This is a genomic window from Campylobacter sp. RM16188, from assembly GCF_012978795.1.
Classification (GTDB): domain Bacteria; phylum Campylobacterota; class Campylobacteria; order Campylobacterales; family Campylobacteraceae; genus Campylobacter_A; species Campylobacter_A canis.
This window is the reverse complement of sequence record NZ_LIWQ01000005.1, coordinates 1-57,671: the sequence shown is the minus strand read 5'-3', so window position 1 is coordinate 57,671 and position 57,671 is coordinate 1. Positions and strand designations below refer to the sequence as shown.

Genomic DNA, 57,671 nt, shown 5'->3' with positions numbered 1-57,671 from the left:
CAAAAGCGTTATAAAGTTGAACATTATTATAAAAGGTAGTGGTTTTGAGCACTAAAATTTTAGGTATTGATGTAGGCTCCGTTCAAATTTGCGCTGTTATAGCGCAACACGACGAGAGCGGACTAAAGATAATAGGTATAGGAACGGCAAAAACTCAAGGCATCAAAAAAGGCATTATAACAAACATCGAATTAGCCTCCAAATCCATAAAAAGCGCTCTTATTGACGCTCAAAGGATTGCAGGAACATACTACGAAAGAGTAGTGGTATCTATTTCCGGAGCATACACCAAAAGTGTAGATAGCAGCGGAGTTGTAAACATACCAAGCCATGAAATCGGCATAAGAGAAATAAATCGCTCGATGTTTGAATCAGACCGCAGAGCGCAAATTCATAATGACTACGAGAAACTTCATATCTTGCCTTACAACTTCAAAGTAGACGATCAAGAACACATAGAAGATCCTCTCGGAATGAACGGAAGCAGGCTTGAGGTTCAAACTCACATCATAACGGCTCAAAAATCATCCCTTAGTAATCTCAGAAAAGCTCTAAATTTAGCAGGTGTTGAACCTGATAATATCGTTCTTTCAAGCTATGCTTCGGCTATTGCTACATTAAATCAAGACGAAAAAGATTTAGGAGTAGTTCTTATAGATATGGGTGGGGCTACTTGCAATATGATAGTTCATTCCGGGAATTCTATAAGATATAATGAATTTTTAGGAGTTGGTTCAGCTAATATCACAAACGATCTTTCTGCAGCACTTCATACTCCGCTTTTAAAAGCCGAGGAGATAAAACTAAACTATGGCTCACTTATCAATAGAGCCAATGAGCTAGTTGAAATTCCGCCTATAAACGATGACGGTAAAGTTCAAGAAGTATCGCTTGACGTGATATCAAACGTGATCTACGCAAGAGCTGAAGAGACGCTTATGATACTTGCAAAAATGCTTGAAGATAGCGGATATAAAAGCTCGGTTGCAGCAGGCATAGTACTAACGGGAGGCATGACTAAGCTTGAAGGCATAAGAGACTTGGCTTCTGCGATATTTGACAATATGCCTGTTCGCATAGCAAAACCAAAAGAAACGGAAGGACTTTACGAGATCATGAGAGATCCTGCCAACTCTTGTGCCATAGGACTTTGTATGTATGGAGCGGGATATTTTACTCCATATGAGATAGATTCAGAAAAGAAAATGCGTTATAAAGATGAAAGTATAACGAGAAATAAAAATTTAAGAAACATAGTAGAAGACGGAAAATCAAAAGATACAAAAACACAAGAAGAGAACGGTGAGAAGATATTTCAAGGAAGCGTTTTAGATGATGAATTTGACTTTAACGATTTGAAATTTGACAATCCAAAAGAAGAGTTGGCCAATATCGCAGATATCAGCAACGAGAAAAAAGAAAGCTGGTTATCTCGTACTTGGCATAAAATGACACAACTATTTTAATTTAGAAGAGAGGATAAGATGGGTGGCTTTACGGTAGAAGAGAAGAGAAATACTTACGGCGCTAAAATAAAAGTCGTAGGTGTTGGCGGCGGCGGCGGTAATATGATAAATCATATGATAAGAGAAAACGGTGGCGATGTAGATATAGATCTAATTGTAGCAAATACCGATGTAAAGGCTCTTGAAAATTCTCTAGCCTATACCAAGTTACAACTTGGCGAGAAAAAAACAAAAGGTCTAGGCGCAGGCATGATGCCTGAGATAGGACGAGAGGCTGCTCAAGAGAGTTACGAAGAGATAAGAAGCGCACTTGAATACTCAGATATCGTATTTATAGCATCCGGTCTTGGTGGCGGCACTGGCACTGGCGCAGCTCCCGTGATAGCTCAAGTAGCAAAAGAGGTTGGAGCTTTAACAATAGCTGTCGTAACCACTCCTTTTTCATTTGAAGGCAAAAAGCGCAAAAAACTAGCCGATATGGGTCTTGAGGAACTAAGAAAAGAGAGCGACTCCATAGTCGTTATCCCAAACGATAAGCTTCTAACTCTTATTGATAAAAAAGCAGGTATGAAAGATAGTTTTAAAATAGTCGATAATGTATTAACTCGTGCTGTTAGCGGTATGAGCACTATCGTACTTGACTCGGGTAAAAGCGATATAAATCTTGACTTTGCAGACGTTAAAAAGATAATGGAACATAGAGGTATGGCGCTAATGGGAGTTGGCGAAGCGGACGGCGAAGAAGCTGCTCAAGAAGCTATCAAAAACGCTATACAATCACCTCTTCTTGATGATGTTACTATAAACGGGGCTATGGGAGCTCTGGTTCATTTTAGAACCCATCCTGATTGTCCATTTAGCGATATAAACGAGGCTATGGAACTTATCACGGAAGCGGTTGATGAAGATGCAGACGTGATCTTCGGAACTACGACAGATGAAAATATGGAAAACAACAAAGTTCAAGTAACAATAGTTGCAACAGGTTTTAGAAACAAAAACGAGAAAAAGCCTGCTCCTGCAACTACAATACAAAACGGCTCCAACAATCCATTCTTAAGCCAAAGACTAGAAAGACTCAAAGTAAGCGGTGGATATGATAGCGAAGAGGCTCAAGCAATACTTGAACTGCCAACATACATCAGACACCAAATGGACTAAAAATCCTCAACCCTAGATCCGCATATCACCCAATGCGGATCTTTATACTTCCAAATTAAAAACTAAAATATCTAAATAGCCCAAATTTAATATATGAGACAAATTTGGGCCATTAAATGCTGATATGTCATGCTCCAAGAGCGGCTTTTACCTCATCGCTTGCCATTGAGATATTCCAAGCCGGCTCCCAAACCAAATTTATCTCGCACTCCTTTACACCCTCAACTCCAAGCGTTGCATTTTCAACCCAACCCAAGATGAGCTCATGAAGCGGACAAGAACGCGTTGAAAGCGTCATGGTAACAACCGCCCTGCCATCATTTTCCTCAACATCATATATAAGCCCCAAAGACACTATGTCAAATCCAACTTCAGGATCAACTATACTTGAAAGCGCCTTATAAATTTTATCCTTCATTTTGAACTCCGAATTTAGTATATTTAAAAAAGTTTATTACATTAACCACAACTAGCACTACGCTTAACGCAAGGCAAATTTGACTTAGCAAATTTAAACCGCTAAAATAAGCCGCAACCGAAGCCGTTTGAAGCGCCAAAGATAAATTTGCCACCCACTTTATCATCATATCATCAAGCAAAGGCACCTTAGTCTTGCCTACAAATTTCGCCACATAGTGATACCATATCAAAAAAGGCATAATCTTATAAAGATGGCCGACGATAAAGGCATATAAAAATCCGAAAGTAAGCGTAAATACGGCAAATTCTATTTTTTCAAGAGCTACACAAACTATGCAGACAAACAGCCAAACAAGAGCGAAAAAGACATTTAAATTCCAGTAGTCATAAGCCTTTCTAACTCTTTTTTTAAGTATCAAAAGCGCTTCAATAAAAAAGCAAATCACACTCAAAGATATCAAAGTAAAAGCCAGCTCAAGGCTAAATTTAAGCGCCACGCCGCCAGCTAAAAATAGTGCTATAGATAGTTTGCTAAGATAAAATTTAAGATCATGCACAAGAGCAAACATAGGCAAAAGCACGCTTGCAACACCCACTATGATCAAAAATACAAAGCCAAGCACAAAGTAGATGTGGTAGTGCAAAACTAGCTCAAAATCAAGCGCAAATTTGCCTGACAGTATCAAGATAAGCATAAATCCAAGCACGACTCCCACAAGCAAAAATAGAGCCGAGATAAGCAGCGCGATGACAGCTAAGCCACTTTTTTTAGCGCCTAAAAAGCTAAGCGCGTAAGTCACTGCGAAAAATAGTAGCGCGATAAATAAAATCCCGCCTCCGGCATGGATAAGCGCCATTTTCTCAAGATACATCCCAAGGCTTAGCGCCAAAACGCCTGCAGCATATAAGAACAAATTTAAAAAAGCAAATTTTATAGTGGCAAACGCCTTTTCAAGTATAACTGACGTAAGCTGATAGAGCGCGCCGATGATGATGCTCATTACAAAGCCCACGAGATATACGTGGAAAAATCCGGCGGTTTTAAGGCTTGTAAGAGCATTTAAATCGACCCCGAAAAATACAAACACGCTTGCAAGCAAGAACAAAATCCCCACGATAAAGTATCCGCCTACCAGACTAAACGGTGGAGCAAATGTATTTAGCAACATTTAGCCACCACATTTTACGTTTGTGTCTAGTGTTTGCGCGCTTGCGCCCTCTTTTAGGCTGATTATCACCTTGACCTCTTCGCCTTCAAGCTTTTCGTGCGATATGTCGTAGTTTTGCTCGATCTTTGGGATGAGAGCGACCGGATAGTGGTGATTTATCATCATTACTTTGCTTTTGCTATCCGCTATCAAATTTAGAGCAACTAAAGCATTTACCATAGGCTCAGGCGGCACGCATTTGCGCGAGTCAAACCCGATATACTCCACTCCATCTTCGCTAAATTTATAAAAAGGCAGCGTTGCGCCCTCTACTTTGATCTCGGTTGCGTTTTTGAAAAATTCATTCATTTTTTATCCTTATTTAAATTTTAGGATAATTATACTCTGATATTTAGTGTGGATTTATTGATTTAGTTCAAGATATGTTTAATTTATGGAACAAATATTTAATTTAACAAAGCAAACTTAAGCCGCTTTCCCGTAAAAAGCTCGGCTTAAATTCGCTAACTTATTTAATTCTTAATGTAAAAAGTGCCTAACTCCGGTAAAGTATAGCGCCATGCCGTGCTCATTTGCAGCTTGCACAACCTCATCGTCTCGTATACTGCCGCCTGGCTCTATGATAGCTTTTACGCCCACTTCAGAGGCGATATCGATACTATCTCTAAACGGGAAAAACGCCTCGCTAGCAAGCGCACATCCGTTAAGATCTATACCCAGATCTCTAGCCTTATTTACCGCAGCCCTTGCAGCATCCACGCGGCTTGTCATACCCATACCGATAGCAACCATGGCTGAATTTTTCACATAAACCACGCAGTTGCTCTTAGTAAGTGCAGCCACTTTCCAAGCTATCTCAAGGTCTTTTAGCTCCTCTTTGCTTGCCTTGCGTGTGGTTTGCAGCTTCATGTTTTCAAGCTCACTAGGCTTAACCTCGTCGCTTTCTTGGAAGACAAATCCGCCGTCAACATGCTTAAAGTCGTATTTGTCGTTTGCTCTTGTTAGGAATTTATTTCCCTGAGAGAAAATTTTGATACGTTTTTTAGACTCAAACACTTTAAGCGCTTCTTCATCGACGTTTGCAGCGATTATCACTTCAACAAAAATTTCATTTATCTTTTCAGCCAAAGCCTTATCAAGAGTTCCGTTTATCGCCACAACTCCGCCGTAAGCCGAGATAGGATCGCATTTTAGCGCTTCGGTGTAGCTTTCAAGCAGGCTTGTTTTCACCGCAAAGCCGCAAGCGTTTGCGTGCTTGACGATAGCTACCGCAGGCGCCTCATCAAAGCTACTTGCAAGCATCAAAGCCGCGTTTATATCGGTCATATTATTAAAACTTGCTTCGCCCTTTAATGCTTTAAAGTTATTGCTAAAGAAATAATCAAACTCATACAAAGCACCTTTTTGGTGCGGGTTTTCTCCATATCTAGTGTCAAACACCTTGCTAGCGGAGATAAACTTCATCTCGCCAAAGCCGCCGTTAAAACGCTCGTTCATGTAGTTTGCTATCATAGAGTCGTAAGCTGCGGTGTGCTCATAGGCTTTTATCATTAGCGAGCGTCTAAATTCGAGCGCATTTTCTCCGTTTCTTAAATTTTCAAGCACAGCCTCATAGTCAAGCGGACTGGTTACGATATAGACATCTTTAAAATTTTTAGCCGCACTTCGCACCATAGCAGGTCCACCGATATCGATATTTTCTATGATCTCTTCAAAGTCATCGGTTCTAATGGTAGTCTCTTTAAAAGGATACAAATTTACACAAACCAGATCGATCCTGCCGATAGCGTTTTGCTCGGCTTGCGCTACGTGGTTTTTATCATCTCTTTTATGCAAAATTCCGCCGTGAATTTTAGGATGAAGGGTCTTTACCCTGCCCTCAAACATCTCTGGGCTCTTTGTGTATTCGCTCACTTCAAGCGAATTTATGCCACTTTGCACAAGCAACTTATGCGTCCCGCCCGTTGAAAGTATCTCAAAGCCAAGCGAAGCAAGCCCTTTGGCAAACTCTACAACTCCCTCTTTATCGCTCACACTGATTAACGCTCTCATTTCCTCTCCTCTTTTTGATATATCTTAAAATTTCAAGTTCGTTTAGCTCTTCATATCGCCTCGGTTCAAAGCCATGATCTAGCTTGAAGCCAAATTTTTCATACATCTTAACCGCTATCTCAAGCTCTTTGTTTGTATATAGATAAATTTCATCAAAATTTTCATCACAAAATTTAATCGCCTCTTTTAAAAGCTCTCTTCCAATGCCTTGGTTTTGAAATTTTTCATCAACTATAAGCCATCTAAGTAGAGCCGCGTTTGCAATCTCATCAACGGCTATACAACCGACTAAAACGCCATCTTTTACGCAAGTAAATAGCTCTCGCTTGCCTCTTCCAAGACTAGCTACAAATTCGGCTATATCTTTAGCTATTTTTGTTTCAAAAGCCTTGCCAAGATCAAATCTTTTTGCGTAATATTTCGCATTAAGCGAGATTATATTGCCCACACAGCCGCTTGTGTAGCCTTTAGTTATTTGCACTGCTAGCCTTTATCTCCTCGTAAGCTTCATTAATCTCTTGAAGCTTTCTGGTTGAGCGCTCGATGATCTCCTCGCTCTCGCCCCTGCCCATTAAGATATCGGGATGATACTTTTTCACAAGCTCGCGGTAGCGCTTTTTAACATCGCCAAACGGTGCATTTTGTGGCAAATTTAATACCGCATATGGATTTTTCTTCTCGCTTTGAGAATTTGTGCCGTAACTTCTTTGCTCGGATTTTCTCTGCCTGTAAAATCCGTCAAATTTGGCAAACAAAGCCTCCAACACAGATCTATGGACTCTAAATCCTATAGCAATTTGCTCTATTATCTCTCGCTCCGAAGGAGAAAGCTCGCCGTCTATACAAGCCAAATTTAGTAAAAACGAAATTTTGGCTATCGCAGCGTCACTGCTTAGGTTAAATTTAAGATAATACTCGCGAGCTATCTTATATGTGTTGTTTAAATTCTCTTTTTCGGCATTGTAAATTTGCTTAAGCTCTTGCCTTTTTCTTACGTCTCCGCCTAGTTTTAAAGCGATATCATCAAGTATCTCGCTTACTAACTGAGCTTCTAGCTCATTTACTCTGCCGTCGCTTTTGGCAACCTTGGCAAGCAGGCTAACAAGATATTTTGCCTCTTCGAAAACAAACTGCTTTTTAAAGCCCGATAAAATTTGCGGACTCTGCATAAAACCCGAAGATAGGTAGTATATCAAGAGTATTACGGCGATGATTATCAGCAAATTTCCCATCTAAATTCTTACCAAAGGTGATAAATAGTATTTTTTAACTTGCCGTTAACAAGCTCGTTCTTGCGCCATGAGCTCTCATCGTTCATGACGTTCCAGCGGCGCTCATCAGGACGATAAAACCAGTCTTTATCTATCTGATAATATATCTGCTTGCCGTTTGCTTCGATGATATTTGCGATGTTGTTATCATGATAGCTGTTTTCATCAAAGTCCGTAAACGCCCTTTGCCCCATCTCCGAATAAAGCAAAGTAAGCTCTTGAAGCATCTCATTTAGCTCATCATCCATCTTTTTTACATGAAGCCCAATCTCTTCGGCCTCGCGAAAGAGTATCGGATACTCATGCGCAGGATAATCGCTATTTAGTCGCTCCGAAATTTTTTGAATTTTTTCATCGTCATTGATGTGATAACGCAAAATTTCACGACAAATTTTAAGCGAAAGCGAGCTGGCGCGATCCACTGCACCAAATACAAGCGGATGAATGTACTCATACAGCGATTTATACGGGTTTTCGTCTTTATCTTTTTCGTTCGTTTTCCATAGTTTTATCACGCGGCTTAGCTCATCCATCGACACGCTTACAAGCTCGTTGTTTTTATTTGTAGGGCTTAGTTCGTGCTTAAGCGAAGTATCAACGGGAGTTAGATACGCAAGCGGACCCATAACAATCTCATTTGCACCAAGAGCCATCATAGTTGCGGCCGACGCGCAGTTTGCAGGCACAAGAGCGGTTATATTTTTGCAGTAATTTCTAAGCGTACTTATGATACGAAGCGAGGCGATACCGCTACCGCCGTCGCTTTTGATAAACAAAAAGGCGTTTTGTATCTTTTTGCCTTTTAAAATTTCATACATTGCGCTTGCGTCGTTTCCGCATACGCTACCTGCGTTTGAGTTGTAGTAGGTGATGAGCGAACCGCCAAGCTTCGCCTCGATCGCCTTGATAAGCTGCTGCGTTTCGTTAAATAAAATAGGCGGCTTGGCTACGTTTCTTTGATTCATTTTCTGCTCTTTTGTCTCCTCTTTTTCCTCAGTCTTCTTGTTTAATAACTCTAGCAAACTCATTAAAGTAAACCTCGCTTATATCTTTTAAATTTTCGCTCACGCCATCTATTTCAAATTTGCTTCCGCCTGTTATGCCTATTTTGCTTACTTTAAGCCCGAATTTGCTTGCTAATTCACTAAATTTCGCCTCATCTTTTACCCCCACAACCGCTCGCGAAAAGCTCTCGTCAAATATCCATCTGCTATCGCTAAATTTACACTCGCATCTTGCACCTATCTCGCTCATGCAAGCCATTTTAGCTAGCGTCATAGCTACTCCGCCCGTGCCAACCGAGTTTGCAAATTCCAAAATTCCTTCTTTATTTGCCTCTATCACAAGTTCCCAAAGCGCTCTTTCTTTTTTATAATCAATCTCTTTTAGTTCGCCGCTAACCGAGTTGTATAAATTTTTCATATAAAGGCTTGCGGCAAATTCGCCTGTCGTTTCGCCTATTAGATATATCGGTGTGCCCTCTTTTACAAAGACGCTCGGTAAATTTTTATGAGCGCTTTCGTTTACGCCTACGCTTACGATAGCAGGTGTCGGATAGACGCTTACGCCGTCCGTGTCGTTATAAAGGCTCACGTTTCCGCTTACAACGGGAGTCATTAGCTCTCGGCACGCCTCTTTTATACCCTCGCAACCCTGCGCAAACTGCCACATAACTTCGGGATTTTCAGGATTTCCGTAGTTTAAGCAGTCAGTTATAGCAAGCGGCATAGCGCCACTCATAGCTACCTTTCGTCCGCTTGATGCAACCGCCATAGCTGCGCCTATCTTTGGATCTACGTAGTTGTGGCGAGGAGAGCACTCCATGCCCATAGCTATAGCTTTGCCGCTTTCTCTTACTCGAATCACGCTTGCACCTAAATTTCCGGGCTGTTTGATCGTGTTTGTCTGGATATTTGCATCGTATTGATCATAAATCAAAGATTTATTTAAGATATGCGGATCGCGAAGAAGCTTACCAAAAGCGGTTTTGTTATCAACTTTTTCAAATTTATCCAAATTTATATCTTTTATCTCGTCAAGATAAGCAGGCTTTTTCGTAGGACGATCAAGCACCGGAGCAGCCTGTGCAACAGGATCTATCGGAATTTCGCCTGCAAGCTCGCCATGCCAATAAAGCTGCATCTTGCCCGTATCGGTTACCTCTCCTATGATCTCAGCGTCCAAGTCCCACTTCTTAAATATCTCTACAACCTTTTCCTCGTAGCCTTTTTTGGCACATATTAGCATTCTTTCTTGGCTTTCGCTAAGCATAAGCTCATAAGGCGTCATACCGCTTTCTCTCATCGGAACGCGGTCAAGATACATCTTCATACCGCTTCCGCTTCGCCCGGCCATCTCAAAACTACTTGAAGTAAGGCCTGCTGCGCCCATATCCTGAATGCCTATGATGTAATCTTTCTTAAACAGCTCCAGACACGCCTCAAGAAGAAGCTTTTCGGCAAACGGATCGCCCACTTGAACGGTCGGACGAAGTGATTTATTTTCATCGTTAAAGCTATCGCTTGCCATAACGGCTCCGCCAAGTCCGTCTCTGCCTGTTTTACTGCCTACGTATATTACGGGGTTTCCTATGCCTTCAGCCTTGCCGTAGAAAATTTCATCACTCTTGCAAAGCCCCAAAGCAAAGGCATTTACTAAAATATTTCCGTTAAAGCTCTCATCAAAGCTCACCTCTCCGCCCACGGTTGGAATTCCCATGCAGTTGCCATAGTGAGAAATTCCAGCTACCGTGCCTTTAACAAGATATCTTTGGTGGCGTGCTATGCTTGAGCTTCCGTTAATCTGACCAAATCTAAGCGAGTTCATGTTCGCCACGACTCTTGCACCCATGGTAAATACATCGCGCAAAATTCCGCCCACGCCAGTGGCTGCACCCTGATAAGGCTCGATAAAGCTTGGGTGGTTATGACTCTCCATCTTAAATACGGCTGCAACTCCTTCGCCAACATCGATAACGCCTGCGTTTTCGCCGGGACCTTGCAAGACCCAAGGAGCTTTGGTCGGAAAACCGCTTAGGTATTTTTTGCTTGATTTGTAGCTGCAATGCTCGCTCCACATAGCAGAAAATATCCCCAACTCAAGCAAATTCGGCTCACGCCCTAAAATTTTAAGAATATTTTCATACTCGCCGTCGCTAATTTTATGCGCTTTTATCGTAGCCTTATCCATTTTTTCTCCTATTTATTTTCTGATAACAAATCTAATAAAATGCCGATTTGTTTTCTTAAATCAGCAAAACCGTATCGTAAAATCTCGCCGAGCACTAATGCTTCTCATCTTTCATAAACAGCTTTTTGCAAATTTGCTTCATATAGCGAAATGAATTCGCCCTAAATAAATTCTTAAAAACATCTGCTTATTAAAATTTGATAAAACAAAGTTTAAATTCCGATCAAACACTTTTTAAAATATGTAATTTTATTTTGATATTGTATTAAATTTTAATTTTATTATTCATTATAAACGGCTACAAAATATAAAATTTCAAAATTTACGCCATAAATTTAACTATTTTACTTTAGCAAGCATAAAAACATAATAAACCAAAATGTAGCTTTGATACCGACATAAATTTTATACTTTATACCCTCTTAAATTTGAGCCGAAAAACATCTCTTTTTCTTTAATCAAGACAAATATCGCCACAATCAGCAATATAGCTGTTTGTAGCACCTTACTATCGGGATGTGTCGCAAAAATTTCATTTGTAAGATTTGCAAAAAGATGAAAGATAACGGCAATAGTTATGTTTCTGCCTGTTTTAATATAAAGCCAATTCATCAAAATCACAAAAACAAACACGCTAGCTATAAAATTTAGCCCGTATAAAAGACCGCTATTTGATACGTTGCTATGATAATAGCCCTTTATGAAGGCTAACGGTAAATGCCAAATCGCCCAGTAAAATGCAAATATAATAGATGATACAAACAGATTAAATTTAGAGGTTAAAGCATCGGTTCCGTAACTATGCCACGCCAACTCTTCTATAATTGCAGCAAAAATAAGTATGAACCAAGCATTAAAAAAGGCGGAATCAAAGCTTGGATGAGACACTATATGAAACTGCTCTAAACTATATCCGAACAAAACGGATATAAGCTGAGCGAGTAAAAGAGCTGCGCAGGTCATAAAAATAGCTAAGATAAGGTAAATTTTACTCACGCTCTTAAGGCTAAATCTATGCTTTAAATCCTTAAATTTAACTCCTTCACGCCAAAAAAGATATAAAGCCACTAAACAAGGAGATATAAGCCCTAATAGGCTTAAAACGCCTTGCAGGAAAGTAAAATTTAAAGAATTTGGCATATTGCTCAAATAAGCTGCGCCAAAGAAAAACATCCAAGGCACAACAAGCGAAGCCGTGAAGAAAAATAGAGGTTTATCGTATGTTATGTCAGGTTTTAAGGTTCGTCTGTTTTTCATAAATTTATCTTAAGTCGCTTTACAAATATAATACAAAAGCGAATTTATCTCAGTCTTGATAAATACTTTTTAAGTTTATTTCCCAAGACAAAAGTTGCTAAACATCTCATCAAGTATCTCGCCTCTTTCAAACGGCTTAGTTATAGAAGAAATTGAAGCTATTGCCGAATTTATCTCATAAGCAAAAAGCTCAAGCTCGCTTTCATTGAGTAAATTTAAAGCCCTTTTTATAGCTTCGCTTGCATTTTTGCAGCACTGAATTTGACGTGTAGAATTAAGCAATACTTCATTTACATCCTGAGCATCAAGATATACTTCAAGCTCTTTTACTATCTTTTCGGCACTATTTTTAGCCGAAATTTCAAGCGGATCAGTTAAATTTGATGCGTCAAATTTAAGCTTTAAGTCACATTTATTAAGTATATAAAAAATCTTTTTTTGAGAGTCTTTAAGTAAATTTATAATCTCAAAATCCTGTTCGTCAGCCTCGTTTGAAGCATCAAAAACAGCAAGTATAATATCTGCTTCCTCAATCGCTTTTAAAGAGTGAGTTATGCCTATTTGTTCAATCTTGCCTGCGTTTTTACGAATCCCTGCGGTATCTATAATGCGAATTAAATGAGTGCCTATACTAAGGCTTTCTTCTATGCGATCGCGAGTGGTGCCAGCCTCATCGCTTATAATTGCTCGCTCGTAGTTTAAAAGTGAGTTTAAAATAGAGCTTTTGCCCACATTTGGCTTGCCGACGATTGCAACCTTAAAGCCTTCGATAAGCCCTTTACGTGAATCGCTTATAGCTACTATTTTGCTTAATTTTTCGTGATTTAGCATTAGCATATGCTTAATTTCACTCATTAAATTTTCAGGAAGATCGTCGTCCGCATAATCAATGCTAGTTTCAACAAAAGCAAGAGTTTTAACAAGCTCTTTTCTAATCTCGTCTGCAAATTTACCAAGATCGCCCCTCATAGCCCTAGCTATTATTTTAGCGGCACTTTCACTTCTTGCATTAATTAAATTTTGTATGCTTTCAGCCTTGCTTAGATCCATCTTGCCGTTTAAAAAAGCGCGTTTGCTAAATTCTCCCGGCTGCGCAAGTCTGGCTCCTAGTTTTATGAGACGTGAAAGGATTAAATTAGCCACTGCAAATCCGCCGTGAATCTGAAATTCCACAACATCCTCGCCCGTAAAGCTAGCAGGAGCTTTAAAATACAAAAGTATGCCTTCATCTATAAATTCATCATCCGAATAAATTTTAGCTAAAGTTGCAAATCTTGGTTTTAAAGTTTGAATATTTGTGAGTTTAAGGGCTAGACTAAGCGCATTTTCGCCACTTAGTCTAACTATACATATGGAACCTACGCCATGAGCCGTAGCGATGGCTACGATTGTGTCATTCATATTTTTTAAAAAATTCATTCACAATTATAAACTGTTTGTTATTATCGCTTTTAACTCCAACATATTTATCAGGAAATTTCTCTCGTAATTTCTCAAGTGCAATCTTTACTAAAATTCCGTCAAGCGGCTTAGTCTTAGCTTTGCCGGTATTTTGAACTTTCTCGATGATGCTCACCAAGTATTGATCGATAGCGCCTTCTTGGTTTTTTAAAAATTCAGCTATCTCAAGTCGGACAAGAAGATTATATTTTGAATTTATCCAGTTATATATCAGATAAGAGATTGCGTTATACCTATAGCCCTCTTTACCTATAAGAAGTGCGGCATCCTCTCCATCAAGCTCAATCAAAACAGTCTCATCGTCAAATTTATCCACTTCAATCTTACTTATATCAAAGCAACTTGCGGCAAATAGCCTATTTAATCCATCTTTTATCTCAGGCAAAACTTTTTGAATATCAGCTCTTGGCTTTTGTTCTTTTTGCTTGCTCTCAATCTTTTGCTCATCATCTTTTATATCTTTATTAAAAGTATCTATTATCGAGGTGTCAAGTATGCTTTTAGACTCCTCTTTTTTTACTTTAGGCTCTTTTATCTCGGTAATTTCATCTGACTGAATTGCCAAATTCAGAGGCTCTCTCTCAACTTCCTCGTCGCTTTTAAATGCGTTATGAGATATATCAAAATTTTGATTTAAAGCGCTAGCCGTATCACTCTTTTGATCTCTCTCAACTTTATTTACACTGCCATTTTCGCTATTTAAGCTTAGATTTTCTCCGTTTCTTTTTTCTTTTCTTTTTTTATTTCTATCTCGTCTTTTTTTATCGCTTGAGCCGTTTTGTTTATCATTATGATTTTCAGCCTTTTGAGCACTTTTTTCATCCTTATGTTTTTCACTTCCGTTAGAGTTGTTTGAGCCGTTAGAATTTTTACTTTTATGCTCTTCGTGTGCGCTTCGCTCTTTTTTGTCTCTATGTTTTTTAGAGCCATTTTTAGGCTTATCGCTCTCTCTTTCGGCTTCAATTATAGCCGTCTTTTTAAAAAACCCTAAAAACCCCATGCTTGGATTTTGAATAACTTTTATATCAAGCTCGGTTACGGAGCAATTTAGCTCCTCTGCGGCTTTTCTAAAAGCCTCTTGCAGTGTTTTTGCTTCGATACGCATTATGCTTTTACCTCCGCTTTTTTATGCTTTTCAAATAGTTTATTTACAAAAATTTGCTGAATAACCGAACATACGTTATTTATAAACCAATACAGCGTAAGTCCCGCAGGGAACGTTACAAAGAAAAATGTAAATATTAAAGGCAGGAATTTCATAATTTTTTCCTGCATAGGATCGGTAAAATTCGTAGGCGTGAGCTTTTGCTGTAAAAACATCGTTATACCCATTAGTATCGGCAGAACGAAGTATGGATCCATCACTGCAAGATCCTTTACCCAAAGTATCCAAGGCGCAGCTTTTAGCTCGATCGCATTTAAAAGTACGCGATAAATAGCAAAAAATATCGGAATTTGCATAAGTATCGGCAAGCATCCGCCCATCGGGTTTGCATTGTGCTTGCGATAAAGATCCATCATATGGGCATTTAGTTTTTGCGGATCGCCCTTATATTTAGCTTGCAACTCCTTGACTTTTGGCGCAAGCTCTTTTAGCTTGTTCATAGACAGCATTCCCTTGTATGTTAACGGGAATAAAACGAGCCTTATAACAAGAGTAAGTACTACTATCGCCCAACCCCAGTTGCCGATATAATCGTGTAGCAAACTTAAAAATGCAAACATAGGTTTAGCGATAAAAGTAAACCAGCCATACTCTACAACATCGGTAAGTCTATTATCGATTGATTTTAAAATTTTATGATCTTTTGGTCCTATATATCCGCCGACTTTAAATTCACCGCTGTTTTTTATAAATATTATCGCATTTTCGGCAGTATCTGTTGAAACAAGAACATTTAACGGCTTATCAAAAGAGTAAAGCAAGCTTGTGTAGTAGCGGTCGCTTGCGGCGGCAATATTTGCGTCGCTAAACACTTCCGTGCCGTCCACATCGCCGTCTTCAAGTATCTTTAGCTTATCGTCTGCATACCTTATAAGAGCGCCGTGAACTGTATAGCTATCAACCGCTACGCTTGGTCTAAAGCCCGGTGTTACGAAATACTCGCCTCCGGTTACTGCAAGGTCTAAATCATAATTTCCGGACGGATAAAAAGTAAGTTTTTTGGTTACGGTTGCGCCGTTTAAATTTTGCGTTAGAACAAGAGTTTGCTTATCGCTTGTGACATCTATCACGCTTGCGCTACTTGTGTAGTCGGTCTTAAAGGCCTGCTCGTTTAAATTTGTATCGGTAAATCTTATTTCAAGAGGCAAAAGCGTCTTTGAAGTAAGTTCAATCCTGCTTCCGTCTTCATTTTTATATTTTTCGTCATTTAAATAAAATTTTGAAATTCTACCAAGGCTATCTATATGAGCTTCATAATGAGTTCCTTTAACCACGGCGATATTTTTTACCTCATTTGCCACAGGAGCAGGAGCACCTGCTGAACTTGAAGTAGAGGACGGTGCAGCGGCTGAAGCATTTTGTGAAGCGCTTTGAGTTGCTACGGTTTTGTTTTGATCTAGCGGCAAATTTTTCGGTATAAAAAAATAATCATAAGCAATAAAAAAGGCAAAAGAGAGAAGAGTCGCCAGTAAAACTCGCTTTTGCATTGAAAGTTTGTCTAACACTATATTTCCTTTAATGAGTCTAAAACTTTTACAACATAAAATTTATTCTCTTTGTATGGTATAAACCAAAAATTTATATTAAAATCCGAATTTTGGCTAAAAATAGAAAAAGAGTTAAATTTCTTACATATCACAGGGTAATCAATACCACCTTTAAATAGCTGATTGCAACGAAGAATTCGAAGAGTAACTGCAACAAATGCAGAAAAAAAATTATTGTTTTTAAAGTGCCAAGCAGCAAATTCCGAGCATGTTGGATAGTAGCGACACGTCTTAGGCGTCATTTTAGAAATATAACGTTGATAAAATTTGATTAAAGACAGCGCCATTTCTCTTATCATTTCACACACCCAAGCTTTTTTAGAGTCCAACTGATGTTTTTCTGGATCTTTTGATATGAAGTATTTTCCAGACCCGCCTTTACAACCACTACATAAACACCGCTTGCAAGCTCATCTTTCATCTGAATAAAAACCGCCCGCAAAAGCCTTTTACAGCGATTACGAACAACTGCCTTGCCCACTTTTTTGCTAGCTACGACGGCTAGCTTCATTTCGGTCGAGGGCTTATAAAAAAGCGTAGCATTTTCACAATACCACCTGCTCGCCTCTTTATAAACTGCCGAAAATTCCTTAGAGTCGCTTAAGGAACTAAATTTGACTAAGCCGCCAATCTTTTTCTACCTTTTGCGCGTCTTGCATTGATAACTTTGCGTCCGTTTTTAGTCTTCATTCTTAAGCGAAAACCATGAGTGCGCTTTTTAGGTGTTTTATGAGGTTGATAAGTCCTTTTCATACCTTTTTCCTTTTTAAAATTTAATGATAAAGTCGTGATTTTAACAACAAATTACTTAAAATCCATTGAATAAAATTCGCAAGCCTTTTAAAAATAATTCAAATTAGGTGCTATAATTTTAAAAATTTTAAAGGTTCATTGATGTCAAATTTTACTATCACAAAAGCAACCAGAGCGGATATAAAGCCAATTTGCGCCCTGGTAAAAGAGCTCGCGGAGTATGAGAAACTATCTCATATCGTTAGTTTTAAAGAAGATGAGTTTGCTTCTTGCGTTTTTGATAAAAATTACGCTCAAATTTTAGTATGCAAAAGCGAAAATAATATTGTCGGATACGCAATTTATTTTTACACTTTCTCGACGTTTTTAGGGCGAGGCGGGATATATTTAGAGGATTTATACGTAAGGCAAGACTATAGAGCAAAAGGCATAGGCAGGGCATTTTTAGCTCGTCTTGCTCAAATTTGTAAAGAGGAAAATTTAAGTAGACTTGAGTGGGCTTGTCTGAACTGGAACGAGCCTAGTATTAAATTTTATGAAAATTTAGGCGCGATAAATCTATCCAAAGAGTGGCGCACATACAGGTTAGATGGCGAAAATTTAGCGAATTTGGCAGATGATAAAAGATAGTTTATTGAGTTTTAACTCATACTTTGATAATATCTTGCAATGATTTACGCCGATAAAAACGAAATTTTAAGACAGCTTTGCTATCTAAGAGCTTTTGGGTATAGATACATAAACCCGTCCTTTGGCTCGCAAATTTATAGCGACGTTTCAACCGATATAACCGAGCTTGAAAACCAGATAAAAAATTGCAACCTCTGCGAGCTTTGCAAGAGCAGAAATCACGCTTTAACAGGCAGTGGCGATCTCAACTCAAAAGTTATGTTCATAACCGATACTCCAAGCGTAAGCGAGGATATGAGCGGGAGATATCTTGAAGGAAGTGCGGGAGATAAATTTTGCACGCTTGTTAAGCAAAATTTAGGGCTTAGCAAAGATGAGTTTTACGTAACCAGCATGATAAAGTGCAAAACGCCTTCAAATTTAGCTCCCAGCCTAATAAACTACGAGCTTTGTAAGCCATATCTGCTGTCGCAAATAGACATAATATCGCCAAAAGTGATAGTAGCTCTTGGCGAAAACGTATTTTTAAATTTAATCAACGAAAGCGAGCAAAAACAGAGCTTTGAATCAATCAGAGGCAATCTTTTGAAATTCAAAAGCTCAAATTTGCTTGCCACCTACTCGCCTGCATGGGTGCTTAAAAATCCGAGCAAAGAGCAGGCTTTGATACAAGACTTAAAAAACATTAAAGGGCTATTATGAAAAAATTATTACTGACATTGCTTGTGCCTACGCTATTTTTTGCAAAGAGTCAAAAGCTCTCGGACATCCCGCCCGCTCATGAAATTTATATAAATTTAGAGCCTTTTAAGTGCAATGACACCTGCTTGCTCGAACTTGTAAAAAACGGTCTGCTTCACAGCTTTTTAGCAAGATATGAAAGAAGTCAGAACATCGAAGTTATCGAAGCTTTTAACTCGATAACAGGAGGAGCTGGCTTTAACGAGCCGATGTTTATCCCAAGTGCCGATGCCGAATTTAAAATAGCAATCATAGTGCCCGAAAACAGTATAAAAAGCTATGCCGGTATCGTTGCAAACTCCGTAATTGCTTACACAATAAGGCAAAACGCAAATATAGACGTCAAATTTTACAACATCGGCAACGAATCTTCCGGAGCTATTGACTCAGCCATAGCAAAAGCAAAAAGCGAAAACATAAGCTATCTGATAGCTCCTTTTACCGCCGTGGGAGCCAATTATCTAAACAGCGTTTTAGACTCCTCGATGCTTGCTTACGTGCCTACTCTACATATTTCAAGCGTGGAAAATTTAAGGGCGAATTTGATCTTTGGAGGCATTGATTACAAAGACCAGATAGCAAAACTCCTTGAGTTTTCAAACGGCAAACTTGCTGCATTTTCTGACGGAAGCGCGCTTGGAAATAGTCTAAATAGATATAGTGACGAGCTTGGCGGAGGGCTTGCTTACGAAAATATTATCGCAGGAAATCAGACCGATTTTAAAGGCTTTTTAAGCGGCAATTCAAGATTGGCCGAAGCTACTATATTTTTAAACGTACCTATCGTAAAAGCATCCATGTTAAGCTCGCAACTTAGGCTATATGACGTAAAAAGCGCAGCTCTTCTTAGCACTCAGATAAACTATACGCCAAATATATTTAAACTAACACAGCCTGAAGACAGAGCAAATATGTATATCGCAAATTCACTCTCGAATATCGATATGGCGCTTGATTCTAACAATGAAATTTTAAGCCAAGATATCAACTTTAACTGGGTCGGCTACTCCACAAGCGTAGGTATGGACTACATCTACACCGCCTACTTAAATCAAAACGCACAAAAGCTATTTAGCGAGCGAATAGAAAATTCTCAAGTGATTTACAATACAAAAATTTTAAAAGCAGGCGAATCAAGCTTTATTCAAGCAGACGCGACGAGATAAACTCAAGCATCTGCTCGCTCATCTTCGCCATGCCCTTTTCGTTCATAAAAGCTACCGTCACATCGGCTTCAAAGAGCAGTTCAGGCTCGCACTCGCTCTTTAAATTTCCGACCTTATAAATTTGCTGATTTATAGCTACAGAGACTTTTTTAACCTGCACGGCTTTGCTTCTAACCTCAATCATATCACCAAGTGTCGCGGGCTTTTTAAATTTAGCGTGAATTTCACTTACTACGAAGTAGCCATCCTTACTAAAAGGCTCTAAATCGGAGTTAAAAAACGCCTCGCTCCTTGCTCTTTCGCAAAATTTGATATAGTTAGCGTGATATACTATCCCCGCAGCGTCCGTATCTTCGTAGTAAATTCTAAATTTCATATACATTCCTTAAAATTATTCTTCTCTTGCTTTGCATTGAGATCACACCTTGCGCCACGCGTTACCATTAAAGATTGCTCATAAAATATTAAAAGCGTCACAGAAACGCCCACTCCAAGCGCAAGAGAAACTGCAACGGTGGTTAGCGCATTATCAAAAAAGAGCATTAGGTAAGTGATCTTTTGAGAAACTTCACTGCTATTAGTAAAAGAAAACAGAGCCAAAATACTCTTGTAAGCGTAAATTCCCAGCACCATCGGCAAAAGCGCGGGAAAAGCTATGATCTCGGCAGGCACTTTTAGTTTGCGTGCAAAAAATATCCCTAAAATTCCAACCAAAAAAGATGCAAAAAGAGTAGCGATCGAGATAGAAAAAATTTCGCTCTTTAGCATCATAAACCTACTTGCATGAGCAAGTGCGGCAAGTGCTGCGGAGTAGATCAAAGTGCGTTTCGGAGGAGAGCTTGCATAAGCAAAGCCAAGCCCGGCAATCGCCGCAAAAAACGCATCCGTAAGAGTTAAAACAATAAGATCAAACATTTAAAAGCTCTATATTTGAAATGGCAATCGTCATATAAACGCCTATTGCGATACAGATTATCAAAAGTCCGGTGTTTAGCCCTCTACTAATGCCAACGAGCGTGTTTTCATTAAGTATGTCAAAGACCGAATTTATAAGTAAAACGCCCGGCATTAAAAACAAAATACTTGATCCAATCGCCACATCAGGCGTATTTGAAACTCCAAGATAAACTCCAAGATAAGCGATAAAAGACGAGATAAAAGAGACTATTATGTATTGAATTTTTAAATTTATGCCAAATTTACTAAACAGATGTCTTAGATAAAATCCGATAAAAGTAGCAACAAAAACACTTGCCATCGAGCCTATATCCCCGCCAAAGAGCTTGCAGAAAGCCGAATTTGCAAAACTCATCAAAATAAGAGATACGCCGAAATTTCGCTTAGTGTGGCTTATGATCTCATTAAAAAAGCTTCTTGCTCTTTTAAGCGAAATTTGCTCGTCATAAATTTGCCAGCTAAGAGCACTCAGCTCGGATATAAGGTTAAAGCTGATAGGCATTGTAGCGCTTGATTTTACGTATGTTCGGCGGATCGAATTATCATTTGGATCCATCACGCTTATAGTAAAGTGCTTTACAAATATAGTAAGGCTCACGTCGTATCCGTAAGCGTGCGCGATCCTGCTTACGCAGCGATCTATGCGAGCGGTATAAGTGCCGATACTTAGCATCTTTGCCGCGTAGTCGATCAAAAAATCAGTCACCTCTTGGATATCGGGCTTTTCTTGCATAAATTTACCTTAAGCCTCTTTTGCACGTGGAAATTTGATAAAAAAGAGCAAAAGCTGAGCGACCATCATCACTTTCATCACAAGCTCGCTTGCCTTATGCATCTGAAAAAACTCAGGCGTCGTAGTTCCCGCTTCACCCAAAGCCTGCGCGTTTAGCACGTAAGGGGTAAAATAAAAGACAAAAGATGCAGCCAGAGCAAAATTTATAAGCGCGAGCATAAAAGAGCTGAATTTTAGAGCAAACTTAACATCGCTTCTAAGCATAAAAAGCTCGTAAACAAGTGCCAAAATCGCAACTGCGATTAAAACGTAATTAAATTTTACAAATATATTTGTCATCAAAAGTCCGCTTTGAAAATGTGTCAAAACACCATCTCCTATGATACTCTGCGGATAAAAAAGCGTAGGCGCGATAAAAGCTCCTATTGAGATTTCTATGCCGATTAGAGCCGCTAAAAGCAAAAGATATAAACCTTTCATATTTTTCCTTTAAATTTGATATTTAAATTTGGCGACAAATCCCCTGTCAAAACCCGCCAAATCCTTATAAAATTTAGCCTCAAATCGGTTTATCTCAAGGGCTTTTGCCATACTTTCTTTTTGATTGTAACCCATCTCGCAAACGAGATTTTTTACATTACGATTTCTTGCTTGCAAGATGATGTTTTTTAAAATTTCATCGCCGTTTTTACCGCCAAATAGCGCCTCATGCGGCTCATTTAGCACGAATTTGCTAAGCTCATAGCCGTCTGCTATATAAGGCGGATTTGAAACGACTAGATCAAATTCGCCACAAGCCTCGTCCATATAGGCGCAATGAATAAAATTGATGCGCTTTTCTACACCGAATTTAACGGCATTTTTATGCGCTAGCTTTAAAGCTTTTTCGCTTATATCGGTTGCCGTTATCAAGGCGTTTGAATTAAGTGCCAAACAAACACTTACAATCCCGCTTCCAACGCCTATCTCGCAAACTTTTGGAGCATTAAATTCGCGTAAAATTTCAAGCGATTTTTCAACCAAAATTTCAGTCTCGGGACGAGGAATTAAAACTCCATTTTCAACTAAAAATTCAAGTCCGTAAAAGCCTGCTTTACCCGTTATATACTCAAGCGGCTCGCAAGAGGAAAACCTATCAATAAGGGCGAAATACTCATCCTTACCTTCAAGCTCTTTGCTTAAATTTAAAAACACCCACTCTATGCTCACGCCAAGATGATGCATAAGCAAAATTTTAGCAACTCTTACGGGGTTTTCACATAAAGATGAAATTTGAGCGCTCGCCTCTTTTAGCGCCTCATCTATTCTCATTTTTTAGCTCATTTATACGCTCATAAAGGCTAGGATGCGAGTGATAGATAAAGGCATAAGCAGGATGCGTCTTAGGAAAAGCCCTATTTTCGCTAGCCAGCTTCTTAAGCGCACTTATCATGTCATCTTTACTCTTTACGCTTGCACCGAATTTATCCGCGCCAAACTCGTTCTTTCTGCTTACTGCCGAGATAACCGGGCTAAAAACGAAGCTAAAAATCGGCGAGAAAAGAAGCATAAATACAATTATCGCTCCGCCCTCTTTCTCAAGCCCAAGCGCGTTATATGCAGACGCGGGAATGTTTCCAAACAGAGCAAACATCGCAAGTAGCATCACGGCGCTAAGAGCTATCATCTTAAATAGATCCTTATGCTTAAAGTGTCCTAATTCATGACCCAAAACGGCGATTATCTCATCTAGGCTAAGCTTTTTTATAAGCGTGTCAAAAAGCACCACGCGCTTTGTCGCTCCAAGTCCGCCAAAGTAAGCATTTAGCCTGTTATCTCGCTTGCTTGCGTCCATACTAAATACACCGCTACTTTTAAATCCACAACTATCAAGCAGTCCTTCTATAGAGCTTTTAAGCTCACCTTCTTCAAGCGGTTGCATCTTATTAAAAAGAGGTGCGATTATAGTCGGATAGATCAAATTTATCATTAAAACTATCACAAAGCTAAGAGAAAAAGCCCATAACCACCAAAGCTCGCCCAAAAAATCGATACAAAGCAAGATAAGCCAGACAAAAAGCGAGCCAAAAACAAGAGTTAAGGCAAGAGCTTTTAGGGTATCCATTATAAAAATTTTTGGAGTCGTGTTTGAAAATCCGTGCTTTTTATCCTTGACAAAGGTTTCATATATGCCAAACGGCAACTCAAGAATGGAGGATATGATTATAAAGCTCATCACAAAGATGATATTTTCGCTTACAGAGCCGCCTTTAAGCGTGATATCTGCTAAAAATTTAAGCCCCCAAAACGCCCAAATCATAAATATACCCAAATGATAAACAAGGCTTGCTATCTGAAATTTTTGGTTTGCGATAGCTATTTTAGCCGCACTTTTATACTCTTCCTCGCTCAGCACGACGGCTTTAGCCCTACTCTCTTTAGCTATAAAATTTATCTGCAAAAACGCCAGATAAATTTTAACTAAAGTGTATATAAAAAATATAGTTATTAAAAGATTAAACATCTATTTCCTTATTATAAATTATAAATTTTGCAAAATACTATCAAAATTTAGTAAATCATTTCAAAAAATTGTCGTAAAAACTGCTTGCAAAAACGATCAAAATCACAAACGGAATTATATATTTTACATACAAAAACCATAAGTTGATTATCTTTTTGTGATTTTCGCTTCCTTGTAAAATTTCAGCCTTCGCCTCATCCTTTAAAACCCAGCCGACAAATATCGCACAAAGTAAAGACGTAAGCACGAAAAATATCGTCGCACTTATGGCGTCATAAGCGTCAAAGATATTTTTACCGAAAATTTTTACTTCGCTTAGCAAATTCGTAGCCATTAAAGAAGGTAAATTTCCAAGCACAAAAATAGCCGCTAGCACTATCAAAATCGCTTTTTTGCGATCTATTTTCATCTTTTCTTGAAGTGTGGTTATAAGCACTTCATAAATAGGAAGCGAAGTAGTAAGAGCCGCTATCATAAGCAATGTAAAAAACGTAACCGCAAAAACGCCTCCAAACGGCATGTGCGAAAATACTATCGGAAGGCTTTTAAACACAAGGCTTGGCCCGCTATCAGGCGTTACTCCGAAGCTAAAAAGCGAAGGAAATATCATAAATCCCGCAAGCACGGCTATAACGGTGTTTAAAATTCCAGTTATGACCGAAATTTTAACCAGCGCCTCGTCCTTTTTAACAAAACTAGAAAGCGTTATCATCACACCAAATCCAAGCGAAAGCGCGAAAAACACCTGCCCAAGAACATCTATAAAAAGCTTCATGCTGATCTTTGAAAAATCAGGCGTGAGATAAAATTTAATCCCTTCCATAGCTCCTTCAAGAGTTATGTTTTTAACCACCATTGTAATCATAAGCAAAAAGAGTATCGGCATGAGATACTTAGCCGCCTTTTCGATCCCTTCAACCGCGCCTTGAGTTAAGATGATGTAATTTACCATAACAAAAACCAAGGTAGCAAAGCCGACTGCAAAAGGATTATTTACGATATTTTGCTCATAAAACGCACTTGTCGTGGCAAAATCAACAACTTTTGCAAGATCAAGCGACCCAAATAAAATTTGCGCTATATAATTTAGCACCCAGCCGCCTATAACCATATAATAAGCCATTATCCCAAAGGCTCCCGCCAAGCTCATGTAACCTGCTACTCGCCAAATTTTGGCTATCTTTTTACCGTTTGCAACACCGCTAAAAGAGTCTATGACATTTACTTTAAGGCGCCTTCCGATAGCGTTTTCAACTAAGATCATCGGAATTCCTATGACGATCATAGCTATACAAAAGGTAAGCACATACGCCCCGCCTCCGTTTTGACCGACCAGATAAGGAAACCGCCAAGTCGCGCCAAAACCGACCGTAGCGCCCGCAATAGCAAGTATATAAGTAAGTCTTGAACTCCAAGATCCTCTTTTCATAAATCATCCTTCAAAAAAAGGGTGATTATATAAAAATTTACTTAAATTTAAGCCTACACGCCTCTAATGGTATGCAAAAACTGCATGTGTTTGCGGTACTGCTCGACGATGTCGTTTATGATAGTAGCCTCGCTCCAGCCGAGTATATCATAGTCTTGTCCGCCTTCTTTTAAAAACACTTCGGCTCTGTAATACAAATCATCTCCTTCAAGAGCTCTGGTGTAATCAGGGCTTTCCATTCTAACCAGCTTTACTCCGTAGCTAAAGTCCATCTCATCGCCAAGCCCTACGACCAAATTTATAAAATTTCGCTTTTCGTCTTTTGAAATTTTAGCTTTCAGCCCGTTTTGTTCAAATTCGACCCTAACTTCTTCAAAGACTTTTTCGATAACCTCGCTTATAAATTTGTCCGCGTTTTTCTTATTTGGTAGCGATATGATCGTTTTTAACCTCTCTTGCCAAGTTTTAGACATCTCAGAAACGGGCATGTTGGCTAAATTTCTACTTTGTTTTTTTATAAGATCTACTCTAAGAGCCTGAAAAAGCCCGTAAATAGCTACCAAAAGCGCAATTGTAAAAGGAAGTGCCGAAGCTATCGTCATAGCTTGAAGCGAAGCTAGTCCTCCACCAAGCATAAGAAAGCAAGATACAACGCCAATCGCCGCTCCCCAGAAAATTTTCTGCCAAAGAGGAGTTTTGTCCTTGCCGTTTGAGCAAAGCATATTCATAATCATAGCCGCAGAGTCAGCCGAAGTAATGAAAAATATCGCGATCATAATCACGGCTATAGTGCCGAGCAGACTTGAAAATTTAAAGCTATCCAAAAACATAAAAAGAGCCGATGCAGTGTTTGAATTTGCAGCTTCGGCGAGCTCACTAAATCCGTTTTGAACAAGAGTTATAGCGCTATTTCCAAAGAAAGTCATCCACATAAAGGTAAATCCCGTAGGCACCAAAAGCGCGCCCACGACAAACTCTCTTATCGTTCTACCTTTTGAAATTCTAGCGATAAAAAGCCCTACAAAAGGCGACCAAGAGAGCCACCATGCCCAGTAAAGAAGCGTCCAACCGCCAAGCCAAGAGCTGTTTGCTTTTTGATAAGCGTAGAGGTTAAAGGTATTTGAGATAAGCGTGGATACGTAGTTACCGCTGTTTTGCACGAGCCTTTGAAGAAGATCGGTGGTATTTCCTAAAAACAATATAAAAAGCATAAATATAATAGCCATGATGATGTTTGAATTTGAAAGAATTTTTATGCCCTTATCCACTCCGCTTGCGGCTGAAACTGTAGCCAGCAGACATAACACTACAAGCAAAGTTATATGCATACTAGGAGCTCCGAATACGTGAGTAAGCCCGGCATTTACCTGCACGACTCCATATCCAAGAGAAGTCGCCACCCCAAAAAGTGTCGCAACCACTGCAAAAACGTCTATCACATCTCCGATCTTGCCGTAAATTCGCTCGCCTATAAACGGATAAAAAGCCGATCTAAGAGTAAGAGGCAGATTGTGTCTATACGCAAAAAATGCAAGTATCAGTGCGACGATGGCATAAGTAGCCCAAGCACCCACACCCCAGTGAAAGAAAGTGATATTCATAGCAAGCTTGGCAGCCTCCATGCTTTTAGGCTCTCCGACGGGCGGGTTAAGATAGTGCATAAGCGGTTCGCTCACGCCAAAAAACACAAGCCCTATACCCATACCCGCGGCAAACAGCATGCCAAACCAAGATAAATTCGCATATTCGGGCTTTGAGTGATCGGCTCCCAGCTTTATATCTCCAAATTTGCTAAATCCCAGCATAATAACACAAAGCACGATAATGGCGATAGCAAGCACATAAAACCAACCAAATTTGATAGTGATGGAATCTTGCACGGATTTAAAAAATTCGCTTGATCTCTCAGGAAAAACAACAGAAAAAATAGCAATCATAAATATGATAAATACGGATGGATAAAATACGGATGTGTTAAATTTCGAGTTTTTTATAAAGGTCATAAATATCCTTGTTTATTTTAAGCTTGCTTTTAACTTACTTGAATTTTGTAAATAAGTCAAATAAATTATAAATGTAAAGCGTATTAAATCCTTAAATTTAGGGAAAGTAAGAGCCAAATTTCATTTTTCTAAATTTTGATAGAAAGTTTTATAAAGTATTTTTAGAAGCGATACAAATTTGAATTTGTATAAATTTCCAATTTTTGCTTTTAGACGCTGTTTTTGGGATATAAATTACATTCAATTGCTTTAAATTTCAATCCTGAGATTTGTAAAATTTGAAATTTTTAAAATTCTAATCAATATTTTTTATTATTTAAGAAATATTTTATTTTAAATAAGTATAATTCCGAAATAATAAATTTTATTAAAAGGAAAAAATTATGAGACAACTAACAACTACTTCAGGCAATCCAATCGCCGACAACCAAAACTCGCTAACGGCAGGTGCTCGTGGCGGCGTTATGATGCAAGATTATCAACTAATCGAAAAACTTGCTCACCAAAACAGAGAGAGAATCCCTGAAAGAACGGTTCACGCTAAAGGTAGCGGCGCATACGGCGTACTTGAGATAACTAACGACATATCTAAATATACAAAGGCTAAAGTTCTTCAAAAAGGTGAAAAGACAAAGCTATTTTTACGCTTTTCAACAGTTGCAGGCGAAGCAGGAGCTGCGGATGCAGAGCGCGACGTAAGAGGATTTGCAATTAAATTTTATACAAAAGAAGGCAACTGGGACTTAGTAGGAAACAACACTCCTGTATTTTTCTTAAGAGATGCTTACAAATTCCCTGATTTCATCCACTCTCAAAAGAGAGATCCTCGCACACACCTACGCTCAAACGAAGCAGCATGGGATTTTTGGAGCTTAAGCCCTGAAACACTTCACCAAGTAACGATCCTAATGAGCGATAGAGGAATTCCTGCAAGCTACAGAACCATGCACGGATTTGGAAGCCATACTTATAGCCTAATCAACAAAGACGGCGAGAGATTTTGGGTGAAATTCCACTTCAAATCACGCCAAGGAATTAAAAATTTAACCAATAAAGAAGCGGCTGATATCGTTGCAAACGATAGAGAGAGCCACCAAAGAGACTTATATGAAAATATAGAAAAAGGCAATTTCCCAAGCTGGGATTTCAAGATCCAGATAATGACTGACGAGCAAGCTAAAAAGCTACCTTTCAGCCCGTTTGACTTAACAAAAACATGGTCTCATAAAGATTTTCCACTGATTGAAGTAGGCGTTATGACTCTAAATGAAAACCCTAAAAACTACTTCAACGAAGTTGAGCAAGCGGCATTTAGTCCATCAAACATAGTTCCTGGCATCAGCTTTAGCCCTGATAAGATGCTTCAAGCTAGAATTTTCAGCTATCCTGACGCTCAAAGATACAGAATCGGAACTCACTACGCACAGCTTAAAGTTAATCAACCTATAAACGAGATAGGCACTTATACAGTTGGCGGCGCTATGAATAACGGTATGTACGAGATCGAAGACAAGGCTTACTACGAGCCAAACAGCTTTGGCGGTGCTAAAGAAAACAAAGACTTCCTAGAGCCTGACATCGCTCTTGAAGGAGTAATGCAAAGACACGATCATAGAGCCGAAGATAGCGATTACTACAGCCAGCCAAGAGATCTGTTTAACCTAATGAACGACTCTCAAAAATCTCAGCTATTTAACAACATAGCAGAGAGTATGTGCGGAGTAAGCGACTTCATAGTTGAGCGCGCACTTGGACATTTTGAGAAAATTTCACCGGCTTATGCAGCAGGCGTTAAAGCTGCACTTAAGAAATAAGTTATGAGTGATAGAAATTTAGAGATTAGCAAAGAAGAAGAGGCGAGGTATAACGAACTTTGCCTCATGGCGCTTGATTTTGCAAGAAAAGACGAAGCGAGCGAGCTTGAAAAGATGATAAAAGCGGGACTTAGTGTGAATTTAAAATCCGCTAAAGGCGATACGCTCTTAATGCTCGCAAGCTATAATAACTCCATAAATACCGTAAAAATGCTAATAGCAAACGGCGCACTGGTAGATGAAAGAAACGACAGAGGGCAAACTCCCCTTGCGGGAGCTGCATTTAAGGGATACTTAGATGTGGTAAAGGCTCTAGTTGAAGCGGGTGCGGACATAAACGCAAACAACGGCATGGGAGCTACGCCTCACACTTTTGCCGTGATGTTTGGTAGAAGCGAAGTGGCAAAATACCTGCTAAGCGTAAATAAAAAACCAAGCCTAATAGCAAAAATAGGCTCAAATTTGCTCTCTATTTTTGGCAAAAAAGCTTCATGATATCCTCCTTTCAAGAGAGCTTCGGCTCTCTTGAATCTTTGCTCAATATGGCTATTTATATAAATTTACACCCCAAAATTCACATTATCTAAACTAAAAATTTAATAAATTAGTCTCATTTTGAAACATTAAAACATATAAAAAATATAAATATTATTAAATTTATAATCCAAACAGCAACCTTTAAGCCTTTTTAAATATAATTTTTAAATATGCCAAAATTAAGGATACAAGATGAATTCTTTGGTTTTACTCTTTGTTGGCTTAAGCGCTTTTGCGATCGGATTTTTTATCTATTCAAAATTTATCGCTCAAAAGATCTTAAAGCTTGATCCGAATTTCAAAACCCCTTCGCAAGAATTTGAAGACGGTGTTGATTATGTCCCGACAAACAAATTCGTCCTTTGGGGACATCACTTCACATCTGTTGCAGGCGCTGCTCCTATCGTAGGTCCTGCGATCGCGGTTATTTGGGGTTGGTTGCCTGCGTTTTTGTGGGTTATCTTGGGCACGATATTTTTTGCGGGCGTGCATGATATGAGCACAATTTGGGCAAGTGTGCGTAACAAAGGCTACTCTATAGGCACCATATCAGGGCAAATTCTAAGCAAACGCGCAAGAAGCCTTATGATGGTGGTTATATTCTTGCTTTTGCTTATGGTAAATGCAGTATTTGCCGTGGTTATAGCAGGAATGATGATAAAAACTCCTTCATCCGTCGTTCCTGTTTGGGGCGCGCTTGTGGTTGCGTTTTTTATCGGACAGGCTATTTATAAATTTAAATTCAACCTTCCTATCGTATCACTCATTGGCGTAATTGCGCTTTATGCTCTGATATTTATCGGACCTAGCGTTCCTGTGGCTCTACCCGATAAAGTTCTTGGGCTTGATGCCAATGCCGCTTGGATAGTTATTTTATTTATCTATGCAGCCATAGCTTCAACTTTGCCTGTTTGGATGCTTCTTCAGCCAAGAGACTATATCAACGGGCTTCAGCTATTCATCGGTCTTGGAGCGCTTTATTTCTCATTTTTAGTAGTTTCTCCGGATATCGTAGCTCCTGCATTTAACTCAAACGTCCCTGCCGGCACTCCGTCGCTATTTCCGCTTCTTTTTGTAACCATAGCTTGCGGTGCGATATCTGGCTTTCACGGGCTGGTTTCTACAGGAACTACTGCGAAACAGGTTAAAAACGAAACGGATGTTAGATTTGTGGGATACTTCGGAGCTATCGGAGAGGGTCTGCTAGCGCTTGCGGCTATACTTGCGGCAACTGCTGGCTTTGCAAGCTTGGCTGAATGGGAAGGCGTATATAGCTCATTTGGCAAGGGCGGCATAGGAGCATTTATCGATGGCGGCGGAAGAATTTTGAGTCAAGGTATCGGACTAAGCCCTGAAATTTCAGCAACTATGCTAACGGTTATGGCGGCTTTATTTGCAGGAACTACTATGGATACGGGCGTAAGACTTCAAAGATACATCTTTCAAGAGTGGGGTGAAGTTTATAACTTAAATTTCTTAAAAAACGGCAAAGTTGCTACTCTTTTCGCGGTAGGCTCATGCTTGCTTTTAGCATTTGGCGCAGGCGGTATTGACGGCAAGGGAGGCATGATCATATGGCCGTTATTTGGCACCACAAACCAGCTTATGGCGGGTCTTTCCCTGCTTATAATTACCGTTATGATACTAAGACAAAAAGGCGCTATCAGATACACTCTTATACCGCTTGTTTTCTTACTTTCGGTTACTTTTGTAGGTTTACTGCTTCAGCTTGTGGATTTTTACAACAAGAGCAACTGGCTGCTTATCACGCTTGATTGTATCATTTTAGGCGCTACGATCTTAGTCTGCCTAGAAAGCTTTTCGGTACTTAAAAAAGAATTTAAAAGCAAATGAAAGAGCAGATAAAGGCGTTTTTAGAGGGGCTTAGCGAATACTACAACGCCCCTTATAGAAGCGCTCTAACGAAGAGCTATCAAGAAGAAAATGATTTTTTTATGTTGATGGTTTTTGCAGAAAGTCTCGGCATAGAAAACCCCGTTTCGTTTTATACCATAGAAACTTTACCGTTTTTGCTTGAGGAATTTCACGCATGGCATAAGCGTATGGGTATGCAAAGCTCCCCGATTGAGCACTTTGGGTGTTGCTGATGACGCCTATTTTATTTATAGGAGGAAAAGGTGGAGTCGGTAAAACTACCATCTCCGCCTCGATAGCTTCCAAGCTAGCTGCAAGCGGCAAAAAAACACTAATCATATCAACCGATCCGGCTCACAGTCTAGCCGATGCGCTTGACGTAAAGCTAAGTCACAAGATAAAAAATGCAAGCGCAAATTTAGACGCTCTTGAGCTTGATCCAACCCTTATCACAAACGAACACTTCAAAAACATCGAAGAGACGCTAAAGACCTACTCAAAGCCGGAGATGTTTGCTAAGATAAAGCAGCATTTAGAGCTATCCAAAGACACTCCGGGAGCTCAGGAAGCCGCACTTCTTGAAAAAGTATGCAAGCTTATTACTGACAGAAAAGATTACGATCATATCGTATTTGATACCGCTCCTACGGGACATACAATCAGGCTTTTATCCATGCCTAGCATTATGTCGGCTTGGAGCGAAGGGCTTATGAGACACCAAAAGGATCGCGAAAAAGTAGCCGACGCCGCTAAAGTCTTTTGGCAAAAGAAAGAAAACTACGAGCACAATCCGTTCGCACCAAGCAAAGAGCTAAGATGGCAGCAAGCTTTAAAGCGTCTTGATGAGCGTAAAAAACTCTTTAATGAAGCAAACCAAACGCTAAAAGATCCTAGCCTAACTTCGATTTATCTAGTTATGATACCTCAGGCTCTACCTCTTTTTGAAACTCTGCGCGCAAACGAAACTTTAGAGAAATTCGGCATAAAAGTCGGAGGAATTTTTATAAATCAAATCATCCCGCAAGCTCAAACCGATAGCTTTTGGCAAGCTCAGATCAAAAAGCAAGATGAAATTTTGGTTAAATTTCATAGCGCCCTACCAAACACAAAGAAATTTTACGTCATGCTGAGCAAAGAGGATTTAAGAGGCGTGGATAAACTTGCGAATTTAAAATTTGAAGATAGGCTTTAAGCAAAATTTGAAGCTTAGTAATATGTAGTAGTAAGCACGACTTCAACATATCACACGCAAATAAAAGCTATATCTTAAATTTGACACCACAAATATAAAAGACTTTATAGTTTTGTTACGCAAAAGATAGTGCAATAGCTACTTCTTTTAAATTTCTAGTATCGCTTAGATTTCTTTTTTAACTATCCAAATTTTCAGCGATTTCTAAAACTTCAAAATACTCATTTTCTAAAATTTCAAGCTCTTGTTTAGCGGCTTCAAGCTCTTCATAAAGCTTAGTTAGTCCTATTTTTTGATAAACTTCAGGATTGCCAAGTCCATCATTTAGCTTTGAAATTTGAGCCTCTAAAGCAGTGATTTTATCCGGATGATTTTGTAAAATTTGATTTTCTTTATAGCTTAATTTTCTACTCTTATTCTTTTGTTTTTCGGCCGAATTTTCGCTATCTTTGCTAATCTCGGCTTCAAATTTATCAAGCTCTTTTAACTCATCTTCAAGCTCAAGATAAACACTATAATCCTGATGAACCACTTCGATTTTAGCACCTTCAAAAGCCCAAAGTTTAGATGAAATTTTATCCACAAAATACCTATCGTGGCTAACAAGCAAGATAGCACCTTCAAAGCTTTGCAGATAATCTTCTAAAATATTAATAGTTGCTATATCAAGGTCGTTTGTCGGCTCATCAAGCACAAGCACATCGTATTCACCAGCAAAAAGCAAAGCAAGCGCAACGCGGTTTTTTTCTCCTCCGCTTAACACGCCGATTGGCTTATCCAAAAACTCCTTTGGAAAGAGGAAATTTTTAAGATATCCGTACACGTGCATATTTCGTCCGCGCACCTGCACCCTATCTCCGCCGTTTGGACAAAATACCTCTATAAGGCTTTTTTCGTCGCTTAACGCGCTTCTTGCCTGATCAAAATACCCTATTCTCACATCGCCACGCTTGATCTCGCCGCCGCTTGGCTTATCAAGTCCCAACAAAATTTTTAGCAAGGTACTCTTGCCGCTTCCGTTTCGCCCTACTATAGCGATACGCTCTCCTTGCAATACCCGCGCGTCAAATTTTTCAAATAAAATTTTACCGCCGATATTTTTGCTTAAATTTTTAATCTCAAAAAGCATTTTTTTGCGATTTGTCGAGTGGGTTTGGTTGAAATTTTTACTCGCACGCTCAAGCTCAAGTCTTACTCGTCTGATAACACCGGGATTTTTCTTGGCTTCTTCACGCATCTGCATAACGCGCTCTTTGCGGCCCTCGTTGCGCTTAAGGCGAGCTTTAACTCCTCGTCTTAGCCACTCTTCTTCGCTTTTAAGCTGTTTTAGCAATGTCTCGTGAGATTTGGCTAAAGAGAGTAAAATTTCCTCTTTTTTAGCCAAGTAGTTAGCATATCCGCCGTCAAAACTTCGAAGCTTGCCCTCCTCAACCTCAACGCTTCTAGTCGCCAAAGCATCGATAAAATATCGATCATGGCTTATAAATACGATGGTTTGCTTTGAGCTTTTAAGCATCTGTTCTAAAAAGCGCACCATATATACGTCAAGGTGGTTTGTCGGCTCATCAAGTAAGAGTACATCGGGCTTTTTAAGGATTAAAGCGCCTAGTGCTACGCGGCGAATTTCACCACCGCTAAGGCTAGAAACCGCCCTATTTTCATACTCTTTTAGCTTAAATTCGATCAAAACTTGCTCTATCTTTCGCTCAATCTGCCAGCCGTCTTTCGCTTCTATAAATTTTATAAGCTCATCTTGTCTAGCGTGAAGCTCTTTATCGTTTGGATCATTTGCGAGCTTTTCAAGGACTGCGGCATACTCGCTTCTAGCGTCAAATATCTCTTTAAGCTCTAAATTTAAAGCCTCCTTGACGCTTATACCTTCATCAAATTTAGGATTTTGCGCGAGCATCTCGACCTTTATGCCGTTTTGTACTACGCGCCTTCCCGTATCAGGCTCATAGCTTCCTGCCACAAGCTTCATAAGAGTGCTCTTGCCGCTTCCGTTTTTGCCTATGACGGCTATGATCTCACGCTCGTTTATACTGAAATTTATCTGATTTAAAATTTCATTAGCGCCAAATTTCTTACTAACTTCGATAAGATCGACTAACGCCACTTTAACCCTTAAAACGAGTGTTGCATGCTAAGTGCAATTATGCAAAGCGTAAGAGCCATCGGCACATAGATATATCTTCCTATGTTATACCAAAGCGCACCTTGAGCTTTAGCCGCACCTGTATTTATCTCGTCCATTATCTCTTCTTTTTTGATAATCCAAAACCAAGATATAGCGCCTATGACCGCACCGATAGGGATGATATAGATAGATACGAAATCCATCCAAGGACCCCATTTGCTAATGGCTTCCATGTTTACGCCTATGCCAAAGCAAACCACACACAAGATAATCAGCATAGGCACGCGTTTTATGTTTGGAAATTTGTGCATTATCGATTCGGCAACAGCCTCAAACATGTTTTGTAAAGACGTTATACCGCCAAATATCACCGCCGTAAATAAAATAATCGCAAAAATTTGCCCGCCGGGCATATCTTGTAAAATTTTAGGCAAAGTTACAAAAAGCAGCCCGGGACCGGCAGCCGGATCCATAGAGTAAGCAAACACCGCAGGTATCATTACAAGCGCAGCCGTCATCGCCGCAAGAGTATCAAAAAAAGCCGTCTTCTTAGCAGAATCTACAATATCTTCTTTTTTAGATAGATAAGCTCCATAAACTATCATGCCGGATCCCGTGATAGAAAGTGAGAAGAACGCCTGCCCCATCGCAGCTACCCAAACCATAGGCTCGCTTAACTTATCCCAGCCTCCTCTAAAGATAAATTTATATCCTTCAAAAGCCCCGTCAAGCATAGCAACCCTAATAGCAAGTATAAAAAACAGCACGAAAAACAGAGGCATCATTATTTTATTTGTCTTTTCTATGCTCTTTGCGCCAAAAAGAAGGGTAAAGAGCGTGCCCGCAACCACTATAAAGTGAAAAGGAATAACTGAATAATCACTCAAGGCAAAAGACTCAAACCAAGTATTTGTATCAACGCTCATTAAAGAGCCCGTGATAGCTTGAGTAAGCGCCTTTAGGATATAAGCGATGATGACGGCATAGCCTATGGCTATACACATGGATCCTGCCAGCGGTATCCAACCTACGATTTTGCCTATCTTATCAAGTCCGCGCGTGCTAAAAGCATACTCGTAAGAGCCAAGAGTGCCTGTTTTAGCTCGCCTGCCGATAGCGTATTCGGCCGAAAGTCCCACATATGAAAATATCGCGATAAAAAACAGATATATAAGCAAAAATGCGCCTCCACCGTTTGTCCCTACTTTGTAAGGAAACCCCCAGACGTTTGCCATGCCTATAGCAGAGCCTACAGAAGCGATGATAAAGGCCCATCTTGAAGTGAAATTTCTCTTTTCCATTTCGTACCCGTTAAATTTAAATTTGCAAAGATTATACTTAAGTAAGCTAATAAAAATATTATAAAAAGCCTATTTTAGGCATAAATGAGAGATAATGTTTAGCTTTGTTGCACACAAAGTTTAAAATGGCAGTTTAATGAAATTTGCAAATTTCATTTCTTATTGGTTAAATCAAAATTCAAATTTACAAACATCGCTTTGTAGCTTTAAAATTTAAAGGCTTAAATTAACTTAACAGCAAGAATTTAAGCATAATTAGCGCAGATGATTTGATATAATTAGCCCTTAAATTTAACCCCCTATACAAAAGAGAAATTTATGAACCTCTCGCTTAGAAAGCTTACGATTCCTATATTTTTGGATATGTTTTTACACTTCATAACCCTAATCATAAACACATATATGGTGACAAAAGTAAGCATTCACCTAGTGGGCGCAATGGGTGCGGGCAATCAAGTCATGGATCTTTTTATGACGATTTTTAGCTTTTTAAGCGTTGGTTGCTCGGTCGTAGTCGCTCAAGCCTTGGGCGCAAAAAACAAAAATTTAGCCATCAGGGTTATACACGCAAGCATCACTTTTAACACGATTTTTGGCATCACGGCAGCGATATTTATCTACTTTTACGGGCATGAGGTCTTAGAGCTTTTACAAGTGCCTGAAAATTTGATAGACGAGAGCTTTAACTACCTACACGTTCTTGGCATAGCGCTATTTTTTGACGGAGTCGGGATGGTGCTTGCAGCGGTTATCAGAGTCTATAACTTCGCATTTCAGGTTATGCTTGTCTCCGTTTTAATGAACGTCATTACGCTTCTTGGCAACGCGATAGCTCTTTTTGGTTGGTTTGGGCTTCCAAACTACGGATTATACGGAGTTGGCGTATCAACTCTCGTCGGAAGGCTAGTTGCGCTTATAGTGCTTTTTATCATCCTTTCTCGCACGGCTAAAGTTAGAATTTATATAAAAATGCTAGTTAGCCTGCCGTTTAAAATTTTAAGCAAAATTTTATCCGTCGGGCTTCCAAGCGCGGGAGAAAATTTACTCTGGATGGCGCAATACATGGTCGCTTTTGGCTTTGTGGCAAGCATGGGTGAAGCAAGTCTAAGCGTGCAGACCATATACTTTCAGATCACACTTTTGATCTTGCTTTGCGGAGCTAGTATAAGCGTAGCAAACGAGATCATCGTAGGGCATTTAGTAGGCGCTATGCGGTTTGATGACGCTTACAAAAGGACGTTTTACGCGCTTAAGCTTGGCTTTATAGCCACTACTATCGTGGTTTTAGCCGCATACTTTGGCAAAGAGATCATCATGGATAGGCTAAATTTGACAGCCGAGCTAAAAGAGATCATGATGCCTTTGTTTGCGCTTTCTATCGTTCTTGAGACGGGACGAACCTTTAACATCGTCATAGTAAATTCGCTTCGTGCCGCAGGAGACGCTAAATTTCCGCTTATAACTGGGCTTATTTTTATGTGGGGCGTTAGCTTGCCGCTTGGATACTATCTTGGCATAGTTCAAGGCATGGGAATTATCGGAGTTTGGATCGGATTTGTAGCTGATGAGTGGTTAAGAGGTCTTGTAAATACTTGGCGATGGAAGAGTAGAAAATGGCAGTCAAAACGGCTTGTGTAAGGTCAAGTTAAATATATTAATCAAATCTTAAATTTATACAATAAAGCAAATTTTAAAGTTACCTTGTGATAAAATGGCGTGTTTTTATTTAAATTTACTACTTAACAAGGAGAAATATGTTTTCTTTTCTAAAGGCTTCTCCTCCATCAACGCAAAAAGTAGAGCCTTCTCGCGTTGATGCGGAGTATAAAAAACTTCGTTGGCAAATTTTTGCCGGTGTATTTATAGGTTATGCGGCATACTACCTCATCCGCAAAAACTTCTCTCTAGCAATTCCTTATCTTATCGACGAATACGGCTTTAGCAAGGCTGATTTAGGTAAAGTCGGTGTGGCGCTGTCTATGGCTTACGGCTTTAGTAAATTTATCATGGGAAATATCTCGGATAGAAGCAACCCCAAGTATTTTATGGCGACAGGTCTTATCTGTTCGGCAATAGTGAGTCTTATATTTGGCTTAGTTCCGGGAGTGCTTTCATCTATAGGAACTATGATAATTCTTGGCGCACTTAACGGCTGGTTTCAAGGCATGGGTTATCCTCCCGGTGCAAAGAGCATGACAAACTGGTTTTCCACATCCGAGCGCGGAGTATGGTGGAGCTGGTGGAACGTCTCTCACAACTTAGGAGGCGGACTTATAGGACCTCTTGCTATACTTGGACTTTCCATTTTTGGCGTTTGGCAATCGCTATTTTACCTGCCTGCATTAATCGCCATAGTCTTAGCCTTCGTGATGTTTTATCTTATGCGAGACACTCCTGAATCCGTAGGCTTACCGCCTGTTGAAGAGTATAAAGGCGAAAAACACATCCAAAAAGTAGAATCAGCCCACACTCTAAGCTCAAAAGATATCTTTTATAAATATATCATCAATAACAAATTTTTGTGGGCTATCACAATAGCAAATATATTTGTTTATTTCGTTAGATACGGCATCATAGACTGGGCGCCTACATACTTAAAAGAAGTTAAGCATTTTACCGTAGATAAGCAAAGCTGGGCGTATTTCCTCTACGAATACGCAGGAATTTTCGGTATGCTTGCCAGCGGATATCTAAGCGACAAGGTTTTCAAAGGCCACCGCGCACCGCCTATGCTGCTCTTTTTAGTAGGTGTTTTAATCGCTATAGTGGTTTACTGGAAAAACCCTGCCGGTAATCCTTTAGTAGATAACCTCTGTTTGGTTGCGATCGGATTTTTAATATACGGACCTGTTATGATGATAGGACTTCAGGCTGCCGATCTTGTGCCTAGAGTGGCAACGGGCACTGCGACAGGACTAACGGGACTATTTGGATATTTGCTAGGCTCGGCAAGTGCGGGATATGTAATGGGTAAACTGGTAGATGTGTTTGGATGGGACGGTGGATTTTACGCACTAATCGCCTCTTGTGTTTTGGCGTTCATGTTTATCGCCCTAACCTTGTTCCACAAGACATCAAGACAGCTTGACTGATACGCTCTTTAGCATAAAATGACAAAAGAGAGAGTAATTGATTTTTTAGATTTTAAAGTATTTTTAAAATTTACAAAAAGAGCAAGAAATATAAGGCTTAAGATAAATAAGCAAGGCAAAATTTCTTGCTCTTTGCCGTTTTATACTACGCAAAAAACAGCCATAAATTTCCTAAACGTTCACAAAGATTGGCTTACTAAAACACATGAGAAAATTTCTGCAAATTTGCCAAAAGATGATGAGTTTTGCCTGCTTGGTAAAATTTACAAGATAAAATTTGATGAAAATTTAAACTCCGTTTTGATATCGGATAATCAAATTTTAGCTGCAAATTTAAAGAGGCTTGAGGAGTTTAAAAAAAGCGAAGCAAAGCGTATTTTTAGCGGATTTATCGATAAATTTGCCCCTATCATAAACCGCAAAATAAACCGCGTAGTGATACGAAAAATGCAAACACGCTGGGGAAGCTGTAACTATCACAAAGGCTACATTAACCTAAATCTAAACCTCATCGAAAAAGAGCTGGGTCTAATCGAATACGTCATACTTCACGAACTAACTCATCTCATATACCCGCATCATCAAAAGAGCTTTTATGAGTATATCGGCTCTTTAATGAGCGATTTCAAAGAACGCGAAAAGCGCCTAAACAAAGCCGTTATATAATCTGCTATATTAGCATAGTATAATTTTTATTATGATAAAATGTCTCAAATTTTAGGAGATCAAATGAAAAAGATATTAATGCTATCTGCTGCGGTCATGGTTGCGATGAGCGGGGATTTTGAAGATGGATTAAAAGCCTATCAAAATGCTGAATTTAAAACGGCATTTGAAAAATTTAGCACCGCTTGCAAAAATAAAAATGCTGATGCGTGTTCAAAATTAGGCACCATGTATCAAGTCGGCAAATTTGTAAACAAAGACCCTAAAAAGGCGCTTGAACTATATATCAAAGGTTGCAAAGCAGGATCTGGCGAAGGCTGCTCGCAAGCAGGTGGGATGTATGAGCTTGGCGAAACGGTTAAGGCTGACTCCAAAAAAGCGGAAGAGCTCTTTACTAAAGCTTGCGAACTTGGCCAAGGCTATGCTTGCAGTACGGTCGGCTCTGCATATCTTGAACGCTCAAATTTCAAAAAAGCAAAAGAGTTTTTTGATAAATCATGCAAGGTCGGCGATAAGCTGGGATGTGAGTGGGCTAGCGATCTTGAAAGATCAAACAAGCTTTAAATTTAGCGCCAAAACGCTTCGGGGATGAAATTTAAATTTGCAAATTCACTCTATGAAAAGCATCTTATCAAGGCGATCTAGATACCTATTTATCTTATCCAGCTCGGCACTTTCTTTTACTGCTCTACCTGAATAAAAATACTCCACATTTGCAGGCGATCTTTCAAGCAAATTTAGTCTTTCAAGCTCAAATTTAAGTTTATTTACGGTGCCTTCGTTGCCGTCAAGTAGCCTTATATGGCTTGGTAAAATTTCACGCAAGCTATCTTTAAAATAATTAAAATGCGTGCAGCCAAGCACCAATGACGAGTAAAGCGACAGATCAAATTCCAAAAGCTCGCTTTGTAAATACTCCTTCACTCTAGGCGAGTTAAACTCCTCATTTTCGGCAAACTCAACCAACTTTGCAAGCGCAACTAGATCTATAAGATGATCGCTATCAACGCGAGCTATCAGCTCTTTTAGCTTATTTCCTTTAACGGTAACTGGCGTGGCAATGACAAGAGTTCTTGCTTTTTTGCATGTATCAACGGCCTTTTTTACGGCGGGCTCCATGCCGATGATAGGTAGGTTAAAATTCGATCGAAGCTCTTTTATGGCGACACTTGTAGCCGTATTGCAAGCGATAACGATAGCCTTTGCACCCTGCTCTTGCATAAATTTTACCGCTTTGGTCGTAAATTTTAAAATTTCCTCGTTTGATTTTAGACCGTAAGGGACATTGTCTTTATCGGCATAGTATAAAAACTGCTCGTTTGGCAGCTTTTTTAGCGCTTCATTTAGCACGCTAAGTCCGCCAAGTCCCGAGTCAAAAATAGCTATCTTCACTATTGTTTCCTGTTTAAATTTGATAAGTTAAGACCTAAAACGCCTAAGATTATCAAAATTGTCCCTATAAAATGATAAATTTCAAATTTTTCATCTAGTAAAACGACTCCCGCGATGATGGTTATCAAAGTCGAAAGGTTGCTAAAGATGCCGACTTTAAAAGCTTCAAGATGTTTTAGTGCGTAGCCAAATAAAAAGGATGTGCACACGGAGCTAAAGATGGCTAAAAATGCTATCGCAAAGCTAAATTTAACTTCCAAAAACGGTGCAAAATAAAGCTTCAGATCACGTCCACTTGAAATAAAATCGATCAAATTTAAACCGTTAAAAAAGACAAATCCGATAAAAACCATTATAACAACAAGCTTTGATATCTCAAATTTGGCTAAAATTTTCCTTGTGAAAACATTATAAAGTGAGATGGCAACCACTGAAAGCAGGATCAAGAAGTTGCCTAAAAAGCTTGAATTTGCACTTAAATTTCCAGACATTATAAGTATATAAACTACGCCAAAAACAGATATCAAGATAAAAAGCTTTTGAAGTAAATTTGTTCGCTCTTTGATAAAAATTTGCGCAAAAATCATCGTCATGATAGGTGTACAGGCATGCAAAACTCCCGCCATAAGCGAGCTTGTATGAACTAGTCCAAAAGCCTGAAAAGCAAAAAACGAGCTTGGATATAAAGCCGCAATAAACGCCACTTGCTTTAAATCCTGCAAGCTAAATTTAGCACTGATAATGCCAAATTTAAGCAATATCAAAACAGCAAGAAAAGCTATGCTAAATCTATGCGCAAGGCTTTCAAATACGCTTGCACTATCAAGTGAAATTTTTACAAACGCAAACGAAAATCCAACGATAAAAGTAGCGCCTATTAAAGACGCATAGGCCTTAAGCATAGTCTATATCGCAAGCGCCCTTTTCTCGCTTTTATTCTTTATCCACTGATACGTAAAAAGAGCAAAATAAATCCCCGCTCCAATAGCATAAGAGATATATTCGTTTGCTATAAACGGAATATATTTGGCGCACATATTTGGCACTAATGTTAACGGCACAACCAGCATAAGCAAGGCTCGCTCCCAAATTTGAACGCGAGTAACAAAATAACCTTGAAGTGCGGACGCAAAAGCAAACATGCCTATAAGTGCGGTTGAAAATATGAGAAGTATCTCTGCCGGATTTGTTATCCAAACTATGCCTTTGGCGTCGCTTGGAGAAGCAGGATTTACGCTCTCGATAAGAAGAAGTTTGTTATTAAACACAAATGAAAACGGCAAAATAGTCGTTCTTAGATCATAAAAAAATCCCTGAACACCGACAGTTACGGGATTTGCTTTGGCAATTCCTGCAGCAGCGTAAGCGGCGATTCCGACAGGTGGGGTATCGTCTGCTAAAATTCCAAAGTAAAACACAAATAGATGCACCGCAATCGCAGGTATCAAAAAGCCGTTTTTATAAGCTAAAAATAAAATTACGGGAGCTACAAGCGAGCTTACCACGATATAATTAGCCGTAGTCGGAAGTCCCATGCCAAGGATGAGTGACATGATCGCCGTTAAAAACAGTATAAGCACGATGTTGTTTCCGGCTAGCGTCTCGACTACTTCAGACAGCACTTGTCCAACGCCCGTAAGCGAGATAGAGCCTACGATGATACCGGCTAAACCCGTTGCTATCGCGATTGTAGTCATGTTTCTAGCTGCACCGACCATCGCCCAAAAGATATCGGCAAAGCCGATAATAAAGTCGTTTTTATTAACTTTTTCTTTAAATGCCAATTTTCTAATAGGCTCTTGAAATATTATTATCAAAAATAATACGTTAATAGCGTTAAAAGCAGCGGAGATAGGTGATTCTTTTGCTATCAAAAGAGTATAAAGCAAAACCAGAATCGGAATCAGATAGTGAATTCCGCTTACAAAAATTTTAAATCTTGAGAAATTCTTATCGTGCTGCATGCCTTTAAGCCCAAGCTTACAAGCCTCCAAATGCACAATAAAAAACAGAGACATATAGCAGACAAACGCAGGAATTACCGCAGCTATCATTACATTAGTATAGCTCATGCCCAAAAATTCGGCTATAATAAATGCTGCCGCACCCATTATAGGCGGCATAAGCTGACCGTTTACACCAGCAGCAACTTCGATAGCACCTGCTTTAGTGCTACTTAGACCAGCTTTTTTCATAAGAGGTATGGTAAATGTTCCAACCGTTACTACGTTTGCCGTTGAGCTTCCTGAAACCATTCCCGTTAGCCCACTAGCAATAACCGAGGCCTTAGCAGGACCTCCTCTAAATCTGCCAAGCATCGCAAAGGCCAAATTTATAAAATACTGCCCCGCTCCAGCCCTTTCAAGCAACGAACCAAACAACACAAACAGATAGATAAAGCTAACACTAACTCCAAGAGGCACGCCAAATACACCCTCGGTAGTTAAATACATATGTCCTGCAAGCTTATTTAGACTCGCACCTTGATGAGCTATGATATCAGGCATGTACTGGCCAAAGTAGTCATACGCTAAAAATATAGCGGCAATAATGCCTAAGGCAGGGCCTATCACGCGTCTGCCCGCTTCAAACAGTATCAAAACGGCGATGCACGACACCGCAATATCAACTTTAGTGTAATCACCCGGTCTTTGAGCCAAAGAGTAAAATTCTATAAAAGGATAAAGAGCCGCAAAAACACCCACAACGCAAAGGACGATATCATAAATCGGCATGCTCGTGTGAGCCTTTTTATGAAATTTAAGCGGATAGAGCAAAAACACAAGCCCTATCGCAAATGCAAAGTGAACGGATCGCGACATAGTCGTGTTCATTGGGAAGTAGGCTATGTAAAGCTGGAAAACCGACCACGCAAAGCAGATTATACTTGTTAGATAAAGATAAAAATTTGAGTTTATCTCTCTTGTCTTAACCTCTACAAATTCCTCTTTCTCTTGCGCCGCTACATTTCCAACTTCCATACACCTACCTTTAAATTTGATTTATATTATTTTATTATTCCGTATTTTTTAAACTCAGCCTCAGCCGCAGGGTGAAGCGGAGCTGAAAGTCCTTCGACCAAAGACTCTTTCGTTACCGCACTAAGCGCAGGGTGAAGCGTTTTATACTCGTCAAAGTTATCTAGTATTGCCTTAACGACAGCCGTTACAGCCTTATCGCTCATATCTTTATTTGTTACTAAAACAGCCTTAACGCCGATACTTTCTACGTCTTTATCAACGCCTTCGTAAGTGCCTTTCGGTATCACGCCTTTTGCAAAATAAGGAAACTCTTTAAGCATCTTATCGATATTTTCGCCGCTAATATTTACGATATCAATAGGCATTGAATTTGCGGCGTCAGTGATGTTTGCCGTAGGGTGACCTACCATGTAAAAATATCCGTCTATTTTTTTATCTTTAAGTGCGTGCGGACACTCTTGAGCCGTTAAAACGCCGTGATGTTTTAGCTTCTTAGCGTCAAAGCCGTAAGCGTTAAACACGGTAAGAGCCGTCATTTCATTACCGCTACCCGGATTTCCTACGTTTATATTTTTGCCCTCAAGGTCATTTATCGAAGCTATTCCGCTTGCTTTTGATACGACAAACGCCAAAAGCTCAGGATAGATTGATACTACAGCACGTAAATTTTTATCGCCCATATCTTTAAATTTGCCAACACCGTTGTATTTATCATAGACTACGTCGCTTTGCACGAAACCGAAATTTAGCTCTTTTTTAAGCACGTTATTTACGTTATATATAGAGCCTCCGGTTGATTGCACGGAGCATTTTATCTGAGGATCTTTATTTGCAAGACGGCAAATCGCGCCTCCGACAGGATAATAAGTACCAGTCATTCCACCAGTGCCGATAGATATAAACTCTTTTGCGCCGAGTGTCGAAGCGAAAAGAAGCCCTGCTAAAACTAAAGATGTCTTTTTCATAGCCAATCCTTTATCATAAATTTTGGATTTTTTATCGTATCACAAAAAAATAGTTTTTTATGAAAAATCCATTTAATTTTTTACGGCTTATTTAAAATTTTTGCTAATTTTACACATTTTAACTTTAAAAAATAATTTCTTAAGTTTTATTTAATATAAATTTCTAAAGCATTTGCAAAAAGAAGTGTTAAATTCAAGAGATTGCAAAAGCTGAATTTTAGGCTACTTATTACAAATTCACAAGCCTAAAATCTAGCAGGAATTGACTTTTCTAAATTTTTTGCTTTACCGAGTATTGTTATGGCTTTTTGATTACATATATTTACGCATCTATAACAAAGTGTGCAGTTATCATAAAATTTAGCCTTTCTAGCAACCAAGCTTATATTTGCCATCGGGCAAGGTTTAACGCAACTGCCACAACCCGTGCAACGAGCTTCATCAAGAGTGGGCTTACTCTTACTAAATGGCGTCTTATCATAAATTTTCATCCAGAGTCGCTGCCCCAAAAATCCCGCTATTTGATGAAACAGGCTTAGTCCGTGCCTAGGAGGCTTGCCCGCCATAAACAGCTCCGCAAGGTGTTTTATCTTAATAGAAGCTTGACTGATTATGCGTTCGTTTTTCTCGCGTGAATAGCTAAAAATGCCCACATCAAGGATAAATCCGGGCATTTTTATATGCGCCCCGCCAGTTATATTTGCACCGAATTTCTTTAAAATTCTAGCCGCACATCCGGCCCCGTCACCGCTAAAAGCCTCCATCGTAGAGATTATAAATACGTTTTTGCCATTAAAATTTGCGCTGTTTTTGTAAAGAAACTCGCGCACAATCCTTGGCAGGTTGCTAAAATAAATAGGATACGCAAGGATGACATCTTGATGTTTGCTTAAATGTTTAACGCAAGCAACATATTCAATCGAAACCGCTAAAACATCCTCATGAAGGTAGCTTATGAATTGATTAATGCAGTATTTGGTATTGCCCGTAGAGCTAAAATAAATCGCTATCATAAATTTTCTCACAAACAAATTTAATCAAATTTTGCTCAATATATCTGAGTAAATTTGATTAAATCTAAATTTTATAGCAAATTTTGCAGTAATAAAATATCTTAAAATTTTCAGTCAATAAATCTCTTTGTCAAATTCGCATAAGCATCGATCCTTCGATCTCTTAAAAAAGGCCAAATTCTACGTACTTCTTCGCTTCTTTTCATATCGATTTCCACTATCTCGCATAGTTCACTTGTGTTATCGGCGCGGAAAATTTCCTCTCCTTGAGGTCCAAATACAAAGCTATTGCCCCAAAATTTTATGCCGTCCATAACTCCGCTTATATCTTTTTCAAATCCTACACGATTTACCGCTACCACAGGCAAACCGTTTGCTACCGCATGACCGCGCTGAACGGCTACCCACGCCTCAAGCTGGCGAGATTTTTCAGCCTCGGTATCAGACTCAAACCATCCTATCGCCGTAGGGTATATTAAAATTTGCGCTCCACGCAAAGCCATAAGTCTAGCCGCCTCAGGATACCACTGATCCCAGCAAACTAAAACGCCAAGCTTGCCAAGACTCGTTTGTATCGGCTCAAATCCAATGTCTCCGGGCGTAAAATAAAATTTCTCGTAAAATCCAGGATCGTCAGGTATGTGCATCTTGCGGTATTTGCCCGCAACTTTGCCGTCTTTTTCATATACGTAAGCGGTGTTGTGATAAAGCCCGTCTGCGCGCTTTTCAAATAGCGAAGTAACCAAAACTACGCCGTTTAACTTAGCAACTTCGCCCCAAAACCTCACATCGTCTTGCCAATCGTTTGCCAAATCAAAAAATTCCGTATCCTCGCTTTGACAAAAATATTGCGTTTGATGAAGCTCTTGGCACACTACAAGATCAGCGCCCTGGCTTGAGGCCTGTTTAATGAGATCTAAAGTCTTTTGGTTTGTCGCCTCTTTGGTTCCGTGAAATTTCTGCTGAATTAAAGCTACTTTCATAATTTTACCTTAAATTTAAATTTTAAAAATTATACATCAAAGAGGATAAATGCCTCATAAATCGCTCTTTATCCTACCTATCATCATACGGATCAAGATGAGTAATGATATGCCACTCAAACTGCGGGAATTTGCTCCTAATCTGCTCTTCTATCTCGTCTGATATGTCGTGAGCTCTGATTAGTAAAATTTCCTTATCAAACACAAGATGAACGCTGATGTAGCAATCATTTGCGCTCTTTCTGCTGGTAAGTCCATGAAAGCTTGAAATCTCCTTTTTTAAAGAGAGTATCTCCTCTATCTGCTTTATGATTTCAGGCTCAAGCGCCCTGTCCATAAGGACTAAAACGCTGTCTTTTAGCAAATTTATAGCCGAATGAACTATATAAAAGCTAATTAAAACGCCAAAAATCGCGTCTATTATCGTAAATCCAGTAAATTTGATAATCACAAGAGCGGCAACTACGGCTAAATTCGTGAAAAAATCGCTCTTATAGTGAAGCGCGTCTGCCTTTATGATTAAATTTTGAGTTTTTTGAGCTACTTTGTTTAAAAACGCTACCAAAATTCCCGTAACGCCTAAAGAAAAAACCATAACGTAAAGACCGGTATTGACATCTATGCTAACCTCTTCGGCGGTAAATTTAATAGCGCTTTCATAAAATATAAAAACACCGATTGCAATGATTAAAGCCCCTTCAAAAAGCGCCGCCAAGGCTTCAAGCTTAGTGTAGCCGAAGTTAAATTTATCATTTGCCGGAGCGTTTGACTTCTTAAGCGCAAAGAAATTTAGCACCGATATAAGACAATCAAGCATAGAATCAATAGCGGAGCTAAGCACGGATATGGAGCCGCTATAAATGCCTGAGATAAGTTTAATGATAGCCAGCAAAAATGCCGTAGCTCCGGCGGTAATAACCGCTAAACGTTGTAAATTTTTTTCCGTTTTCAAGCTATTTGATGTAGAGTCTTGCTGCTCATTTTTAGATTTTATTTGCTCTGCTAGCATCTTGTCATCTCGTCTGTTATCAATATAATTTATCTCGCGAGCCTTCGTATCTGTTTTGGCTTGAGCAGTGAAGCGAGCCGTTTTGACGAACAAAAACGAGCGAATTTACGCCTATTATTTTGTGATTTGGAAGCGCTTTGGCAAGGCGCTCAAGCACGATTTTATCGTTTCTATCATCATAAGTAGGCACGATCAAAGCGCCGTTTACAAAGATAAAATTTGCATAAGTACACCCCAGCCTTTTACCTTCGTAAAATTTAGGATCAGGAAGCGGAAGCGGCAAGAGGTCAAAGCCCGTTTTTTCAAGCTCTTGCTTCATTTTTTCAAGCTCATTATAGTGTTCATCATTTTTATCATCCGTGCAAGCATAAGCAATCGTATCAGGCGAGATAAACCTAGCTAAAGTATCTATGTGAGAGTCGGTGTCATCGCCCTTTATAAAGCCGTGCTTAAGCCAGATAATACGATTTAAGCCAAAAAGCTCTTTTAGCCTCTCTTCAATCTGATCTTTACTAAATTTGGAATTTCTATTATCGTTTAGCAGGCAAGTTTCAGTCGTTAGCAAAGTGCCTTGTCCGTTAAATTCTATACTTCCGCCCTCTAGGATGAAATCAATCTCTTGCAAATTTGTCTTAAAACGCTTAATAAGCTCTAAATTTACGGCATTATCCTTTGAGCTTTCAAATTTCCCGCCCCATGCGTTAAATTTAAAATCATAGCTTAAAATTTTATCTCCGTTTTCAACGTCAATCATCCCGTAATCGCGTATCCACGTATCGTCGGTATCAATCTTAACAAACTCCACATTATCAAATTTGGCAAATCGTGAGTTAAAAATTTCTTCATCGGGACATATCAAAACGCACTTTTGAAAAGGAGTTATCGCCGACACAAGCTCTTCGTAGCTATCTAAAATTTCGTTCAAATACGGCTTCCAGTCGCTGTTTTCGTGCGGTAACGATAAAAACAGAAGCTCTTGTTTTTCCCACTCTGCATAAGCTCTCAAATTTCACTCCTTGATCTGTTTTTGTAAATTTTAAAAATTCCATAAAGCGTTATGAATATCCAAAAAACCTCTATCAAAAAAGAGCCTAGATTAAAATGCACAAGAAGCGAGATGATAAGCAGTATCGCTCCTGCTAAATTTATAAGTTGATAGCTTAAGTCGTTGCTTGTAAGTCTTCCTATCTGAAGCAGTAAATATCCAAGAACGATACAAATCATGCCTAAAAATCCGATAAATTGAAAAATATCCATCAACACTCTTAATACGAAAATTTTAAAGCTAATTGTAACATATTAAAAAAATTCTAGTTTTAAAAATTAAAGAATCTCTACATTAAATTGCTGTAATATTTTCTAGTATATTTTAAATAAAATTTAAATAACTTAACCATAAGGAGATTTTATGAAAAACAGTGTTTTGCTGATGGCCGTGCCGCTTTTGATAAGCAGCTCTTTTGCGTTTGACGCAGCCAAAGATAAGGCTAAAAGCGCTTATCCGTTTGAAGTAAAAGTTCAGGAATTCAGGCTTCCTGCAGGCATTGATGAAAACGGCATAATAGACGAAGCCAAGCTTGGCGACTCTCCTTATGCAAAAACAGTTATATTCGGCTCAAAGCTACTAAACGAGACCTCGCGCTATCTTGGCCCTCAGGCAAAAGACGAGAAAAAACGCTTTGCGGGCAACAACTTATCCTGTTCAAGCTGCCACTCAAAGGGCGGAGTTGAGCCGGGACACTCTCCTTTCGTAGGAATTACGGCTAGATTTCCTCAATACAACTCAAGAGCCGATCAGGTAGTAACCCTGCAAGACCGCATAAACGGCTGCTTTCAGCGCTCAATGTCGGGCAAACCGATACCTGCAAATTCAAAAGAGATGCGCGCAATGGTAACTTATATGCACTGGCTATCAAGCGGATATGAAGTCGGCGCAAAGGTCAAGGGTCAAGGACTCATTAAGGCTGAATACATAGATAGGGCTGCCGATCCTAAAAAAGGAAAAGAAATTTACGCTGCAAGATGCGCCTCGTGCCACGGCGAAAACGGAGAAGGCATGATAAATCCCGACTTTGCAAACGGCGGAGATTATTATATATTTCCCGCACTTTGGGGAGATGACAGCTACAACACGGGAGCGGGCATGTACCGCTTAATAAAAGGCGCTCAATATGTAAAATCAACCATGCCTCAAGGCGATGCGACTCTAAGCTGGGAAGAGGCGTATGACGTAACGGCTTATATGAACTCTCATCCTAGACCTATCAAACAAGGTCGCGAAAAAGACTTCCCCGATCTTGACGTAAAGCCTATGGATATGGATGTGGGGCCTTACAACGACGGATTTGACGAGAACGCTCATAGATTTGGACCGTACAAACCTATGCTTAAAAAATAAATTTTTCTTTCGGTAGTCGTATTAATACTAATTTTGTCTTTAAATTTAGTATTAATACGCTAAAATCTCGCAAATTTTAAACAATAGGTCAAATTTATGGATTTTGAGTTTATAAAAGAATTTTATCCGATGTTTATAAAGGCCGGAATTTTGACGCTAAATCTAGCCTTTTGGGGGATAGTCTTTTCTATCCTTGTCGGTATATTTTGTATGATGATTAAATTTTATAAGATCAAGCCTTTAGTACCTATAGTTAATGGCTATATCGAACTTTCGCGTAACACTCCGCTTCTTATACAGCTGTTTTTCTTGTATTACGGTTTGCCAAAGCTGGGCATAAATATAAGCTCGTTTTCATGCGCGGTCATAGGGCTTACCTTTCTTGGAGGAAGCTACATGGCGGAGAGTTTTAGGCTCGGGTTTGAGTCGGTAAAAAAATCTCAACTTGAAGCGGGATTGAGCATAGGATTAAACGACCATCAGCTTCTTGGATATGTAGTATTGCCACAAGCTTTTAGCGTCGCCCTACCGTCAATAAGCGCAAATATAATATTTTTACTTAAAGAAACTTCAATAGTCAGCATAGTAGCTCTTGCGGATCTAGTCTATGTCGCAAAGGATCTCATCGGGCTTTATTATAAAACCGATGAGGCGCTTTTTATGCTTGTTATCAGCTATCTTGTTATTATCTTGCCTATATCGCTTGCGCTGACATGGCTTGAAAGAAGGATGAGAGTTGCAAGGAGCTAGTATTTTATTTGACGCGCAAAATTTAATGCGACTTGGCGAAGGGCTTATCGTAAGCTTGCAAATTTCTATCATATCTATCGTCATATCGATCATCGGCGGGCTTATCATGGGCATAGTGATGAGTTCAAAAAACAAATTTATATATATGATTTGCAAAATTTGCCTTGAGATTATTCGCATTATGCCGACTATAGTTTGGCTTTTTATATTTTACTTTGGGGTAAGCAGAGCCTTGGGAATTCACATAAGCGCATTTACGGCGTCGCTTTTGGTGTTTAGCGTTTGGGGAGTGTTTGAGATGATGGATATAGTGCGTGGAGCCATCACTTCCATACCAAGACATCAATTTGAAAGCGCAGCGTCGCTAGGTCTTAGCAAAACTCAAATTTACATAAACGTAATCGTGCCGCTTGCCATGCGTCGTTTGGTTCCGGGAGCTGTAAATTTGCTAAGCAGGATGATTAAAACAACTTCGATAGTGGTACTAATAGGTGTCGTGGAGGTAGTTAAGGTCGGACAGCAAATCATCGAAAATCATGTTTTTACAAACAATATGGCGCCGTTTTGGATATACGGATTTATATTTTTTCTATATTTTATTATATGCTATCCTATTTCAAAGCTCTCAAAGAGACTTGAAGAGAGATGGGGTTAGGGAATTTAATGGACAAACAGATATTGCAACTCAAAAATTTAAACAAATTTTATGGCTCTACGCAAGCGCTTAAAGATATAAATTTAAACGTAAAAAGCGGCGAAGTAGTGGTTCTACTAGGCCCTTCAGGATGTGGCAAAAGCACGACTTTGCGCTGTATAAACGGACTTGAGCAGATACACGGCGGCGAGATAGTAATACACGGAGAGTCGATAGATAAAGACTTTAAAGACTGGACGCGCATAAGACAATATGTAGGCATGGTGTTTCAAAGCTATGAGCTCTTTGATCACATGAACGTCATAGACAATATCTTGCTTGGTCCTGTAAAAGCTCAAAAACGTGATAAAAAAGAAGTAGAAAAAGAAGCCGATATGTGGCTAAAAAAAGTTGGATTAAGCGATAAAAAATACACCTATCCAAAGGAGTTAAGCGGCGGTCAAAAGCAGCGTATCGCCATAGTAAGAGCGCTTTGTATGAAGCCCGATCTTATGCTGTTTGACGAAGTAACGGCTGCGCTTGATCCTGAAATCGTGCGAGAAGTGCTTGATGTGATCATAAATTTAGCAAAGGAAGGCATGACCATGCTAATAGTAACTCACGAAATGGGTTTTGCAAGGGCGGTTGCCGATAAAATAATATTTATGGATGAAGGAAAAATCGTAGAAGAGAGCGATCCTGAAGAGTTTTTTACAAATCCAAAGACTCAAAGAGCAAAAAAATTCCTAAATTTGTTTTCGTTTTAAAATTTTTGGTATAAATACAAACTTATTTTATAATACAAGGAGAAAGAATGAGAAAACTTCTGTTTTCATTTTTGGCATTAATCGCTACCGTCTTTCTAACGGGTTGTGGTAATGATAATTCTAGCGCAAACGCGATAGATAAGATAAAGGAGCGCGGATACGTTCTTATAGGTGTATTTAGCGATAAACCGCCTTTTGGTTTTATAGACAAAGACGGCAAAAACCAAGGCTATGATATCTACTTTGCAAAGCGCATAGCAAAGGATCTCTTAGGAGATGAAAGCAAGGTAAAATTTGAACTCGTAGAGGCTGCAAGCAGAGTTGAATTTTTAACTTCGGACAAGGTTGATATAATCCTAGCAAATTTCACCAAAACCGAAGAAAGAGCTAAAGTGGTTGATTTTGCGCTTCCTTATATGAAAGTTTCGCTTGGTGTAGTTAGTCCTGACGGAGAGATAATCAAAGACATAAGCGAGCTTAAAGGAAAGAAACTGATCGTAAACAAAGGCACTACGGCAGACGCTTATTTTACTAAAAATCATCCTGAGATAGAGCTTTTGAAATTTGATCAAAATACCGAAACTTTCGGAGCATTGCTTGACAAAAGAGGTGCCGCGCTATCACATGATAACACTTTGCTTTTTGCATGGGTTAAAGAAAATCCTGGCTTTACGGTAGGCATACAATCAATCGGCAATATAGACTCAATAGCGCCTGCGGTTAAAAAAGGAAATGAAGTCTTACTTAAGTGGATAAACAACGAAATCATGAGTCTTGAAAAAGAGCAATTCTTCCACAAAGCATACGACGAAACACTCAAGCCCGTATATGGCGACAGCGTAGATCCTGAATCAGTAGTCGTCGAAGGCGGTAAAATTTAATTTATATTATTTAAGAGTCGGTTTAAACCGACTCTCTATAAATGTTAAGCTTATCAGATTATTTTAACTATATCATCATCTACATCAATTTTAACAGTTGTTGTAATGCTATCTGATTGAACATAACCTTCATATCTAGTATAGCCATTCTCTAAATTTTGCTTGTCTTCAGACTCGGCAAATCCATTTAAACCGACAGAGTCTTTATCATCTCCTGAAATTTTTATAATTATACTCTCGTCTTTTACCATATCAAGCACATCGTTTGGATCTAAATTTGTAATATGAGTAGAGTTTTCTCCATATCCTAAATCAATTTTTTCAAAATTAGATATGCTTCCTTTTGGTATATTATCAAAGTCTATATTAAGACTAGAATCAAAATTTTCAATTTGAGCATCATCCGGCACGATACGCAAAGTATCTTCGCCCTCCCCACCGTCAAGGATAGTATCATTTAAATTACTTACTATAGTATCATTACCGTCTTCGCCGTAAATTTTATCGCTTCCATAGTTTCCGTAAAGCAGATCATCTCCTAAACCACCATATATGATATCATCTCCGCTGTCTCCATGTATGATATCATCTCCTGCATCTCCATATATGGTATCACTGTCTGCTCCACCTTCTATTTCATCATTTCCAGACCCGCCTGCTATAAGATCTTCTCCATCTCCTCCGTAAAGAGCGTCTTCTCCATCTCCGCCCCAAATTTTATCGTCTCCTATCTCGCCCCAGATAGTGTCATTGCCTTCATTGCCATAGAGCCTGTCATTTCCTATATCACCGTTTATCTCATCATCTCCGCTTCCGCCCTCTATGGTATCATCTCCACTTCCGCCGTTGATGGTGTCTTTTCCGTCATTGCCGTACACTATATCGTTTCCATCTTCGCCTTTTATAGTGTCATTGCCATCTTCGCCATGAATCTCATCATCTCCGTTGCCACCTAAAATTTGATCGTCTCCGCTATTGCCGTGGATAGTGTCATTGCCATCTTCGCCGTGGATCTCATCGTTTCCACTTCCGCCGTAAATTCTATCATCTCCGCTTCCGCCTCTTATACCGTCATTGCCATCTTCTCCATGGATAGTGTCATTGCCATCTTCGCCGTGGATCTCATCATTTCCGCTTCCGCCCCATATTCTATCATCTCCATTTCCGCCTCTTATACCGTCGTTTCCATTTCCGCCATATAGTTTATCGGCATCTTCGTTACCTTCTATATAGTCATCTCCGTCTTCGCCGTAGATAGTGTCCTTGCCATCTCCACCATGCAGCAAATCTCTATCTTTACCACCGTAAATAGTATCATCTCCGCTCTCTCCGTGGATTGTATCGTTTCCTTCGTATCCATATATAATATCTTCGTTTTGAGTACCCTTTAAAGGTATATCATCATAAGATGTTCCTTGTATAGTATTTTTTATATTAGGCATCGATATATCGATATCTTCAGGAATTGAGTGATCACCCGATACGCTTGGATCGTCTAAAGACTCCTTAGAATCATTATCGCTATTAGACGTTTTGGTATCTTGCTCATCTTGTTTATTGGGAGATATAGGAGCTACGGCTTCATTATCCTCGTCTTTATTATCTTTATTATCTTTATTATCTTTATTATCTTTATTATCTTTATTATCTTTATTATCTTTATTATCTTTATTATCTTTATTATCTTTATTATCTTTATTATCTTTATTATCTTTATTATCTTTATTATCTTTATTATCTTTATTATCTTTATTATCTTTATTATCTTTATTATCTTTATTATCTTTATTATCTTTATTATCTTTATTATCTTCTAAGAAGATATTATCATTGTTGTCGTCATTTTTTGTCGTATCGATATCCGCTTCGGGCATCAAGACATTGGGTTTATTATGATATATCGCGCCGATATCTTTTTGGGAATTTAAATTTACGTCCCCTTGATCTCTTTTTGAGTCTATAAAAGTATCTACTTGCTCCATATTTTCAATTTTTAAAATTTTATTAGGCTCAATCATGTAAGTTTTTTTATCTATTGCATTGCTTCGAGCTAAGCTTTTATAATCTACATCAACATTACTTATATGGCCTGATTTTACAAAATCTTCCGAGCTTAAAAATACACTTTTTAAGACCCTCTCCTTAGCCTCATCCAAAGTTTTACTCTCTGAATTATTCTTTAAATCAATACGAGCCTGTGAGAAATTTATAGGAGAATTTTCGGCATTTTGAACATCAAGAATAGCTTCTTTAGAGGCAACTTTATCTGAGTTGCTTTTTTGCTTCAACTTGGCACCACTTAAGATAAGATCAGTATTTAGTTTTGCATTTTCTATATTTTGCAACTCTTTAAGGATAACTTCTTTTTCTTGTTTTAAATTTTGTTCTAGTTCTTTCATGATTATAAGCTTTAAAAAATATTATTGCAACATATTGATTTTACATCAGTATTAATAAAATATAAATTAAAATTTAACGACTTCTAGTATACTTGCTTAAAAACAAGTCTCTAGTAGTAAATTTCCTCTCTATCCAAAACCCAAAATTTTCCATTTTAATTTGCCTAAAACAAACAGCTTCCAAGTCAGGTTTTTAATGTAAATTTCTTCTTGTGTATCAAAACTAAGTTTTTAACATCTTGTCTACGAATTATCGTATCTAAGCGGGCATTCAACTTTGTCTTAAATTCATTTAAATTTTTCATAAGTATTTAAATTTAAGAACAAATAATTAGTAATCTAGCAAGAGTATCAACTCTTGCTAGATTACTAAATTAAAATCCGCTAATCGTAGTCGTATCTTCCGTATTCATAGGAACCACTACGCTAGAAGTATTTGTCTCCGAAGCTTGCTCGGCTAAAGACGGTGATGCCTGCGTATCAGTTTCATTAGCGGAATTTACTACGCCCTCTTCAGCTTTAGAGCTTTCAAGTCCAGGAATTACCTCTTTATTGTCTTGAGTAAGTATTCCTTGCGGTAAAGAGCCAGAAACCGGTTCATTGTCTGACTGCTCGCTTAGGCTTGAGATAGCTGTCATATTAATATTTTCACCTTGTGTATCTTGATCTTGACCGGAAGCGTCAGATTGAGAATTTTCATGTGACGTAGTTTTTGCGTCAGTATCTTCAAATACTTTAATAGCCTCAACCTCGATAGCTTGAGCATTGCTATCCTTTATGGTAGTGCTTGCTTGAGACACTACATTGCCTTGATCGTCTTTGTATTCTACCGTAAAGAGATCATCCTCTTTTAAGGGCTCTTGCAAAGTATGAGTTATAGTCTTTACTTCATCTTTTGAAACACCCAATGAGCCCACATTATCTATAAGACCACCTTCTTTATCGGTTATTTTTACATCTACATTAGCTTCAATATCCGTATGAACGCTTATTTCAGCCTCATAGCCCTCTACCTTTCCAAGCTTTCCATCAACTATAACCATACCAGATATATCGGTAAATAGAGGAATTCCGCCATTTTTATGATCTCCAACAGCGACTTCTTTCCCGTCTTCTATCGTAAATAGTTTCAATGTAGCATTGCCCCAGCCTATATCGTAATGAGCGATATTAAGCTCATAAAATCCCGTCTCCTGAACACTATATTTATCTTCTTCACTAGTCGTTCTGTCGTGGTGTCCTTTTAGCGCTTCTTCATCGTTAAATAATACCTTGTCTCCTATTTTTATACGAATTCCGTCATCGGATTCGGATTTAAATTTATACTCTTTATCTTTTTGTAAAAAAGCATAACCTTTCATTATATTAAGAGATCTCTCTCCTTGAGGCTCGTTTTTGCCTACTGCGTAGTCTGTTCCCTCTTCTGCTTTTAAACTATGAGCATTATCACCTAAAAAACGTGCCAAAGGACTGTCCTCTAAGCTTGAGGCCGTATTTGTAGCCAAATCCTCGCCTTCATGTGCTTGAAAATCTATCTTTTTAACCTGATAAGTAGCATCGACTTTACCTTGTGATGCAAAATCCAAGGCCTGATCTATATTTTGGAAAGAGTGAAGCGTCCAACCCTTGCTTTCATCTTCAGCATGGCTAATATAGGCTTCTCCCTCCGGAGGTAGGTAGAAAAATTTAGATTGTAACCCCATTTGGCTTTCAAAACTATCCAAATTTGTATTAAGCTTAGGAGTTATCTTTTCAACAGTTATATTCAAATTCGGTTTTGGATCCTGAGGCGCAGGAACAACTGGATCAGCT

Annotated in this window: 56 protein-coding genes (1 of these 56 running past the window's edge); 20 read left to right on the top strand and 36 right to left on the bottom strand. The window is 39.1% G+C overall.

From position 1 onward, the window contains the following. The 3 genes in view from CDOM16188_RS03870 to ftsZ are tightly spaced (at most 18 nt apart) and all read left to right on the top strand, a layout consistent with a single transcriptional unit that may run on beyond the window. On the top strand, positions 1-39 hold the final stretch of the coding sequence (locus CDOM16188_RS03870) for a peptidylprolyl isomerase (RefSeq protein WP_172199152.1). The gene continues 1,425 nt to the left of window position 1, outside the view; the window shows 39 of its 1,464 coding nt (coding positions 1,426-1,464); its start codon lies off the left edge, out of view; its stop codon occupies positions 37-39. Positions 40-44: 5 nt separating this feature from the next. Beyond that, positions 45-1,466 carry a cell division protein FtsA gene (ftsA, locus tag CDOM16188_RS03865; RefSeq protein ID WP_169941438.1) on the top strand — a complete coding sequence of 474 codons (1,422 nt, stop codon included), beginning with the start codon at positions 45-47 and terminating at the stop codon, positions 1,464-1,466. Between the two features lie 18 nt (positions 1,467-1,484). Continuing rightward, positions 1,485-2,627: a cell division protein FtsZ gene (ftsZ, locus tag CDOM16188_RS03860; protein WP_169941436.1), complete on the top strand. Its 1,143-nt coding sequence runs from the start codon at positions 1,485-1,487 to the stop codon at positions 2,625-2,627. Positions 2,628-2,754: 127 nt separating this feature from the next. Here the strand turns inward: ftsZ and CDOM16188_RS03855 are convergent, their stop codons facing one another. The 15 genes from CDOM16188_RS03855 to rpmH all read right to left on the bottom strand — a co-directional run bounded on the left by CDOM16188_RS03855 (position 2,755) and on the right by rpmH (position 16,911). Next, positions 2,755-3,045, bottom strand: a complete 291-nt coding sequence (locus CDOM16188_RS03855) for a metal-sulfur cluster assembly factor (RefSeq protein WP_172199149.1) — start codon at positions 3,043-3,045, stop codon at positions 2,755-2,757. Next, positions 3,035-4,216: a peptidase M50 gene (locus CDOM16188_RS03850; protein WP_172199146.1), complete on the bottom strand. Its 1,182-nt coding sequence runs from the start codon at positions 4,214-4,216 to the stop codon at positions 3,035-3,037. The genes CDOM16188_RS03855 and CDOM16188_RS03850 overlap by 11 nt, the downstream gene beginning before the upstream one ends. Further along, complete coding sequence (locus CDOM16188_RS03845; RefSeq protein WP_172199143.1) at positions 4,217-4,564, bottom strand: hypothetical protein; 348 nt, start codon at positions 4,562-4,564, stop codon at positions 4,217-4,219. A gap of 171 nt (positions 4,565-4,735) precedes the next feature. Continuing rightward, positions 4,736-6,268 (bottom strand): bifunctional phosphoribosylaminoimidazolecarboxamide formyltransferase/IMP cyclohydrolase, encoded by a 1,533-nt coding sequence (purH, locus tag CDOM16188_RS03840; RefSeq protein WP_172199140.1) that lies wholly within the window; start codon positions 6,266-6,268, stop codon positions 4,736-4,738. Continuing rightward, positions 6,240-6,749 carry a GNAT family N-acetyltransferase gene (locus CDOM16188_RS03835; RefSeq protein WP_172199137.1) on the bottom strand — a complete coding sequence of 170 codons (510 nt, stop codon included), beginning with the start codon at positions 6,747-6,749 and terminating at the stop codon, positions 6,240-6,242. Before CDOM16188_RS03835 ends, purH begins: the two co-directional genes overlap by 29 nt. After that, the gene (locus CDOM16188_RS03830; protein WP_172199134.1) at positions 6,736-7,500 is read right to left on the bottom strand and encodes a TerB family tellurite resistance protein; all 765 of its coding nucleotides are present in this window, start codon (positions 7,498-7,500) and stop codon (positions 6,736-6,738) included. Before CDOM16188_RS03830 ends, CDOM16188_RS03835 begins: the two co-directional genes overlap by 14 nt. Positions 7,501-7,508: 8 nt before the next feature. Continuing rightward, the gene (locus CDOM16188_RS03825; protein ID WP_172199131.1) at positions 7,509-8,567 is read right to left on the bottom strand and encodes a hypothetical protein; all 1,059 of its coding nucleotides are present in this window, start codon (positions 8,565-8,567) and stop codon (positions 7,509-7,511) included. Next, entirely contained in the window at positions 8,533-10,728 is a 2,196-nt protein-coding gene (gene purL, locus CDOM16188_RS03820) for a phosphoribosylformylglycinamidine synthase subunit PurL (RefSeq protein ID WP_172199128.1), read from the bottom strand. Before purL ends, CDOM16188_RS03825 begins: the two co-directional genes overlap by 35 nt. A gap of 405 nt (positions 10,729-11,133) precedes the next feature. Beyond that, the gene (locus CDOM16188_RS03815) at positions 11,134-11,985 is read right to left on the bottom strand and encodes a CPBP family intramembrane glutamic endopeptidase (protein WP_172199125.1); all 852 of its coding nucleotides are present in this window, start codon (positions 11,983-11,985) and stop codon (positions 11,134-11,136) included. Between the two features lie 75 nt (positions 11,986-12,060). Further along, entirely contained in the window at positions 12,061-13,386 is a 1,326-nt protein-coding gene (gene mnmE / locus CDOM16188_RS03810; RefSeq protein ID WP_172199398.1) for a tRNA uridine-5-carboxymethylaminomethyl(34) synthesis GTPase MnmE, read from the bottom strand. Next, positions 13,379-14,551: a Jag N-terminal domain-containing protein gene (locus CDOM16188_RS03805; protein WP_172199122.1), complete on the bottom strand. Its 1,173-nt coding sequence runs from the start codon at positions 14,549-14,551 to the stop codon at positions 13,379-13,381. Before CDOM16188_RS03805 ends, mnmE begins: the two co-directional genes overlap by 8 nt. Next, positions 14,551-16,098, bottom strand: coding sequence for a membrane protein insertase YidC (yidC, locus tag CDOM16188_RS03800; RefSeq protein WP_172199395.1), 1,548 nt, complete (start codon positions 16,096-16,098; stop codon positions 14,551-14,553). The genes CDOM16188_RS03805 and yidC overlap by 1 nt, the downstream gene beginning before the upstream one ends. A gap of 17 nt (positions 16,099-16,115) precedes the next feature. Further along, entirely contained in the window at positions 16,116-16,454 is a 339-nt protein-coding gene (yidD, locus tag CDOM16188_RS03795) for a membrane protein insertion efficiency factor YidD (protein ID WP_172199389.1), read from the bottom strand. Next, a complete protein-coding gene (gene rnpA, locus CDOM16188_RS03790; protein WP_172199392.1) occupies positions 16,454-16,789 on the bottom strand; it encodes a ribonuclease P protein component in 336 nt (111 codons plus the stop codon). Before rnpA ends, yidD begins: the two co-directional genes overlap by 1 nt. Beyond that, a complete protein-coding gene (rpmH, locus tag CDOM16188_RS03785; RefSeq protein ID WP_002940373.1) occupies positions 16,777-16,911 on the bottom strand; it encodes a 50S ribosomal protein L34 in 135 nt (44 codons plus the stop codon). The genes rnpA and rpmH overlap by 13 nt, the downstream gene beginning before the upstream one ends. Before the next feature lie 141 nt (positions 16,912-17,052). On the opposite strand from rpmH, the gene CDOM16188_RS03780 reads away from it, so the two are divergent. From CDOM16188_RS03780 to CDOM16188_RS03770, 3 genes are read left to right on the top strand one after another with little or no spacing between them, the layout of a single operon-like run. Then, positions 17,053-17,541: a GNAT family N-acetyltransferase gene (locus CDOM16188_RS03780; RefSeq protein ID WP_172199119.1), complete on the top strand. Its 489-nt coding sequence runs from the start codon at positions 17,053-17,055 to the stop codon at positions 17,539-17,541. Between the two features lie 39 nt (positions 17,542-17,580). Then, positions 17,581-18,243 (top strand): uracil-DNA glycosylase, encoded by a 663-nt coding sequence (locus CDOM16188_RS03775; protein WP_172199116.1) that lies wholly within the window; start codon positions 17,581-17,583, stop codon positions 18,241-18,243. Next, positions 18,240-19,448, top strand: coding sequence for a hypothetical protein (locus tag CDOM16188_RS03770; RefSeq protein ID WP_172199113.1), 1,209 nt, complete (start codon positions 18,240-18,242; stop codon positions 19,446-19,448). Before CDOM16188_RS03775 ends, CDOM16188_RS03770 begins: the two co-directional genes overlap by 4 nt. On the opposite strand, the gene CDOM16188_RS03765 is transcribed toward CDOM16188_RS03770, so the two are convergent. The 8 genes from CDOM16188_RS03765 to CDOM16188_RS03730 are packed head-to-tail and all read right to left on the bottom strand — an operon-like array spanning position 19,423 to position 27,073. After that, positions 19,423-19,824 (bottom strand): YbgC/FadM family acyl-CoA thioesterase, encoded by a 402-nt coding sequence (locus tag CDOM16188_RS03765; protein ID WP_172199110.1) that lies wholly within the window; start codon positions 19,822-19,824, stop codon positions 19,423-19,425. The two genes, CDOM16188_RS03770 and CDOM16188_RS03765, sit on opposite strands and share 26 nt — an antisense overlap. Further along, entirely contained in the window at positions 19,821-20,363 is a 543-nt protein-coding gene (locus CDOM16188_RS03760; protein ID WP_172199107.1) for a threonine/serine exporter family protein, read from the bottom strand. Before CDOM16188_RS03760 ends, CDOM16188_RS03765 begins: the two co-directional genes overlap by 4 nt. Then, complete coding sequence (locus CDOM16188_RS03755) at positions 20,356-21,138, bottom strand: threonine/serine exporter ThrE family protein (RefSeq protein ID WP_172199104.1); 783 nt, start codon at positions 21,136-21,138, stop codon at positions 20,356-20,358. Before CDOM16188_RS03755 ends, CDOM16188_RS03760 begins: the two co-directional genes overlap by 8 nt. A 9-nt stretch (positions 21,139-21,147) precedes the next feature. Beyond that, a complete protein-coding gene (locus CDOM16188_RS03750) occupies positions 21,148-21,618 on the bottom strand; it encodes a DUF4149 domain-containing protein (RefSeq protein WP_172199101.1) in 471 nt (156 codons plus the stop codon). A 9-nt stretch (positions 21,619-21,627) separates the two neighbouring features. Further along, on the bottom strand, positions 21,628-22,449 hold the full coding sequence (gene prmC, locus CDOM16188_RS03745) for a peptide chain release factor N(5)-glutamine methyltransferase (RefSeq protein ID WP_172199098.1): 822 nt from the start codon (positions 22,447-22,449) through the stop codon (positions 21,628-21,630). Continuing rightward, entirely contained in the window at positions 22,436-23,641 is a 1,206-nt protein-coding gene (locus CDOM16188_RS03740) for a M48 family metallopeptidase (protein ID WP_172199094.1), read from the bottom strand. The genes prmC and CDOM16188_RS03740 overlap by 14 nt, the downstream gene beginning before the upstream one ends. Positions 23,642-23,696: 55 nt before the next feature. Continuing rightward, positions 23,697-25,070 (bottom strand): sodium-dependent transporter, encoded by a 1,374-nt coding sequence (locus CDOM16188_RS03735; protein ID WP_172199091.1) that lies wholly within the window; start codon positions 25,068-25,070, stop codon positions 23,697-23,699. A 53-nt stretch (positions 25,071-25,123) separates the two neighbouring features. Then, a complete protein-coding gene (locus tag CDOM16188_RS03730; RefSeq protein WP_172199088.1) occupies positions 25,124-27,073 on the bottom strand; it encodes a BCCT family transporter in 1,950 nt (649 codons plus the stop codon). 383 nt (positions 27,074-27,456) lie between these two features. Here CDOM16188_RS03730 and CDOM16188_RS03725 point away from each other — a divergent pair, with 383 nt between their 5' ends. From CDOM16188_RS03725 to CDOM16188_RS03705, 5 genes are all read left to right on the top strand, one after another. Further along, a complete protein-coding gene (locus CDOM16188_RS03725) occupies positions 27,457-28,887 on the top strand; it encodes a catalase (protein WP_172199085.1) in 1,431 nt (476 codons plus the stop codon). Positions 28,888-28,890: 3 nt separating this feature from the next. Next, positions 28,891-29,382 (top strand): ankyrin repeat domain-containing protein, encoded by a 492-nt coding sequence (locus CDOM16188_RS03720; RefSeq protein ID WP_169973802.1) that lies wholly within the window; start codon positions 28,891-28,893, stop codon positions 29,380-29,382. 234 nt (positions 29,383-29,616) lie between these two features. Continuing rightward, positions 29,617-31,278: a carbon starvation protein A gene (locus tag CDOM16188_RS03715; RefSeq protein WP_172199082.1), complete on the top strand. Its 1,662-nt coding sequence runs from the start codon at positions 29,617-29,619 to the stop codon at positions 31,276-31,278. Then, positions 31,275-31,532: a cory-CC-star protein gene (locus CDOM16188_RS03710; protein WP_172199079.1), complete on the top strand. Its 258-nt coding sequence runs from the start codon at positions 31,275-31,277 to the stop codon at positions 31,530-31,532. The genes CDOM16188_RS03715 and CDOM16188_RS03710 overlap by 4 nt, the downstream gene beginning before the upstream one ends. Beyond that, positions 31,532-32,491, top strand: a complete 960-nt coding sequence (locus CDOM16188_RS03705; protein WP_172199076.1) for an ArsA family ATPase — start codon at positions 31,532-31,534, stop codon at positions 32,489-32,491. The genes CDOM16188_RS03710 and CDOM16188_RS03705 overlap by 1 nt, the downstream gene beginning before the upstream one ends. A gap of 178 nt (positions 32,492-32,669) precedes the next feature. Here CDOM16188_RS03705 and abc-f read toward each other — a convergent pair whose 3' ends face one another. Both abc-f and CDOM16188_RS03695 read right to left on the bottom strand, forming a co-directional pair. Beyond that, positions 32,670-34,607, bottom strand: coding sequence for a ribosomal protection-like ABC-F family protein (abc-f, locus tag CDOM16188_RS03700; protein WP_172199073.1), 1,938 nt, complete (start codon positions 34,605-34,607; stop codon positions 32,670-32,672). An 8-nt stretch (positions 34,608-34,615) separates the two neighbouring features. Beyond that, the gene (locus CDOM16188_RS03695; RefSeq protein ID WP_172199070.1) at positions 34,616-35,929 is read right to left on the bottom strand and encodes a sodium-dependent transporter; all 1,314 of its coding nucleotides are present in this window, start codon (positions 35,927-35,929) and stop codon (positions 34,616-34,618) included. Positions 35,930-36,247: 318 nt separating this feature from the next. Between CDOM16188_RS03695 and CDOM16188_RS03690 the strand changes: the two genes are divergently transcribed. From CDOM16188_RS03690 to CDOM16188_RS03675, 4 genes are all read left to right on the top strand, one after another. Further along, positions 36,248-37,567: an MATE family efflux transporter gene (locus tag CDOM16188_RS03690; protein WP_172199067.1), complete on the top strand. Its 1,320-nt coding sequence runs from the start codon at positions 36,248-36,250 to the stop codon at positions 37,565-37,567. Positions 37,568-37,683: 116 nt separating this feature from the next. Continuing rightward, on the top strand, positions 37,684-39,021 hold the full coding sequence (gene pgtP, locus CDOM16188_RS03685; protein WP_172199064.1) for a phosphoglycerate transporter protein PgtP: 1,338 nt from the start codon (positions 37,684-37,686) through the stop codon (positions 39,019-39,021). Between the two features lie 18 nt (positions 39,022-39,039). Beyond that, on the top strand, positions 39,040-39,687 hold the full coding sequence (locus tag CDOM16188_RS03680; protein ID WP_172199061.1) for a M48 family metallopeptidase: 648 nt from the start codon (positions 39,040-39,042) through the stop codon (positions 39,685-39,687). A 63-nt stretch (positions 39,688-39,750) separates the two neighbouring features. Then, positions 39,751-40,251, top strand: a complete 501-nt coding sequence (locus CDOM16188_RS03675) for a tetratricopeptide repeat protein (RefSeq protein ID WP_172199058.1) — start codon at positions 39,751-39,753, stop codon at positions 40,249-40,251. Between the two features lie 45 nt (positions 40,252-40,296). On the opposite strand, the gene murI is transcribed toward CDOM16188_RS03675, so the two are convergent. The 9 genes from murI to CDOM16188_RS03630 form a co-directional block, all read right to left on the bottom strand. Further along, positions 40,297-41,079 (bottom strand): glutamate racemase, encoded by a 783-nt coding sequence (gene murI / locus CDOM16188_RS03670; protein WP_172199055.1) that lies wholly within the window; start codon positions 41,077-41,079, stop codon positions 40,297-40,299. Beyond that, on the bottom strand, positions 41,079-41,981 hold the full coding sequence (locus CDOM16188_RS03665) for a DMT family transporter (RefSeq protein ID WP_172199052.1): 903 nt from the start codon (positions 41,979-41,981) through the stop codon (positions 41,079-41,081). The genes murI and CDOM16188_RS03665 overlap by 1 nt, the downstream gene beginning before the upstream one ends. Positions 41,982-41,984: 3 nt before the next feature. Then, a complete protein-coding gene (locus CDOM16188_RS03660; RefSeq protein WP_172199049.1) occupies positions 41,985-44,060 on the bottom strand; it encodes a TRAP transporter permease in 2,076 nt (691 codons plus the stop codon). A 26-nt stretch (positions 44,061-44,086) separates the two neighbouring features. Further along, positions 44,087-45,025 (bottom strand): TAXI family TRAP transporter solute-binding subunit, encoded by a 939-nt coding sequence (locus tag CDOM16188_RS03655; protein WP_172199046.1) that lies wholly within the window; start codon positions 45,023-45,025, stop codon positions 44,087-44,089. Between the two features lie 245 nt (positions 45,026-45,270). Further along, complete coding sequence (locus tag CDOM16188_RS03650; protein WP_172199043.1) at positions 45,271-46,038, bottom strand: EFR1 family ferrodoxin; 768 nt, start codon at positions 46,036-46,038, stop codon at positions 45,271-45,273. A gap of 110 nt (positions 46,039-46,148) precedes the next feature. Beyond that, the gene (locus tag CDOM16188_RS03645; protein ID WP_172199040.1) at positions 46,149-47,021 is read right to left on the bottom strand and encodes a carbon-nitrogen hydrolase; all 873 of its coding nucleotides are present in this window, start codon (positions 47,019-47,021) and stop codon (positions 46,149-46,151) included. Positions 47,022-47,094: 73 nt separating this feature from the next. Continuing rightward, positions 47,095-48,123 (bottom strand): cation diffusion facilitator family transporter, encoded by a 1,029-nt coding sequence (locus CDOM16188_RS03640; RefSeq protein WP_253908124.1) that lies wholly within the window; start codon positions 48,121-48,123, stop codon positions 47,095-47,097. Then, a complete protein-coding gene (locus CDOM16188_RS03635; protein ID WP_172199037.1) occupies positions 48,050-49,036 on the bottom strand; it encodes an agmatine deiminase family protein in 987 nt (328 codons plus the stop codon). The genes CDOM16188_RS03640 and CDOM16188_RS03635 overlap by 74 nt, the downstream gene beginning before the upstream one ends. Beyond that, positions 49,033-49,287, bottom strand: a complete 255-nt coding sequence (locus tag CDOM16188_RS03630; RefSeq protein WP_169941354.1) for a hypothetical protein — start codon at positions 49,285-49,287, stop codon at positions 49,033-49,035. The genes CDOM16188_RS03635 and CDOM16188_RS03630 overlap by 4 nt, the downstream gene beginning before the upstream one ends. A 151-nt stretch (positions 49,288-49,438) precedes the next feature. On the opposite strand from CDOM16188_RS03630, the gene CDOM16188_RS03625 reads away from it, so the two are divergent. The 5 genes from CDOM16188_RS03625 to CDOM16188_RS03605 all read left to right on the top strand — a co-directional run bounded on the left by CDOM16188_RS03625 (position 49,439) and on the right by CDOM16188_RS03605 (position 53,460). Then, a complete protein-coding gene (locus tag CDOM16188_RS03625; RefSeq protein ID WP_172199034.1) occupies positions 49,439-50,428 on the top strand; it encodes a c-type cytochrome in 990 nt (329 codons plus the stop codon). 96 nt (positions 50,429-50,524) lie between these two features. Further along, positions 50,525-51,178: an amino acid ABC transporter permease gene (locus CDOM16188_RS03620; protein WP_169941352.1), complete on the top strand. Its 654-nt coding sequence runs from the start codon at positions 50,525-50,527 to the stop codon at positions 51,176-51,178. A gap of 25 nt (positions 51,179-51,203) precedes the next feature. Then, positions 51,204-51,833, top strand: coding sequence for an amino acid ABC transporter permease (locus tag CDOM16188_RS03615; protein WP_211436675.1), 630 nt, complete (start codon positions 51,204-51,206; stop codon positions 51,831-51,833). A gap of 8 nt (positions 51,834-51,841) precedes the next feature. Further along, positions 51,842-52,579, top strand: coding sequence for an amino acid ABC transporter ATP-binding protein (locus tag CDOM16188_RS03610; protein WP_172199031.1), 738 nt, complete (start codon positions 51,842-51,844; stop codon positions 52,577-52,579). A 47-nt stretch (positions 52,580-52,626) separates the two neighbouring features. Beyond that, a complete protein-coding gene (locus CDOM16188_RS03605) occupies positions 52,627-53,460 on the top strand; it encodes a cysteine ABC transporter substrate-binding protein (protein WP_172199028.1) in 834 nt (277 codons plus the stop codon). Positions 53,461-53,513: 53 nt separating this feature from the next. Here CDOM16188_RS03605 and CDOM16188_RS03600 read toward each other — a convergent pair whose 3' ends face one another. Together CDOM16188_RS03600 and CDOM16188_RS03595 are read right to left on the bottom strand one after the other, a co-directional pair. Next, positions 53,514-55,859, bottom strand: a complete 2,346-nt coding sequence (locus CDOM16188_RS03600) for a hypothetical protein (RefSeq protein ID WP_172199025.1) — start codon at positions 55,857-55,859, stop codon at positions 53,514-53,516. A gap of 374 nt (positions 55,860-56,233) precedes the next feature. Next, positions 56,234-57,671 (bottom strand): PA14 domain-containing protein (locus tag CDOM16188_RS03595; RefSeq protein WP_172199022.1); only part of this gene is annotated, 1,438 nt, incomplete at its 5' end.

Coding starts and splice junctions, on each gene's coding strand:
- ftsZ (WP_169941436.1), top strand. CDS start 1,485: ATGGGTGGCTTTACGGTAGAAGAGAAGAGAAATACTTACGGCGCTAAA.
- CDOM16188_RS03855 (WP_172199149.1), bottom strand. CDS start 3,045: ATGAAGGATAAAATTTATAAGGCGCTTTCAAGTATAGTTGATCCTGAA.
- CDOM16188_RS03850 (WP_172199146.1), bottom strand. CDS start 4,216: ATGTTGCTAAATACATTTGCTCCACCGTTTAGTCTGGTAGGCGGATAC.
- CDOM16188_RS03845 (WP_172199143.1), bottom strand. CDS start 4,564: ATGAATGAATTTTTCAAAAACGCAACCGAGATCAAAGTAGAGGGCGCA.
- purH (WP_172199140.1), bottom strand. CDS start 6,268: ATGAGAGCGTTAATCAGTGTGAGCGATAAAGAGGGAGTTGTAGAGTTT.
- CDOM16188_RS03830 (WP_172199134.1), bottom strand. CDS start 7,500: ATGGGAAATTTGCTGATAATCATCGCCGTAATACTCTTGATATACTAC.
- CDOM16188_RS03825 (WP_172199131.1), bottom strand. CDS start 8,567: ATGAGTTTGCTAGAGTTATTAAACAAGAAGACTGAGGAAAAAGAGGAG.
- purL (WP_172199128.1), bottom strand. CDS start 10,728: ATGGATAAGGCTACGATAAAAGCGCATAAAATTAGCGACGGCGAGTAT.
- CDOM16188_RS03815 (WP_172199125.1), bottom strand. CDS start 11,985: ATGAAAAACAGACGAACCTTAAAACCTGACATAACATACGATAAACCT.
- mnmE (WP_172199398.1), bottom strand. CDS start 13,386: ATGAATGACACAATCGTAGCCATCGCTACGGCTCATGGCGTAGGTTCC.
- CDOM16188_RS03805 (WP_172199122.1), bottom strand. CDS start 14,551: ATGCGTATCGAAGCAAAAACACTGCAAGAGGCTTTTAGAAAAGCCGCA.
- yidC (WP_172199395.1), bottom strand. CDS start 16,098: ATGCAAAAGCGAGTTTTACTGGCGACTCTTCTCTCTTTTGCCTTTTTT.
- rpmH (WP_002940373.1), bottom strand. CDS start 16,911: ATGAAAAGGACTTATCAACCTCATAAAACACCTAAAAAGCGCACTCAT.
- CDOM16188_RS03780 (WP_172199119.1), top strand. CDS start 17,053: ATGTCAAATTTTACTATCACAAAAGCAACCAGAGCGGATATAAAGCCA.
- CDOM16188_RS03775 (WP_172199116.1), top strand. CDS start 17,581: ATGATTTACGCCGATAAAAACGAAATTTTAAGACAGCTTTGCTATCTA.
- CDOM16188_RS03770 (WP_172199113.1), top strand. CDS start 18,240: ATGAAAAAATTATTACTGACATTGCTTGTGCCTACGCTATTTTTTGCA.
- CDOM16188_RS03765 (WP_172199110.1), bottom strand. CDS start 19,824: ATGAAATTTAGAATTTACTACGAAGATACGGACGCTGCGGGGATAGTA.
- CDOM16188_RS03760 (WP_172199107.1), bottom strand. CDS start 20,363: ATGTTTGATCTTATTGTTTTAACTCTTACGGATGCGTTTTTTGCGGCG.
- CDOM16188_RS03755 (WP_172199104.1), bottom strand. CDS start 21,138: ATGCAAGAAAAGCCCGATATCCAAGAGGTGACTGATTTTTTGATCGAC.
- CDOM16188_RS03750 (WP_172199101.1), bottom strand. CDS start 21,618: ATGAAAGGTTTATATCTTTTGCTTTTAGCGGCTCTAATCGGCATAGAA.
- prmC (WP_172199098.1), bottom strand. CDS start 22,449: ATGAGAATAGATGAGGCGCTAAAAGAGGCGAGCGCTCAAATTTCATCT.
- CDOM16188_RS03740 (WP_172199094.1), bottom strand. CDS start 23,641: ATGTTTAATCTTTTAATAACTATATTTTTTATATACACTTTAGTTAAA.
- CDOM16188_RS03735 (WP_172199091.1), bottom strand. CDS start 25,070: ATGAAAAGAGGATCTTGGAGTTCAAGACTTACTTATATACTTGCTATT.
- CDOM16188_RS03730 (WP_172199088.1), bottom strand. CDS start 27,073: ATGACCTTTATAAAAAACTCGAAATTTAACACATCCGTATTTTATCCA.
- CDOM16188_RS03725 (WP_172199085.1), top strand. CDS start 27,457: ATGAGACAACTAACAACTACTTCAGGCAATCCAATCGCCGACAACCAA.
- CDOM16188_RS03720 (WP_169973802.1), top strand. CDS start 28,891: ATGAGTGATAGAAATTTAGAGATTAGCAAAGAAGAAGAGGCGAGGTAT.
- CDOM16188_RS03715 (WP_172199082.1), top strand. CDS start 29,617: ATGAATTCTTTGGTTTTACTCTTTGTTGGCTTAAGCGCTTTTGCGATC.
- CDOM16188_RS03710 (WP_172199079.1), top strand. CDS start 31,275: ATGAAAGAGCAGATAAAGGCGTTTTTAGAGGGGCTTAGCGAATACTAC.
- CDOM16188_RS03705 (WP_172199076.1), top strand. CDS start 31,532: ATGACGCCTATTTTATTTATAGGAGGAAAAGGTGGAGTCGGTAAAACT.
- CDOM16188_RS03695 (WP_172199070.1), bottom strand. CDS start 35,929: ATGGAAAAGAGAAATTTCACTTCAAGATGGGCCTTTATCATCGCTTCT.
- CDOM16188_RS03690 (WP_172199067.1), top strand. CDS start 36,248: ATGAACCTCTCGCTTAGAAAGCTTACGATTCCTATATTTTTGGATATG.
- pgtP (WP_172199064.1), top strand. CDS start 37,684: ATGTTTTCTTTTCTAAAGGCTTCTCCTCCATCAACGCAAAAAGTAGAG.
- CDOM16188_RS03680 (WP_172199061.1), top strand. CDS start 39,040: ATGACAAAAGAGAGAGTAATTGATTTTTTAGATTTTAAAGTATTTTTA.
- CDOM16188_RS03675 (WP_172199058.1), top strand. CDS start 39,751: ATGAAAAAGATATTAATGCTATCTGCTGCGGTCATGGTTGCGATGAGC.
- CDOM16188_RS03665 (WP_172199052.1), bottom strand. CDS start 41,981: ATGCTTAAGGCCTATGCGTCTTTAATAGGCGCTACTTTTATCGTTGGA.
- CDOM16188_RS03660 (WP_172199049.1), bottom strand. CDS start 44,060: ATGGAAGTTGGAAATGTAGCGGCGCAAGAGAAAGAGGAATTTGTAGAG.
- CDOM16188_RS03655 (WP_172199046.1), bottom strand. CDS start 45,025: ATGAAAAAGACATCTTTAGTTTTAGCAGGGCTTCTTTTCGCTTCGACA.
- CDOM16188_RS03650 (WP_172199043.1), bottom strand. CDS start 46,038: ATGATAGCGATTTATTTTAGCTCTACGGGCAATACCAAATACTGCATT.
- CDOM16188_RS03645 (WP_172199040.1), bottom strand. CDS start 47,021: ATGAAAGTAGCTTTAATTCAGCAGAAATTTCACGGAACCAAAGAGGCG.
- CDOM16188_RS03630 (WP_169941354.1), bottom strand. CDS start 49,287: ATGGATATTTTTCAATTTATCGGATTTTTAGGCATGATTTGTATCGTT.
- CDOM16188_RS03625 (WP_172199034.1), top strand. CDS start 49,439: ATGAAAAACAGTGTTTTGCTGATGGCCGTGCCGCTTTTGATAAGCAGC.
- CDOM16188_RS03620 (WP_169941352.1), top strand. CDS start 50,525: ATGGATTTTGAGTTTATAAAAGAATTTTATCCGATGTTTATAAAGGCC.
- CDOM16188_RS03615 (WP_211436675.1), top strand. CDS start 51,204: ATGCGACTTGGCGAAGGGCTTATCGTAAGCTTGCAAATTTCTATCATA.
- CDOM16188_RS03610 (WP_172199031.1), top strand. CDS start 51,842: ATGGACAAACAGATATTGCAACTCAAAAATTTAAACAAATTTTATGGC.
- CDOM16188_RS03605 (WP_172199028.1), top strand. CDS start 52,627: ATGAGAAAACTTCTGTTTTCATTTTTGGCATTAATCGCTACCGTCTTT.
- CDOM16188_RS03600 (WP_172199025.1), bottom strand. CDS start 55,859: ATGAAAGAACTAGAACAAAATTTAAAACAAGAAAAAGAAGTTATCCTT.